Annotated in this window: 27 protein-coding genes (1 of these 27 cut by a window edge); 1 reads left to right on the top strand and 26 read right to left on the bottom strand. The window is 60.2% G+C overall.

Translation table 11 applies throughout. From position 1 onward, the window contains the following. The 26 genes from ABEV74_RS20140 to ABEV74_RS20265 form a co-directional block, all read right to left on the bottom strand. Positions 1-465: the beginning of an alpha/beta hydrolase family protein gene (locus tag ABEV74_RS20140; protein WP_430148933.1), read on the bottom strand. 1536 nt of this gene lie to the left of the window's left edge; only the first 465 of its 2001 coding nucleotides appear in the window; the start codon lies at positions 463-465; its stop codon lies beyond the left edge, outside the window. Then, positions 462-3503 (bottom strand): glycoside hydrolase family 2 protein, encoded by a 3042-nt coding sequence (locus ABEV74_RS20145; protein ID WP_430148936.1) that lies wholly within the window; start codon positions 3501-3503, stop codon positions 462-464. The genes ABEV74_RS20140 and ABEV74_RS20145 overlap by 4 nt, the downstream gene beginning before the upstream one ends. Before the next feature lie 30 nt (positions 3504-3533). Beyond that, complete coding sequence (locus tag ABEV74_RS20150) at positions 3534-4388, bottom strand: sugar phosphate isomerase/epimerase family protein (RefSeq protein ID WP_430148939.1); 855 nt, start codon at positions 4386-4388, stop codon at positions 3534-3536. Next, complete coding sequence (locus ABEV74_RS20155) at positions 4385-5479, bottom strand: Gfo/Idh/MocA family protein (protein WP_430148941.1); 1095 nt, start codon at positions 5477-5479, stop codon at positions 4385-4387. The genes ABEV74_RS20150 and ABEV74_RS20155 overlap by 4 nt, the downstream gene beginning before the upstream one ends. 63 nt (positions 5480-5542) lie before the next feature. After that, positions 5543-7903 (bottom strand): glycoside hydrolase family 95 protein, encoded by a 2361-nt coding sequence (locus ABEV74_RS20160; RefSeq protein ID WP_430148943.1) that lies wholly within the window; start codon positions 7901-7903, stop codon positions 5543-5545. A 7-nt stretch (positions 7904-7910) separates the two neighbouring features. Continuing rightward, positions 7911-9368, bottom strand: coding sequence for a DUF5060 domain-containing protein (locus ABEV74_RS20165; protein ID WP_430148945.1), 1458 nt, complete (start codon positions 9366-9368; stop codon positions 7911-7913). Next, positions 9365-10822: a DUF5060 domain-containing protein gene (locus ABEV74_RS20170; RefSeq protein WP_430148947.1), complete on the bottom strand. Its 1458-nt coding sequence runs from the start codon at positions 10820-10822 to the stop codon at positions 9365-9367. The genes ABEV74_RS20165 and ABEV74_RS20170 overlap by 4 nt, the downstream gene beginning before the upstream one ends. A 231-nt stretch (positions 10823-11053) precedes the next feature. Further along, the gene (locus ABEV74_RS20175; RefSeq protein WP_430148949.1) at positions 11054-11458 is read right to left on the bottom strand and encodes a hypothetical protein; all 405 of its coding nucleotides are present in this window, start codon (positions 11456-11458) and stop codon (positions 11054-11056) included. Positions 11459-11692: 234 nt separating this feature from the next. After that, positions 11693-13084 (bottom strand): ABC transporter substrate-binding protein, encoded by a 1392-nt coding sequence (locus ABEV74_RS20180; RefSeq protein ID WP_430148951.1) that lies wholly within the window; start codon positions 13082-13084, stop codon positions 11693-11695. A 130-nt stretch (positions 13085-13214) separates the two neighbouring features. Beyond that, entirely contained in the window at positions 13215-13916 is a 702-nt protein-coding gene (locus ABEV74_RS20185; protein WP_430148953.1) for a hypothetical protein, read from the bottom strand. 43 nt (positions 13917-13959) lie between these two features. Beyond that, positions 13960-14862, bottom strand: coding sequence for an ABC transporter ATP-binding protein (locus ABEV74_RS20190; protein ID WP_430148955.1), 903 nt, complete (start codon positions 14860-14862; stop codon positions 13960-13962). Positions 14863-14865: 3 nt separating this feature from the next. Beyond that, positions 14866-17856 (bottom strand): ABC transporter permease, encoded by a 2991-nt coding sequence (locus ABEV74_RS20195; RefSeq protein WP_430148957.1) that lies wholly within the window; start codon positions 17854-17856, stop codon positions 14866-14868. A 3-nt stretch (positions 17857-17859) separates the two neighbouring features. After that, on the bottom strand, positions 17860-18891 hold the full coding sequence (locus tag ABEV74_RS20200; RefSeq protein ID WP_430148958.1) for an efflux RND transporter periplasmic adaptor subunit: 1032 nt from the start codon (positions 18889-18891) through the stop codon (positions 17860-17862). Then, positions 18875-19579, bottom strand: a complete 705-nt coding sequence (locus ABEV74_RS20205) for an ABC transporter ATP-binding protein (protein WP_430148960.1) — start codon at positions 19577-19579, stop codon at positions 18875-18877. Before ABEV74_RS20205 ends, ABEV74_RS20200 begins: the two co-directional genes overlap by 17 nt. A 353-nt stretch (positions 19580-19932) precedes the next feature. Continuing rightward, positions 19933-20847: a carbohydrate ABC transporter permease gene (locus ABEV74_RS20210; protein ID WP_430149003.1), complete on the bottom strand. Its 915-nt coding sequence runs from the start codon at positions 20845-20847 to the stop codon at positions 19933-19935. A gap of 92 nt (positions 20848-20939) precedes the next feature. Beyond that, complete coding sequence (locus ABEV74_RS20215; protein WP_430148962.1) at positions 20940-21806, bottom strand: carbohydrate ABC transporter permease; 867 nt, start codon at positions 21804-21806, stop codon at positions 20940-20942. Then, positions 21803-24076, bottom strand: coding sequence for a DUF5696 domain-containing protein (locus ABEV74_RS20220; RefSeq protein ID WP_430148964.1), 2274 nt, complete (start codon positions 24074-24076; stop codon positions 21803-21805). Before ABEV74_RS20220 ends, ABEV74_RS20215 begins: the two co-directional genes overlap by 4 nt. Beyond that, on the bottom strand, positions 24073-26199 hold the full coding sequence (locus ABEV74_RS20225; protein ID WP_430148967.1) for a YIP1 family protein: 2127 nt from the start codon (positions 26197-26199) through the stop codon (positions 24073-24075). Before ABEV74_RS20225 ends, ABEV74_RS20220 begins: the two co-directional genes overlap by 4 nt. Positions 26200-26224: 25 nt before the next feature. Next, positions 26225-27124, bottom strand: coding sequence for a carbohydrate ABC transporter permease (locus tag ABEV74_RS20230; protein WP_430149005.1), 900 nt, complete (start codon positions 27122-27124; stop codon positions 26225-26227). Continuing rightward, positions 27124-28095 (bottom strand): carbohydrate ABC transporter permease, encoded by a 972-nt coding sequence (locus tag ABEV74_RS20235; RefSeq protein ID WP_430148969.1) that lies wholly within the window; start codon positions 28093-28095, stop codon positions 27124-27126. Before ABEV74_RS20235 ends, ABEV74_RS20230 begins: the two co-directional genes overlap by 1 nt. Continuing rightward, a complete protein-coding gene (locus ABEV74_RS20240) occupies positions 28067-31054 on the bottom strand; it encodes an extracellular solute-binding protein (protein ID WP_430148972.1) in 2988 nt (995 codons plus the stop codon). Before ABEV74_RS20240 ends, ABEV74_RS20235 begins: the two co-directional genes overlap by 29 nt. A 25-nt stretch (positions 31055-31079) precedes the next feature. Beyond that, positions 31080-32201 (bottom strand): ABC transporter ATP-binding protein, encoded by a 1122-nt coding sequence (locus tag ABEV74_RS20245; protein ID WP_430148974.1) that lies wholly within the window; start codon positions 32199-32201, stop codon positions 31080-31082. A gap of 180 nt (positions 32202-32381) precedes the next feature. Continuing rightward, positions 32382-33248 (bottom strand): helix-turn-helix domain-containing protein, encoded by an 867-nt coding sequence (locus ABEV74_RS20250; RefSeq protein WP_430148977.1) that lies wholly within the window; start codon positions 33246-33248, stop codon positions 32382-32384. A gap of 13 nt (positions 33249-33261) precedes the next feature. Continuing rightward, positions 33262-35427, bottom strand: a complete 2166-nt coding sequence (locus ABEV74_RS20255; RefSeq protein WP_430148979.1) for an MGH1-like glycoside hydrolase domain-containing protein — start codon at positions 35425-35427, stop codon at positions 33262-33264. Between the two features lie 190 nt (positions 35428-35617). After that, a complete protein-coding gene (locus ABEV74_RS20260; protein ID WP_430148982.1) occupies positions 35618-38911 on the bottom strand; it encodes an S-layer homology domain-containing protein in 3294 nt (1097 codons plus the stop codon). Between the two features lie 227 nt (positions 38912-39138). Continuing rightward, the gene (locus ABEV74_RS20265) at positions 39139-40476 is read right to left on the bottom strand and encodes an ABC transporter substrate-binding protein (RefSeq protein ID WP_430148984.1); all 1338 of its coding nucleotides are present in this window, start codon (positions 40474-40476) and stop codon (positions 39139-39141) included. Positions 40477-40641: 165 nt separating this feature from the next. Here ABEV74_RS20265 and ABEV74_RS20270 point away from each other — a divergent pair. Continuing rightward, positions 40642-40935, top strand: a 294-nt coding sequence (locus ABEV74_RS20270; RefSeq protein WP_430148987.1) for a helix-turn-helix domain-containing protein, incomplete at its 3' end; no start/stop codon positions are given.

The raw sequence follows: 40935 nt of genomic DNA on the forward strand, positions 1-40935 counted from the left end.
CGGATCGATCACCATGACGACGAGTCCTTCGCGGACGAGATACTGGCAAGCCATCTGATATTCGTCGCAGCGCTTCGCCTTCTCGCGGTGGCCGCACAGCAGCAGCACCGCGCCGGACGGCGAGCGGACGCCGTCCGGAACGTAGACGTTGGCGGGCACATGCACCCCTGGCCGCGGCTCGTAGATGACGTTCTCGACGCGGAATCCGTCCGCGTTCACCCATCCGGCGACGCGCGACGGAAGCGGCGACGTCCCGGCCGGCAGGCCGCCGATGCACCGCTCGAGGCCTTCCCGGATCGCCCGCTGGCGGCGGACGACGTCTTCCGCCCGCCGCAGGGCCGCCCGTGCCCGCTGCCCTTCGCTGGCCGCCCGCATCGCCGCCTCGTACGTCCAACGCGTCAGCATCTCGCCCGGTGCGCCATCGAACGGCGCAACGTTCTCCGGCCACTTTTTCATGCCGCTCATGATTCCCGACCTTCCCGATCCCGCGTCATGAGCGAGACGAGCAGCCGGTCCAGCGCCGGATTGCAGCCGATCCGTCCGTCCAGCGGAAGAGCGACGAAATAGAGCGCGCTCTTCCCGAACCGTCTGGCGGCGACGACGGGAAGCTTCAGCTTCTCGCCGCGCGAGCGGCTGTATTGGTAAGCGAAGGCGATCGTCTCGAGGTCTTCCCCTTCCAGATGGCAATCGACGACGCCGTCGACACGGTCGAGATCTTCGTTGTAGAAGTACGACAGATCGTCTTGCTTCATCCATTGCAGACCGGGAACTCCCGCCTTCACCGCCGCGAAATACCTCGTCTTCAGCTTGACCGTAGCGACGGACGACCTGACGAAGTCCCACTCGTCCCGCTCGCCGGCTCCGCGAACGAGGAGCACCGGCGCGCCTTGCCGGGCCCGCTCCAGTATGGCCGGCCGGAAAGCGGCGAACGTCTCGCCGGACGACACGACGACGGGGCCGTCCCCTCCTTCGCCAGCATCCGATCCGAGCGGCCGGGCGCGGAGCCCCAGCCGCTCGCACAGCCGCCGGGCTGCGTCGCCCGCATAGGCGGCTTCCGCCCGGGGCTTCGGCAGCTCGGGGAACGCGTCCAGCTCGAGCCGTTCGCGGTTGACGACCGTACCCGTCCGATCCACCAGGCAGGCGTCCACATACAGCCGCCGCCTCTCCGCCGTCCGCGGCACGTCGAGAGGAATCGTCCCGGCGTAGCGCGAGGACGCGGGAGATACGGCGCACCGCATCAGGCTGTAGTGCGCGTAATCGCGCTCGTCGTCCCGCAGCGTGGCGACGATGCGGCAGTCGTCCAGCGTTTCCGGCGTGTCGTTAAGCAACCACGCTTCCACTTCCAGCCGCTCGCCGCCGTACGCGCGCCACCGGTCCGTCCGCAGATGGACGCGCACCGGTTCCAGGCAGGAACGGTACGTGAAGTAAGCCGGCTTCGGAATCCGGTCCGCGCCCACGAGCGCTTTCATCCAGCCGGAAGGCCAGGCGTCGATCAGCAGATGAATCGCGGTCGACACGATATAATCCGCCCTTCGGCGCCAGGCGTCGGTCATCCACCGGGTCGCCAGGCTCTGATGCCGCTGGCTGGCCGCGACCCAATCCGCGAGCGTCTCCTGCTCCGGGTACCAGTCCCCGTGCAGAGGGTACGTCTGCGCCTTGACGATCCGGTCCGGCATCCACGGCCCTAGCGGGTCTTGCGGCAGCCATTCCTTCGGATACCGGCTTATCATAAGGTCCGGGTTGTCGAGGCCTTCTGCCCCGTATTCCCCGCAGCCCGCCTTCCAGCCCGCCTTGACCGGCGGCAAATACCCTTTGAGCATTTTGCCGACGCTCAACGTGTTGTCGGTATACCACATGTTGTAGCAATGGAAATCGGGCAGCCCTTCCCGCGTCGGCGGATTGTAATCGCCGTCCGTGTTCTTGACGACGCGGTCGGGATTTTCGACGTATATGGCCGCCCGGGCCGCGGTGAAGAACGCCTCCAGCTCGTCCCGATGCAGATGGCGGTGGCCTTTCTTCCGCTTCTCGGTGCGGGACGGCTCATTGATAAGCGAGACGACGACGGACGACGGATGGCTGCGGATCAGCCGTTCCATCTCCGCCGACTGCCGCACCGCTTCGCAGAACTGATTGCGGCGGATGAAGCCGAATGCCGGAAGATCGCATTGATGCATCATGCCCAGCATATCGAAGTAATCGTATATTTCTTCCTGCACGGGCCGCTGCGTGATCCGGTAAAAGTTCATGTTCGCGAGCTTGGCGATCAGGATGTCGTCGATGAGCTGCGCGTAGTCGCGGCGCATGACGCACTGCTGCAGGTGGCCCATCTCATTGGCGCCGCGCAGGACGATTGGCCGGTTGTTCAGATACAGCGATCCCTTCGGCTTTCCCTCCTCATCCATATGGAACTTCCGCATGCCGAAATGGCGGTCGCGCTCGTCCGTCTGGCTTCCGTGCTTCAGACGGACCCTGGCGGTATACAGCCAGGGCGTATCCGGCTCCCACAGCCGGAATGACGGTATGTCGATACGGTAGCGGAAATAGTTCATACCGGGACCGGCGTACGGCACCTCGCACGCGAAGGAAGCGGCGGCCGCTCCTTCGAAGTTTTTCGGCAGGAGGTTGACGGTCAGCTCCGCGTCCTCGATCAGGCCGTCCGTCGCGTTCACCGCGTCGACCCACACCTCCGCGAAGCCTTCGTCGATGTTCGGCCGGACGAAGATGTCGCGGACGAAGAGCTTGGGCCGCTCCTCCAAATACACGCTGTTGTAAATGCCCGCACCGGGAGGGCAATGATGCCATCCGCTGTACGGATCGTCCCATCCCGGACCGGTTGCGGCGTACATTTTGTCCCCGTCGAGCGCCGTACCGGCGACGCCCATCATCGGGTAATCGTTCCGCACCTCGACGACGAGCGTATTTTGTTCCCGGAGCAGGTCCGTGACGTCGAAATCGAAGGGAGCGAAAAACCCTTCGTGACTCCCGAGACATTGTCCGTTCAAATAGACGGTCGCCTTGTAGTCGACGCCTTCGAAAGCCAGATAGACGCGAAGGTCCGGATCGGAAGGCGCAAAAGCGAAAACGGTGCGGTAATAGCCGGTCCAGCGTCCTCTTTCGTCGGTCGGACCCCGAAAATCCGGAATGCTCACCCGTTCCCAATCGCCTTCTCCCGCCAGAACGCGGCGGAAATCGCGGTCTTCCGGCATCCGGTAGCGGAACTGGAACTGATCGATGTCCCGCCGGTTTCGGCGGATGCCGGAAACGGGCGTCAAATCGCGGAGAAACGGGGCATAACGGGCGCGAAGCTCCTCTAATTGCACGCGGAATCGGGCGAGCTCCTCCTCGTAGCCGATCGTCCCCGGTCTGTCCGCCGCCTCCGCGCCGGGCGAAAAATAGATCGTTTCATGGCATGGCGGCGGAATTTCCGCCAGCGTTGTCCCGCTTGCCGGATGTTCGCGGGAGGCGATTTCGGCGAACGGGTCCGGATGGTGGTGAAGCTTCAACTGGATATCCTCCTCGCAAATGATAGGTCGTCAGTCCGGCATGGGGGAGGCCGACTCGAAAGCGTTGCGGATATAGGCCAGGCATTCGCCGACCTCGCCGGCTTTGGCATGCTCCAGCACGAGCGGAACATCCGGTAATCGGCCGGCGAGCATGGAAGCGTACAAAGCCCAGTCGGCGTCTCCCGCACCCGCCCGCGGCGTCACGATCCCCCGTTCTCCATAGACGGTGTCCTTGGCGTGGGCGACCGGCGAGCGCGGCCCGATGCAGTCGAAGATATGCGCGAATGCTTCGGGCTGGCGCTCCATATCGCCCGGCTTCAAATAATTGAATGGATCCATGACGAAGGCGATTCCTTCCGATCCGAGCGCCTCGACCAGCCGGATCGCCTGATCGGGTTCCGCCAGCACGTTGTTCACGAAACCTTCAAGCAACAAACCCGCGCCACGCTTCGCCGCCCGGCTCCGCAGCCGGTCGACGGCCGCGAGCAAATCTTCCCACGCGGCGTCCGTGCGGTTGTCCTCGCAGTCGCGCCATGAATTCGTCGGATGGAGGCTTCCCGTTTCCGTTGCGATCCAGCGCGTCCCGTACGCCTCGCACAGATCGATCATCCGCTCGAACTGCTCGAGCTTCCGCGTTCGCTTGTCCGGGTCCGGGTGGACGAGATTCGTATAGCCGGACAGCGCGACGACCTCGATGCCGCACCTTTCGAATGCGGCGCGAACTTTCTCGGCACGAGCAGGCGAAAGCGGCTCGTCGTCCATAATCCCGAGCGGCTGCCGGGGGTCGAGCTGGACGAATGAGAAGCCGGCGGCGCGGGCCGATTCGGCCATCGCATCGGCAGTGTGCCCGTCGTAGACGTAGCTCATAAATCCGAGCGGATTCACCTGGCGCCCGCCCCTTTCAGCAGCCGCTCTTTATCCACGGTTGTCCCCTCGCGGCTCGCCAGGGCCATCGCGGTCGTCAGCGCGACCGTCTCCAGATTGTCCTCCGGCGGGACGGGCGGCCGCTCCCCTTCCCGGACGGCCTCGATGAACGCCTGCATCGAGCCGGCGAATGCATCGGGGAACCAGGAGCCCTTGAGCTTGATTTCGTGCACGGTATTGCGATGCTTGGTCAAAGCGATCGAGAGCGTGTCGTGCGTGCAGGACAGGCTTCCTTCCGTACCGTCGATCCACCAGACATAGCTGTGGGTGCGGCTCGCCTTGACGATGTTGTTGAACTGCAGCGACGCCATCAGCGGCTCGCGGCCGCCGGTCGGGCCGAACTCGATATTGGCCGAATACACCATCGGATCGACCGCGTTCTGATTCGGCACCATGGCGGTTGTGCAGTGCACGCGGGACCAGGGCCTGCCGCCGGGACTGAAATGCCGGCACAAGTCCGCGTAGTGGACGCCGTGGTCGACGATGTTGAAATCGGCCATCTTCGTCCACCAGCGGCCGGCCTGATCCTGGTAGGCGCGCATCAGATGTTGAATATAATAAACGTCTCCGATCAGATCCTGCTCGAGCGCCAGCTTGAGCGCCTTGTGCGCCGGCGCCCACCGCGCCTGCTGGTTGACGCCCAGCACGATGCCGAGCCGGCTCGCCTCGTCCGCCAGGCGGACGGCCTGGTCCAGACTCGCCGCCAGCGGCTTCTGGCACAGCACCGGACGCGGCGCCTTGCCGATCGTCCGCAGCACCTCAAGCCTCGCTTCCGGATGGATCGCCATGTCGATCACCCGAACCTCGTCAAGCTGCAGCAGCTCGTTCGGATCGGTCGTCCAGAACGGGATATCGAACGCTTCAGCGGTCGCGCGCGCGGCCTCGGCATTGATGTCGCAGCAGGCGACGACGCGCATCCCGTATTTGCGGTAGGCCGGCAGATGCGCCGTATTCGCGATGCTGCCGCAGCCGATCAGGCCGATGCCCCAGTTCCCGGGGTCGTCCGCCCGCCACTTCCGCGGCAAATAATCTTCGGGCTGTATCCATTGCATCCTCTCTTCACTCCTGTTAGCCCGAGCCGGCCGCCGGCCGGCCGGGCGAGAATGGCGGCGATTCTAGCCGCCCAGTGCAGTTTCCGCGGGACGGCGTCCGAGGCGTTCCGGCACGAGGGTATACGTCCTGCCCGCTTCGGCAAGGAACTCCGTCACGACGCCGTCCGACTTCCGTTCGACCGCCTCGCTACCCGATTCGATGTCGAGCGGCTTCCCCGGCCTCATGCAGACGACGCGGCACGTCCCGCTCTTCGCCGCGTAAATCCGGCAGCCCGCGAGCATGCCGTCCTCCCACTCCAGATCGACGGTATAGCCGCCGCGCGCCCTCAGGCCCCACACGCTGCCGCTGCGCCATGCGGCCGGCAGCGCCGGCAGCAGGTTCAGCTCGCCCGCGTGTGACTGCAGCAGCATCTCGGCGATGCCTGCCGTTCCGCCGAAATTGCCGTCGATCTGAAACGGCGGATGGTTGTCGAACATATTCGGCAGCGTCGAATGGGAGATGAGCATGCGCAGGTGCTCGTACGCCTTCCCCGCCTGTTCAAGCCGCGCGTAAAAATTGACGATCCACGCCCGGCTCCAGCCGGTGCTCCCGCCGCCTTTGGCAAGTCGACGCTCCAGCGTCCGCTCCGCAGCCGCCGCCAGCTCCGGCGTATACCGGGGATGGATCAGCTCCCCGGGATACAGGGCGAACAGATGGGAGATGTGCCGGTGGCCGGCCTTCGCCTCTTCCCAGTCTTCAAGCCATTCCTGCAGTTGTCCGTGCTTGCCGATCTGCGGCAGCGGAAGCCGGTCGAGAATGGCTTTCCACCGGTCGCAAAGCTCCGGTTCGGTCGGCACGACCTCGGCCGCTTTCAGGCAGGCGGCCAGCAGCGTGCGGATGATCTGCGTATCCATCGCCGGTCCCATGCAGAGCGAGCCGACCGCGCCGTTGGGGCGGATGAACTGGTTCTCCGGCGAAGTGGAAGGTCCGGTGACGAGCCGCCCCTCACCGTCTTCAGTCAAGTAGTCGAGGAAAAACTCCGCCGCCTCCCGCATAACCGGAAACGCCCTGTCGCGCAGGAACGCTTCGTCCAGGCCGAAACGGTAATGCTCCCACATATGGAGCGCGAGCCAGGCAGCGCCGAGCGGCCAGATCGAGCCTGGCATATGGTTGCCCTCAATCTGGGTCGATCCCCAGATGTCCGTATTGTGGTGCGCCACGAAGCCTTTGCAGCCGTATACGTCACGCGCCGTCTTCCTGCCGTTCACGCGCATCCGCTCGATCAGGGCGAACAGCGGCTCGTGGCATTCCGGCAGATTGCACGATTCGGCCGGCCAGTAATTCATCTCCGTATTGATGTTGAGCGTGTACTTCGACTCCCAGGACGGCGTATAGCTTTCGTTCCATATTCCCTGCAAATTCGCGGGGTTGCTGCCGGCGCGCGAGCTGGACATGAGCAAGTAACGTCCGAACTGGTAATAAAGCGCAATCAGCGAAAGATCCTCCTCGCCGTCGCGGAACTTCTCCAGCCGCATATTGGTCGGGAGCTCCCGCAGCTTGCCGCCGCGGTCCGCGGGATCGAGATCGAGCCGGACTCTCCGGAACAGGGAGAGATGCTCTTTCACATGGTCCCGCTTCACCTTGACGTACGTTTTGTGAGACGCCTCCTCTGCCTGCCGGACCGCCACCGACTCGGGATCGTCGTGGCGGAACGTCGTTGCCGACGCCAGGTACAGCGTCGCCTCCGTCGCATGGCGAACGAGCAGGAAATCGCCGACCGTCTGGACTGTCCCTTCGGTCGCGACCGCCTTGAGCGCCGTGGAGAACTGAATGCCGCCGCGCCCGCACTCCCCGTTCATCAGCAACATGTCGGACGACGGCGCCGACGTCCCGGGATCGAACGGCCGCCGGCTCAGGTGGAAGCGCAGATTCAATTTGCCCGGAGCCGCGCAGCGGATATGAATGACGATGACCTGGTCGACGGCGCTGCTGAACATTTCCCGCTCGTACCGGATGCCGTTCAACCGGTAAGAGACGCGCGCGATTCCTTCCTCGATATTCAGGTCCCGGTAATAGTCCGAGATCATTTCCTTTTCCCCGTTATGGTAAAAGTTCAGATCGGCCAGCGGCTGGTACGGATTGAGCGATTTCGGCACCGACATCATCGCCATCTGGGCCAGCTCTTCCGCCTCCTGCTGCCGCCCCTCGCCGAGTAGCCGGCGAATCTCCGGCAAGTACTGCTTCGCCTCGGGGTTGTCCCCGTTTTTCACGCTGCCGTACCAGACGGAATCCTCGTTAAGCTGCAGCCTTTCCGCATAAACCTTGCCGAATATCATCGCCCCGAGCCGGCCGTTGCCGATCGGCAGCGCTTCGTTCCATGTTTTGGCCGGCTTGTCGTACCAGAGTCTGCACGTTTTGTCCGCGGCATCACTTGTCTGATTCAATGCTGCTTCACTCTCCCGTTTCGATGTTTCGTTCGTCCGCGATCCGTTCCAACCGCAGGGCATAGTACAGCTCCGACGGCAGGTCGATCCGGAAAGCGCTACTGAGCCGGTCTCCAAGCGGGGCGACCGTCATATTCCACGTATCGATCAGATCCGCCCGGTACGTCCCTTCGGGCAGGGCGAAATCGCGGTACGAGAACCGGTGCGGACCGAAATATTGGAAGTAATATTCACCGGCGATCTCCAGCGTCGACGCGTCGTGGCGGGCGGTGCAGTATTTGACCGATTCCGGCGCTTCGTCGAGCAGGCCCCGCATAAACTCGATGCGCGGAACAGCCTCCCCGCGCAGCGTTCCGCCGTGCGTCCGCCAGAACGTGCCGTCCGGACGAAGGTAGGACTCGCCGTACGTCGCGTAGCCGCCGCGAAACGCCGCTTCCCATACCCGGTTCAGCGCGTCTTCCGGCGTCAGGCTATGCCACCTTCCGGCGTCGTTCCCTTCGCATCCGAAATCGTCGAGAACGACCGGTTTCGCATAATCCCTGACGAATCGCGACACCGCCTTCGCGTCTTCCGTCCGCAGACTGACATGCGTTACCCAAGGCCTGCCGTAATCGAACTCGCCCGCGCTCTGGATGGAACACAGATGGAAGCCGCAATCGCATTCCTGCACGATGCGGAACAGCCGGTCCCAATCTTCCGGCTTTTTCCCGGCCATCAGCCAGCCGCCGTCCGCGAGCGACCACCAGACGTTGCGAAATGCCGCGAACCTGGCGATCGCGTAGCGCAAATAGCGTTCTTCCTGTCCGCCGGTCATCCGGTCGAATCCCCAGCGTCCCCCATCGAACGGATGAAACAGCACCAGATCGGCTTCGATTCCGAGCGTAAGCAATTGCCGCACGCAACGCTCCGCATGCGCGAAATAGGTCGGATTGGGCCGCGACAGGTCGAATCCGCTTGCCGGAGAGCCCTCGAACGGATACAGTTCCGGATCGCCGCCCGGAGAATTTGCCGGAAGCAGGTACATCCGAAGCTTGTTGAATGGGGACGACGCCAGCGAACGAAGCGTCTCTTCCCGGCGGGCATCATCCTGAAGATGCCACATGAAGGCGGCCGTGCCGATAGGACGGCAGCGGCTGCCGTCCGCATAGCGGAATTGCGTCTCGTCGTGGACCCGGACCGGGCCTCGGTTGCCGGCAGATGGCGGCAGGCAGCGGAATTCGCCGACGATCCGGTCAATCTCCCGGCAGTTGCTCGACGTCGTATACGTCCATACCCCTTCGGCGTCGGGCATAAACCGGACGATGTAGCGGCCGCCCCCGTCATAGAAGCCTTCCGCTTCGTATTGACGCGTTCCGTGCCGAAATTTGGCCGTGATCGTCACATCCTCGAACGGATTGCCGCCGGCCGGGCCGCTGAGCGCCAGCTCGAATACGCCCCAGCGCTCGACCTCTCTGCTGTTCGTCATTCCGCTTCACCTCCGTTTTCACCGCCGCCCGCCGTTCGTCTTACGCGCAGGGCGATATACGGCTGGCCCGGAAGCGCGATCCGGCTGGAGCCGCTGTACGTTCCGGCCATCGGTTCGACAGTCATGTTCCAGGCATCGATCACGTCGACCGCATAGCTCCGGCGCTCCGGAAGCTCCAGCTGGCAATAGGTCGGCTGGCGGCGGCCCACATAATGCAGGAAGTATTCGCCGGCCTCGGCGGCTTCCGTCAGGTCGGCGGGCCCTTCTTCCATGATCCGGCGCAGAAACGCGATGCGAACGGCGCTTTCTCCGTACAGCGCGCCTCCGCAGGAAATCCATGCCCGCGTCTCCTTGTCGACGAACGATTCGCCGTGCGTCACATACCCGCCTCGCGCCATCGCCTCCCAGAACCGATGAACCAGCTCCTGTCCGGAAATGTTGCCCCATCTTCGCGAGCTGTTGCCCTCGTAGGATATTTCATCGATAACGACCGGCTTCGGAACGGCGTTTCGCCATTTCGTCGTCAGCTCGGGATCCCAGTGCTGAATGCTTTGATGGGTGATCCACGGCTTGGAATAGTCGTACACCCACGACGATTCGTACATCTTCGTGCCGTTGTGGATGGAGCGAAGATGCCGGTAAGGGTCTTTGCGCTGCACGAACTGGATGAGCCGGTCCCAATCTTCCACCGTTTTATTTTTGTTGAAATCGTATTCGTTCGATAGCGACCACCAGACATTGCGGAATGCGGCCAGCCGGGCGACAACGTATTGCAGGTAAAAGCAATCGGTCTCGCGGTCCATGCCGTCGAATCCCCAGACCCCCTTGTCGTACGGATGGAACAGAATGAGATCGGCTTCGATGGACAACCGCTGCAAATCGGCGATCCTCCGCTCCAGATGGGCGAAAAACGCCGGGTTGAAGCGCGTCCGGTCCGCATCCTCCGGGCATGTGCCGGCGAAGGCGAACTGCGCGGGCCGCATGTCGCGCGTCGGCAGGATGCACATCCGGACTTTGTTGAACGGGGAATCCCGAAGCGTGCGCAGCGTCAACTCCTCGTTCCGCTCGTCGCCGTGATGGGTCCAATGGTAGCAGGTCGTGCCAAACGGCATATACGGCGTGCCGTCTTCATACTCGAACAGGCGCCCCTTGACCCGCACAGGGCCGTGATTCCCGGGCGAGGGTCGGGTACAGCGGAATTCCCCGCAATGCCCGTCCAGCGCGGCGACATTGCTCGACGTCTCGTATCGCCAAATGCCGGTTTCGTCCGGCATGAACCGGATGCGGTACACGCCCCCGCCGTCGTAGAACCCTTCCGGTTCGACGACCCGGTTGCGATGCCGAAAGCGGGCCGACAGCCTGACGTCCTTGTACGGATTGCCTTCCGACGGACCTTCCAGGCACAGCTCGAACATTCCCCATCGTTCCGTCTCCTGCAATTGCTGCTCCTTCATCGATGGCTGACGCTCCTTTCCCCGGGATGTTGCCCTCATTATACTGCGATCGATTTCGCCGATTATAGGCGGTGAAAGCTTATTCTATAGGTGATTCATGCTATCCGGGTCGGGCCGGATCGGACGGGTGTGCGACGGATCCGGCGCGCAAGCGGACGGGCGCTTCACCGCCTGAGCCGATTGGCGTCATGTGCCGCCCCTGACATAGGCGATTCGCGCCCTGGCGCGTAATTATTGATAGGCGGTCGCATCGCCTCCGGTTTCAATAGCCGCCTTCGTTTCCGCAAGCTGCTTGTCAATCATTTCGTTGACGATTCGGAGCGCCGTCGCGCTGTCCTTGGACTGGTCGAAGATGTTCGGCTGGAACACCTGTGCGACCGGCGGATTGATGAACGTGAGCCCCGGCTTGCGCGGCGCCGGAAGGGCTCGCTTCAGCGCGAACAGCGCATCCGTATGCTTCGAGCTCATCTGCGGAATGTTTTGCGCGAACGCTTCGCGAATCACCGGAGTATCGAGCGGTCCCAATACGCCATCCTTGGCCCTCTCGATCTGCACCTCTTCCGACAGCAGGTACTGGATGACCTCGAACGCGAGCTCTTTATTGGCGGACTGCTTGGTGATGAACAACCCGTTCACATTGGGCTGGTACGTCGTTTCGGGCGAGTTCGAAGTTAGCGATGTATCATCTAAATTAACACAGGGATTACCGGCCATAATGGGGCGTTTTGGGCAGCTTTATAGGCATATTGCTCCATCGGCGCCCGAATGCCGAGCCGACCAAGCGGCACGGATCGCCCCCGGCATAGGCGTTTCGCGCCCGAATGACGGCGGAAGGCCTCCCCGATGAAGGAGAGGCCTTGCGCAAGGATGTTATTGATAGACGGTGCCGTCGCCGCCTGCTTCGATAGCCGCTTTCGTTTCGGCGAGCGCCTTGTTGATCGCTTCGTTGACGATCCGCAGCGCCGTCGCGCTGTCCTTGGACTGTTCGAAGATGTTCGGCTGGAACACCTGCGCAATCGGCGGGTTGATGAACGTCAGACCCGGTTTGCGCGGCGCCGGAACGGCGCTCTTCAGCGCGAACAGCGCGTCCGTATGCTTCGAGCTCATCTGCGGGATGTTTTGCGCGAACGCCTCGCGCACCGCCGGGGTATCGAGCGGACCGATGATCGCTTCCTTGGCCCTCTCGATCTGCACCTCTTCCGACAGCAGGTATTGGATGACCTCGAACGCAAGCTCCTTCTTGGTCGACTGCTTGGTAATGAACAGACCGTTCAGATTGGGCTGGTACTTCGCACCGGCAGCCTCCGGAAAGACGGGCACCGACGCCATGTCGAAGTTCAGATCGGGATATTCGACCGACCACTTCAGCACGTTCTCCAGCACGTCGACGGACATCGCCATCTGACCTTTCGGGAAATCGCCGGTCGTCGTGAACTGGTTGCCGGGAATCTCGTAGAACCGCCGGATGTTGTTGACGATCTTGAGCCATGTCTCCGAGTCGAGCGCGCCCTTGTCCTCGTTCGGATCGAGCGCCGGCTCCGACAGCTGATTGTACATCATATAGTGGCTCGGGTGCTGCTGGTAGCCTTTATACGTGATGTCCCCGTCCTGCCGGGTCAGCTTGACGGCCAGATCGTAAGCTTGATCGTACGTCATGCCGTCTTTCGGGTAATCGATGCCGTATTTGTCGAAGATATCCTTGTTGTACACCAGGACGAAATCGCTCAGCTCGAAGGGAAGCGAATACAATTTGCCGTCGGACGCGACCTTGATCACTTCCATGCTGGCCTGATCGAGCTTGCTCGTGTCGAAATTGTACTGCTTGATCAAATCCGACATGTCGTATTCCATCTCGAACTTTTTGATCATCCGGGCCGTGTTGCGGCGAACTTGCTCGAATACGATGTCCGGGATCGTTCCTTTGGCGATCAGATCCTCGTACCTTGTGCCGTCGTTCCAGTGGACGTGCTTCAGCTCGATGTCCGGGAATTTCTTGCGGATGAACTGGCCGATGAGCCGCTCGAAATTCGCCTCGTCCTCGTAGACCGGGTTTTGCGCGGTGTAGAAGAACAGCGTGTTGTCGTCGCTTGATCCGCCGCCATTCGCCGGAGGCGTTTCGTTCGTTTGGCCGGATTGGCCGTTGTCCCCGGTATCGCCGGTCTGGCCGCCGGTATCCGGCGGATCGCCGCCGTTGCCCGTGCAGCCGACGAGCAGCGTCAGAGCTGCCAGGATGAGAAACGCGGTCTTGAACATTCGTTTCATAAACGTGATAGCCCTCCCTTTCGTATTTTTGAAAGCGTTTTGCATCTTTAAGCTATCATAGGGAACGGACCGAAATATGGGGCTTTCTATGCAGCTTTATAGGTTTAATGCTTCATAGCCCGCTGCCGCCCTACAGGTCGCCGACCGCCCATTTCACGGCGGCGTCGAACAGCTTCCAGCCGTCGTCGGTATGGTAGATGAGATCCTCCGGCGCCAGATAGAAGAATACGCGCCTAGCGGGCACTTCGTTGCCGATCATGTTTTTCGCGCCCTTCTCGTACACGGTGATGAGCGCCTTCTTCTCGTCGTCCGCCGCCGTGGCGATAATCGTCGCATCGCCGCCCGGTACGATGAACTGGATGCTGCCGTCGTTTTTGTACACGTCGACATTGCCGCTGAGCCCCGCGGCGATCGGGTGCTCGCCGTTCGTAACGTTCACCGTCCGCCCGATGAATTTGCCGTAGTCGGTATTCTCGCCCGTTCCCGCCATGTCGTTGTAGCTCAGCACTTTCGGCGCGGCATAGATGACGGGCACCGCATTGTTATACAATTTGGTCCCGATATTGCCCGGGCTGCTGATCGTGGAGTTGATGTAGACGAGCGAATAGTTTTTGGCTTTCTCGTCCGACAGCTCCCGGTCCGTCATCTCGCTCACTTCGAACCCGAGCTCCTTCAAGCGGGCGACGGTCAACTGGTCGCCGATCGTTTCCCCTCCGACGTAGATGACCGACTTGGGCCCGGAATCTTCTCCTTCTTCCGAGGCCGGCGACGAGCATGCGGCCAGCGCTGTCGCGAGCAGGATGGCGGCAAGCGTTACTGTGAATCTTTTCATTGAATCGTTCCCTCCGTTCGAATGATCGTATGGTTCCTCTGGGTCAGGACACCCGGTCGTCCTGCGGCTCCGGCGGCGTCAGGACGATACGTCCCTCCTCGATCGCAACGCGCATTTTGTTCCGATTCTTCATCCCGACCGCTTCGAGGCAGTGGGACGGAATCTGGAGCCGTCCGGCCCGGTCCAGCACCGCGTACTCGATATGCGATTCATCCGGATCACCGCGTTCCGCCCCGTCCGCCAGCTCCTGCAGCTCCTGCGCGTAAGACTTTCGCCGGATCAGCTCCGAGCTTGTTTTGCCGTCGCGGATCGCCACGACGCGGTCCACTTTTTGGGCCAGAAGCGGATCGTGCGTGACGATGACGACCGTCAGGCCGAGGCTGTGGGACAGATGGCGGAACAGGTCCAGAATCTGGTTCGCCATCGCCGAATCGACCGATCCGGTCGGTTCGTCCGCGAGCAGCACCTTCGGCTCGTTGGCCAATGCGATGGCGATCGCGGCGCGCTGCTGCTCGCCGCCGGACAGCTGGCTGAGCCGGTTTTTCCGCCGGTGGAGGAGCCCGACCGCTTCCAGCAGCTCGAGCGCCCGCGCCCGTTTGCGCCGACCTTTCAGCAGAATCGGCAGCTCTACGTTCTCCTGGGCGGTCAGATACGGAATCAAGTTCCGCGCGTTGTTCTGCCAGACGAAGCCGACCGTCTCGCGCTTGTACTTGACGAGATCGGCGTCGGAAATCTGCAGCAGGTCGATGCCGTCGACGGTGACTTGGCCCGCCGTCGGCCGGTCGAGGCCGCCGAGCACGTTGAGCAGCGTCGATTTGCCGCTGCCGCTGTTGCCGATGATCGCCATCAGCTCCCCGGCGCGCACATGGAGATCGAGCCCTTGCAGGGCGACGACTTCCAAATCGGCCTGCTTGTATATTTTGACGAGATTGTCGCAGCGTATCATGTCTCAATCCTCCCCCAGCTTGACGGCCTGGTGGATGCGAACTCGGGTGACGATCCAGCCCAGTACCGCCACGCCGACGACAACCATCGCCGCGACGACCACAAACAACCGGATCTGGTCGACCATCTCGAACGCCGCTTCGAACGGCAGCACGAGCGTGTTCGGATCGAACGACATTTCGAACAGCCGCACGAACAGACGGCTGGTGACGTTTCCGTTCAAGATCCCGATCGCAATCGCCGCTCCCGAGATCAGCAACTGCTCGACCGCAAGCATGGCGACAAGCTGGATGCGGGATATGCCCATTGCCCGCAAAATGCCGAATTGAAGCGTGCGGGATTGGAGTGACAGTACCCAGTACAGCAGGAATCCGAGGAACGTGATGACGATCGAGATGAGAAAATCGAGCGTCATGACGCCGTTGATCGCCAGTTGGAACGGATCGTTGAGCGCGCGGATCCGCTCCTGGTTCGCATCATTCAGCGAAAGAATGTCGTAGCCGGTCTCTTCGATCGCCCGGTACACGCTTTCGCCGGAAACGTCCGGCTTCACCTTCAGCCACACCTTATAAGGCTCGAGGGCGACGTTGCTCTGGATGTAAGACAAATTGCCGATGACCAGATTGGGCCGGTTGCTCTCGGTTCCTTCGGACGCAGCGACGGCACCCTTCTTCTCGTCCCAGGACGGCCAATAGTCGACGATGCCGTATACGATGAAATTGGCCGTCTCCGCGCCGTACCAGCCAAGCTTGATGACGTCCCCGACCCCGACGCCGTGCTCTTCCGCCATCGACCGGGAGATGAGCACGGAAGAAGGCTCGGAGGCGATCAGGTTCAAATATTCGTAGAATGGGTAGTCGAGCAGGCGATCCCTGAACCAGGCGGTCATGCCGAACTCGTACGTATCGATGCCCATCAGCCGCACTTTATCCCGCTCCCGAAGCCGCGACTCCCCGCCTTCGCGCTCGCCGGCCGGCGCGTAATAGGAAGCTTCTTCTTTGACGAAAACTTTGGCCGCATGCTCGATCCCTTCCATCTGCGTGAACGGCAGGAAAGACGGCTCGGTGTATTGCGTTTTGACGGGAGCGGCGGAGGCCGAGCCTCCTTCAGCCCCTTCCGATTCTTCATCGCCTCCCGCCACCCCGGTCAGCAGAATCGGCGGAGCGTCGCTTTCCCAGCGCACCTCGAGCGTAATGTCGGCACCGTTCTGGTACATGATCCGGTCGGACACGTTCTTGTTGATCGTCCGATTGGCGCTCGCGTTGAAAATGCCGGAGGCGATCGTAATAATCAGAAACACCATGATGAATTTGAACGAAGCCGACGTCCGGCCGACCTGAATCAGCGTATAGAACAGCGACGGCGGCCACCACCTCTTGCCGGCGGCGTAGATGAGCCGGATCAGCAGCGGATAAAGCCGCAGCATGGCGAGGCCCAAGCCGAGTACGAAAAAGGCCGGAATGAGAAAAAGCAACGGGTCGATCGTCAGGTCGGTCGCCGACACGCCGAACGACAGCAGCCGGCTGATGCGCGTTTCGTAGCTTTGCAGCCCGTATAACGAAACGGCGATCAGGATGAAATCGATAAAGTATTTGTGCCAAAACGTCTGCGTTCTGACTCTGGCCGTCTGCTGCTTGTGCGACACAATCGAGTGGCGGGTGGCGACAAGCGCCGGGATCAGCGTCATCGCGAGCGAGCCGGCGATGGCAATCAAGGTGTACCGGTAGGCTTCCGGAACGACTTCGGCATGCAGCTTGGCACGCTGCACGAATTCGAGAAACCCGCTGGAAGCGCCCAAAATTTGCGTGATCCACACGCCGACGTACGGCCCGACAACAAAGGCGACGGCGCCGAGAACGATCCCTTCGATCGCATACCCGAGTACAATTTGCGCACGGCTGGCGCCCCGGCTGCGCAAGACGGCGATTTCCGTCTTCTGCCGGTCCGTGATCAAATTCGCCACCATGTACAGGTAAAAGCCCAGCATCAGCATGACCGGCACATTGAGCGACAGCAGCAAAATCCGCAGCTTTTCTTCCTTCTGCTCATATTGGCCGAGCGTCCGGAGCGCGGGAACGTTCTTGGAGTGCGACTCGTAATGCTCGTTCATATGCGCCGTAATGTCGCGGTTGCCGGCAATAAAATCTTTCATGGAGTCAAGCGTCATCTTCGTATAATCGAAAGCGAAGTACCAATAGCTCGCCTTGACCGACAATTTGCGGTCCGATACGAAATCGCGGTCGAACAGATCCAGCCCGATGAGAAAGGTGGTCTTGTAGCTGTCCGCGGAATTGTACCAGAACAGGTCGGAGCCTTCCTTCGGCTCGACGACGCCGACCGGCTTGACGCGGATCTCCTCTTTCGCATTGTCGTCCCGGATCGTCAGGACGGTGCCGAGCACCAGATCCATCTCGGAGAGCGCGTTCGGCATGACAAGCGCCTCATATACGCCGTCCTCGGGCTCGGCACCCGGCAGCCTGCCATCCACGAGCCGGACATGCTCTTCCATGCCGCTGATCGCGGTGAAGCTTGCCCAGCGGATTTTGTCCACGTCCATCCGCTTCGTGTCGGACGGCAGGAAGCTGTAGACTTCCGTCGAGCGCTCGCGGACGAATTGCTGGACGGGCACGCCGAACAGTCGGTCCCGATTCTGTTCCAGATAGTGGTCGGTCGCCGCATAGGCCGAATCGCCCGGGGCGGCCTCGCTGCCGGCTGTGCCGGATGCGGAGCTGCCCGATGCGGCGACCGCCTCGCCGTCCGTCGCGCCCGCCGAATCCGTCGGCGTGCCTGCGGACAGCCAATAGATGCCGGGATACTGCCCGCTGTCCGTCTGCAAATTTCGGAGCTCCTGGCTCAGCATGCGATGCAGGATAGCGTTCGTGTATATCGGCATGCTGCTGGTCAGGGCGACGGTCAGAACGAGGCCGAACAGCAGGCTGAGCTCCAGCCATTTGTTTTTGACCATCTTGCGGAGAATCATGATCAACAGCGCCAAGGTTCAGCCCCCTAATATTACCTTTTGTCCTTCGTCCAATCCTTTGCGGATTTCCACCTCCGTATCGGTCACAATGCCTTTCTCCACATCGATCTCCTTGCGGCTTTCCCCTTCCAACACCTGCACATAGTCCCTGTCCATATAAGTGCGCAGGCCGGCTCTCGGGATGATCAGCACGCCTTCCCGCTTTGCTGTCACGATCGTAATGTCAGCCTGATCGCCGATATTGATGTCGGCCGGCAGCCCGGCCACGTCGATAATGACGGACTTGGCGTTGCGGGTATCGATCGCTTCGTTGCCGGTCGCAGGCGCCGTGGACGGAACCTGCACTACTTTGCCCCGGTACTGCTTCTCGCCGATCTTGACGTCAACGTCCATATTGATCTGCACGCCGGCCAACTGACTGCGGTCCGACGCTTCGTATACGAGCTTCTTTTCGTTCGGATCGGATATCGTGACCAGCTTCTGATACGCCTGAACCTGCTGTCCGAGCTCCATAGGCTCGATATAGGTGACAATGCCGCTGACGCGGGACGACAGTCTGGCGTTCTCGAGCTGCTTCTTCAGCAGCTCCAGGCGGATGTTGGCGGCTTGCAGGTCCAGTTCGAGCAGCTTGACGGACGGATCGTCCGCACCCGCTTCGGATTTTGCCCGAGCCAGATCGATGCGGATCTTCTCCACGGCGATTTCCTGCAGTCTCACATTCGCTTCCAGCTCGTCCGACTCGGTCGAAAGCAGCAGGTCGCCCGCCTTCACCCGGTCGCCCAGCTGGACGTTGATCTGGGACAAGCGGCCGCCGGACTCCTTGAAGAACAGATAATCCATTTTGTCCGATACGAATGTCGCCACGCCCGTCAGTCGTTTGACAATATCGCCCCGCTTCGTTTCGGCGGTCGCGATATTCTGCTTGACCGGCTTCGCCAGCGGCGGCTGCAGAGGCGGCTCCTCCACCGGAAGCAGCGAACAGGCCGACAGGCACAGAACGAAGACCGCTCCGCCGATTGCGGCGCGGGTTGCGCTACCTTTCCTCGACAATACGACCATCCTCCAGTACATGTACGTGATCCGCAAGCTCCATGACGGCGGCGTCGTGCGTCGTGAGGACGATCGTCATCCCCTCGCGCCTGACCAGATCGATGAACACCTTCATGATCTGCAGTCCCGTCCGGCTGTCCAGCTCGGCCGTCGGCTCATCCGAAAGGATCAGCGACGGCTTGTGCGCGATCGCTCGGGCAATCGCCACCCGCTGCTGTTCGCCGCCGGACATTTCCAGCGGACGGTGCTTCATGCGGTCCTTCAAACCGACCAGCTCCAGCGCATGCTCGGCCATCCCGCGCCGTCCGGCAAGGGGCACCCTCGCGATGCGTAGCGCAAACTCCACGTTCTCGTATGCCGACATGGTCGGCACCAGCGCGAACGACTGAAAAATGAGCCCGATGCCGGTGCGCCGCAGCCGGGTGCGCTTGCCGTCGGACAGCCCGCCGATATCCGTCTGCAGGAACCGGACCGTTCCTTCGGTCGGCCGATCCAGCGCGCCGAGCAGGTTGAGCAGCGTCGTTTTGCCGGAGCCCGATCTGCCTTTGATCGCTACGAGCGGCTGCGGCTGGACCGACAAGCTGGCCCCCTTGAGCACCTGCATGGCGCTCCCTCCACGCCCGAACGTTTTCGTGACGCCTTCGGCCGTCACGATCGGGGCTTTGCCCGATTGCTCGCCCGTTGTCAACCTCCCTCCATCCCCTTCGTTTCTTCTAACTCTAAATCGAAAGCGCTTTACAGATGTAGGCGGTTTACTTCAAATTTATAGGCGATTTTCCTCATTGCGCCGTTATGATAAGGATACGAGATGCCGGTCATGCGGGATCGCGATACGGTCTTCTTGCGGAACTCAGCGCCGCTATTTGGTCAAAATCGGACGTTCTCCGACTGTAACGGAAGCAGGATACTTTATTGGGGCCGACCCTCGTCTTTTTCCCGGGTGCGCGGGCGCTTCCCGCAGAGCCTCGCGCACCGGCGCTGGCGCTCCCGCAAGCGCGAAAAAGCGCCTTGGCCCGGTGGCCAAAGCGCTTTTGCCTCTTGCTATTCGACGATGCCGGTCCGCTCGACCCCTTCGACGAACCAGCGCTGGGCGAAGGCGTAGAGGACGATCGGCGGCAGAATCATCAGGAAGGTGGTCGCCATGCTGATCGGCTCGGTAAAGATGGACGGCCCGCTGATCTCGGCCTGCTCGCGGAGCATCGACGCGATGCGCGAGATGCCGAGCGACAGCGGCGGCGTCTCCGCGTTGGTCAGGTACATGCTCGGCAGATAGAAGTCGTTCCACGTCCAGACGAACGAGAACAGAAACACGACCAGGATGGCCGGCTTCGCGAGCGGCATCATGACGCGGTAGAACACCCGGTACACGCTCGCGCCGTCGATGCGCGCCGCTTCCTCCAGCTCCTTCGGCTGCGTCGAGAAGAACTGGCGGTAAATGATGACGAACAACGCTCCCTTGAGCCCCAGTCCGAACAGCGCCGGTACGATGATCGGAATGACCGTGTCCAGCACGCCCACGACGCGGGCAAAGATCAGATTGGGCAGAATCGTCAGCTGCAGCGGCACGATAAAGGCGATGAGCAGAAAGAAGAACAGCACCGGCTTGAACGGCACCTTCAGCCGGGCGAACGCATAGCCGGCCACCGCGCACGAAAACGTCTGAAACAGCGCCACCGTGCACGACAGCAGCAGGCTGATCCCGAACGCCTTCGGATATTCCAGCCATCGCCACGCCTCCTGCAGGTTGCCAAGATAGAGGACGCGCGGAATCCAGTTGACCGAAGGGTCGAGCAGATCCGCCCCGTTCTTGACCATCGTCGTCACCATGTGCAGGACGGGCTTCAGGTAGATGTAAGCCGCATCGATCAGAATCAGGTACAGGAACAGCTTGTAGACAAGCCCTTTGTCCGCTTCCCTGCCGACGATCGCATAGCGGAGCTTGCTGAGCCGGAGCAGAAGGGCGGAATGGTCCGCCCCTTTCGTCCGAAGACCGATTTTTACGAGTATTCTGTCCAATAGGTCTCACTCCTCGCATCGCATAAGTTCCGTCACGCCGCCTTCTCATGCGATTTCATCGTCCGGCGGAAGAGCAGGAAGATGATCGCGATGAAGAAGCTGATGATGACGAAGTAGATCCAGATCAGCGCGCTGTACTGCCCGTATTCGCTGTTGCGGACCTGCATAATGATCGGGTTGGTCGGGAACGTGAACAAGTCGACGATCGTGTAAATCATGTTCAAAAAGATGAACGGCGTCATAGCCGGAAGCGTAATTTTCCAGAACGTCGCCCACGGGCCCGCGCCGTCGATCCGGGCCGCCTCGTAAGCCGAATTGGATATCGTCTGCCTGCCGCCGAGGAAGATCAGAATCTGCACCCCGGAATACCACAAAATGAGCACGAACGAGCTTAAAATCCAAATGAGCGGCGTCGCCCAGGCCGAAGGCAGATTATCGCCGATGAAGCCCGACACGTTGTACCGGGACATGAAGCCGAGCTCCCCTTCGCCCTGCGTCAGCAGCTCGCTGACGACCTGACCGGTCGACAGAATGACGGGGAGGAAGAAAATGGCCCGAAACAGCGAGCGACCGGCGAACTTCTGGTTGAGCAGAATCGCAATCAGGAGCGCGAAGATGACGATGACCGGAACCATGAACAGCGTCTTCTGAAGAAACGGGATCAAATCGTTGTACAGCAGGCTGCCGTCTTCCAGCAAAATCGCCTTGTAGTGCTTCAGCCCCGCATACCGGCTCGTCATCCCCGTCGCCACGACGTTTACCTGGCGAAAGCTCATGTACAGCGAAAATCCGAGGGGAAAGGCCATAAACGCCAGAAAGCCAATCAGCCAGGGGGCGATAAAGATCGTCCCCTCGACGTATTCCATCATGGAAGCTTTCAGTCTCGCTTTTCGGTTCATCGACCTGCCGCCCCCCCTTCAAGCACGATAAAACTTTGCGCCGGGACTTCCAGTCCGCCCTCCCGGTAGGGCTCCGTGTTGTAATTGACGACGATGCGCTTGCCGTTCTCGTACGTCGTCTCCTTCACGTTCGGAGCAAGCGTCCGGTGGCCGGTAATGAACAGATACTGCACGTCCCCGAGCGCCTCGTTGAACCGTTTGTACTCGTCCGCGGCGTACGTTGCCCAATCCTCGAATCGGGTGCTGTAGTAGCGGATACCGTACGCGTTCAGAAAATTTTTCGTTTCCGCCTGCGTGAAGATGAACGACGGCACCGCGCCGTACTCGATTTCCCGCAAAAAGCCGTTCGTATGCTCGTCCCGGTTGTTCGCGTAATCGAACGAGTAGGTGACGAGGCCGTGCACCGCGATCTGGGCGAACGGAACCGCTTCGTCGGAGAACAGATCGTACGAATAGTCGGACACCATATCGTGGATATGATCGACGTATGGCAAAGCGTAGAAGTTCGATCCGACGCCCTGGACGCCGCCCAGCCCGTCCTTGATCGATTTCATGATTTCCTCCTGCACGTCTCTCGCTTCGATCCGGGTAGAGCCGTATTTCGTATTGTAGTCGCTGAACAGATCGCGGCCGGTCCGGTTGACGACGAGGCCGTCCGCGCCGAGCGACCGGTATTCGTCCAGGTCCGCCTGGACGGCCTGAAGGACGAATTTGTCGCTTACAGCCGGCACGCTGTCGGGATTGTACGGCATGCGGACGTCGATCGTCTGCCCGGCCAGATTCGTCACGCCGGCGAATTCCTTGTCGAAGCCGCCGGCTCCGGTATTGTTCAGCGCGTATTCGGTATCCAGATAGACCGGAACCCCGATGCTGTGGGCATATTCGATAAAACGCTTCATGCCGTCGTTGCCGCCGAGTTTGGACTCGACCGGCAGCCCTCGCCCGAACTGGCTGTAGCCGCCTTCCTGCCATCCCGTATAGGTGACGGACATTTTGCCGATCCCGCTCTCGTGCAGCGTCCGGACCATCGATTCCGCCTCCGCGGTCGTCGTCCCCTTGATATACCGGCTCGAGAATGTCCCCTTCTCCTGATCGCCGCCGATGACGGTCAAATGCAGCGGCAATGTGCCGTCCCCGGGTTCGAGCTTCGCGATTCCTTGCTCTTCCATTAAATACTGGCGGTACCGCTGCGCCATCCCGACATAGTCCGTCTCCCCTTTGTCCAGTAGGTAATACCGGAGTTTGCGGTCGCCGCCGAACAGTTCGTCCCGGTTGAAGTCGACGAAGCCGTATTCGACCGGGTCGTTGCGCCTGGCGAACTGCAGGAAGCTGGAACGGTATTTCATCTGGGCGGCGATCCAGTTGTAGTTGCTGAATACGCCGGCGGGAGAGGCGATGATGTGGGCATATTCCTCCCCTTCGTGCAGGACGGCGAGGAAGCCCTTGTCCCCGGATTTCATGCCGAACACCGGCATGTTGACGGAGTTGCGGTTGTTGCTGAGCCCCCGGTACACCATATCCGCGCCGTACACGCTCTCGTCATAGATTTTGTTCACGTTGAGCGTGTTGTTCTTGAAGCTGATCAGCGCGCCCGGCCCGTCCGGCACAAACAGATAGCCGTCCTTGCCGTCGGTATAGGTGCCCCCGAAGAACGGGAACAGCCGTATCCAGATGAGGCTGAGCCGATCCTCCTCGACCCCTTCCCGGCGGATCGTCGTCTCCACGTAATCGTCTTTGATCGTGACCTCGATCGGAACGGAGAAGCCGGCGCTCGGCATCACATAGGTCAGCCGGTAGCCGCCCGGGATGAGCTCGAGACCGACGATCCGGTCGGTGAGCGGCGAGTAGCTGAGCTCCTTCGGATTGATGATCGGTTCCGAAAAATCCGCGTACTGCAGCATGAACGGAGAGGCCAGGTGCTGCTTCCACGTATCCGACACCTTCTCCTCCGCCCAATACTGCGGGTCCGGAAACGAATGGTAGACGTTGCCGTTCCGCTTGTCTTCCACGATGAAATGGCCGGTGCCGCGGTCGAGCTTCAGGCGCAGCGCGTCCGTCTCCGCGACCTGTTCGAACCGGCCCGGATCGGGCAGCTCGGTCGACTTCTCCTGCAACGGTTCGGCGCCCTCGCCCGGCACGGCGGAGGCACCCGGGAACGCGCTCCATTCGATCCGCACGCGGGATGCCGCCAGCAGCAGGATGGCCGCGGCCAGGGCGATCGCGATGATGGACATATACCGCTTCCAGGACAGCGCCGGAATTTTCCTCACCGCAACGTCACCTCCCGATAGATTTCGTACAGGAACGACAGCAAATCGCTGGTCAATCCCATGATGATGAAGACCAGAATGCCGATGACGACCATCGTGACGAGCGTCAGCGCGATGTTGATCAGCGTTTCGCCCACGCTGTAGTTGTGGATCCACTGCGTGTTCCAGAATATGAGAAGGGCGATCCACACGAACATGCCGTCGGATGCGAAATTGTAGATGGACATCTCCGACTGGGTCATGACGTTCGACAGCAGCGCCAGCGGGATCCCGACCAGAATACAGGGAAACAGCGCATAGGCGCTCCCGATGAAGACGTCCCGGAACCGGCCTTCGCCCCGGTAGATCGAGCTGACGAGATAGTTGGCGATCACCCATGTAATCCATACGACGAAAAATTGGGTGAACACCGTATAAATGTTGACGTACCCTTTGAGCTGGAACGAAAAGCTCGTCGCGAACTCGCGGATGAGCAGCGCCACGTATACACCGATAATGATGGCCGCAGCGCTCCAATACGTCCCTTTGCCTTCATAACGGATGGCGGTAAAGCCGTCGACCGGATGCCGCAAAATGTAGAACGCGTGCCTGAAATGCAAAATGACCGGGTGCTGCGACCGTTTCCGATTTCGCCACTTGGCGCGAAGCTTTTTCGCCGTTGGCCATTTGTCCGACAGGACGACGAGGACGAAGACGACGAGAACGAGCGTCGCGATCCACGAGAAATTGGCCTGGAACCACTGCAGCCGGATTTCCCAGAACGCTTCCGAGTAGCCTGCCTGATTGCCGGCCGCCTCGAACAGCTGCCGCGCTTCGTCGTACTGCTCCTTCTTGTACGCGGCCTGGGCCAGACCTTCGATCGCCGGCGCGAATTCGGCGTTCAGCCGGAGCACTTCCCGCCACAGCTTCTCGCTCTCCTCGTAGAAGCCCTGCAGCGTCAGCTTGTTGGCCTCGGCCACCTTCCGGCCGAACTCCGACAGCCTGAATTTTTGGATGACGTTCTCCTGATCGTCCAGAATGTACAGCTCGTTCCGGGAGTTGAAATCGAGGGCGACCGGGCTCTTCATGAGCCCGACCTGCGACGTGCCCGTCGAAGACGGCCCGCCCCAGAAATAGAGCAAATTGCCGTTGCTATCGTAATGGCTGATATATTTGTACTGCTGGTCGACGACCACGATGTTGCCGTCGCTGTCGGCGGCGACGTCGATCAGCTGCGGCGTCTTGACGGCGGTCTTCGGGAGTCTTGCGGCGTCGATATCGCGAAATTCCCCAAACGATCCTTGTGAGCTCCGCAGCATGTTGTCGCCGCGCGAATTCAATTTTTTCAACTGGTTTTCCGTTGCCGAGCCGCCGGTCACCGTATAGATGAAGCCGCCCTCGTCCGTCGCCAGACTGTTGATCGTCTCCGGACGCTTCTGCACTTCCCTGGCGTACATCTCTTCGGTATAGAGCCATTTTTTCAAGGCGTCCATCGCCGACAGCACGGTCGAGTTCGTGCCGAAGTAGCCCTGCAGATTGCCGTCCGGCTCCAGCACCAGCAGCCCTTCGTAGCTACCCTGCGAGGCGACGTACAGATAGCCCCGTTTGTCCACGATCAGCTTGACCGGCGTAAAAACGAATGTACTGGAGATGTACGGCGAGGATGGTTTCTCGAACGTGTCCAGGACGTTCCCATCCTTGTCCAGCTTGACGATTCGGCGGTTGCCCGTATCCGCGACGAAGATTTCGCCTTCGTCGGTGACGAACACCCCTTCGGGCTTGTTCAGCGGATTGTCGGGGACGGTCAAATACCGGACCAGCTTCCCGCCCGCGTCGAGATGGATGATGCGGTTGTTGCCCGTATCCGCGATGTAGATATGGTCGCTCGCGTCGATGAACAGATCCTTCGGATGCTGCATGGACGAGACGATTCGCGATGAAAGGTTCGCCGGGTCGGGAGCGTACAAATCTTCGCCGATGACGTCGACCGGTATGAAAGCCGGCTGAAGCCACACGAGGCTCCCGCTGCTGTTCTTCGTATAGGTGTTGTACTTGACCTCGGCGTAGGCCTGCGCCGGCGGCAGCAGGATGAGCAGGGCCAGCAGCGCCGTCAGCAGTGATCGCCTGCCGCGTTCTTTGATCATGCGTAAGACCTCCGTTTGCTTCTCCTCACTTGATGCCCGAATGAGCCATCGTTGCGATCACCTTGCTCTGGAAGACGAGGAAAATGATCAGATTGGGCAAAAACATGATGAGCGCGGCCGCCGCGGCCGCTCCCTGCCTCGCCACATTGTTCGCCATGTTCGAAGTCAGCGTCGAGATGAAGAACGGGAAGTTTTTCATCGTCTCGACCTGCATATAGAGAGTCGAGGTCTCCGTATTCCCCCAGGCGTCCTGAAAAGCGATAATGCTGATCGTCGCCACGGCCGGCATGCAGATCGGGATGATGATTTTCAGAAAGATGGAGAACTCCCTCGCCCCGTCGATCTTGGCCGAATCGATCAGCTCGTTCGGAATCTGGTCGATGAACTGCTTCATTAGGAAGACGCCGACCGGCACCGCGACCATGGGCAGCACGTGGCCGAAGTAAGTGTTCATAATGCCCAGATTGCTGATGACCAGATACCGTGGAATGGCGACCGTCTCCGGCGCGAACAGCAGCGTGAGCAAAATGGTGCCGAAGACGATCTTGTGACCGGGGAACCGGTGCTTCGAAATCGGATAAGCGCACATGGAGCTGACGACCGTGACCATGATGACCGTCAGGACGGCGACGAACACGCTGTTGAAGATGTACCGCGACATCGGCACCGCCGTGTTTTTCGTTATCGCCCATAACTCGACGAAGTTTTGAAACGACGGATTGCGCACCCACAGCGTCGGCGGGTAGATGAACAGCTCCTGATACGGCTTGAGCGCGTTATTGAAAATATAGACAAGCGGCAGCAGCATGAACACGCTGAGCAGGACGAGAAGAAAGGCCGCTATCCGCTCGGTAGGGCTAAGGCGGAACAGCTTCGACTTCCGTTTCCACGGCCAAAGGGACCGAACCGCAAATGCCGGTTTCATCATTCCCCCTCCTTCGTGCCGAACAGGCGCCAGCAAAATTTGTTTGCGACATACATCAGCAGCAGGAGGAAGATGGACAGCGCCGTGGCGTAGCCGAGCTCCATCCGGACGAATCCGTAGTCGTTAATATGGCTGACGATCAGATGGCCGGAATATTCCGGCGTCGGATTCATGCCGGACAGTTGGGTGCCGATTCCTCCCGCCTTGAACGTCCCCACGATGGCCATCACGGCGCCGAACAGCATTTGCGGCTTCATTGACGGAATCGTGATGTACCAGATCTCCTCCAGCCGGCTGCGGATGCCGTCCAGCTTGCCGGCTTCGTACAACTCGGAATTGACGTTGAGAATGCCGGCCAACATCGCCAGAAAGCCGATGCCCATGCTGGACCAGAGGGTGACGACGATCATCGACGTCATCAGATGCTCCTTGCTCGTCACGAACAGGATCGGCTCGCTGATCAGACCGAGCTTCAGAAGGAAGCTGTTCAAGTACCCGATCCGGTCCCCCGTCAGGAGCGGCTGCCAGACGATCGTCATGGCAATTCCCCCCATCAGGGACGGGGAGTACATCGCGAGCGCGAACCACTTCCGCGAGCGGCCCGGCAAAATCGAGATGAGCCAGGCGAGCAGGAAGGCGGCGATATAGCCGCCCGGCCCGACGATGACGGAAAATTTGAACGTGTTCGGCAGCGCATACTTGATAAACAGCAAATCCTGGGCGATCATGTACCGGAAATTGTCCCAACCGACGAACCGCGGCGGCTCCAGCGAGTTGAAGTACGTGAAGCTGAGCGCGAAAGCCGCGATGACCGGAATCATGATAAAGACGAAAAAGCAGATCATGAACGGCGCGATGAACAAGTACGATACGCGATAGGACCAAACCGTGGCCAGGAACGACTTCGTCTTACGGTTCGTGGCAAAGGCCGGCGTCCCGGCGTTATTCAGTCGCGCTTCGGCCCTGAGCATAGGGTTCCACTCCTTTCCACGGTTCCGTTATCTGCGGCAAATTCAGGGAGCGGACGGCTTTGCCGTTCCGGTCGACGATGCCGAACTCCTGCAGTTTCCGCGCCATTTCCCGTTCGATGTCCTTGTTGGCCGTCTCGAGCGAGCTGCGGAAATTGATGCCGTTCACCACCGTCCGGTTCCAGGCGTTCTGAAGCTCGCGGCTCAGGAAATACGAGCCCGGTACGTTCGGAATTTCCTTGAACCACCGCCACTGTTCCAATATGGCGTCGAGATCCTCCGGCTTCCACGGCAGCGTCACGAACGCCTCGATATTGGACGTATTCCAGCGGAATTCCACCCCGTTCAGCATTTCGATGTCGTTGCCGAACCGCTCCTGCGTCTCGGCCGACGTCCACCATTTCAGAAACGTCCAACTGTCCTCCGGACGAACCGTTCCTTTGAAGATGACGCCGCTCTGAATGCCGCCGCTCATCCAGCGGGCCACGGTGCCGTCCTCCTGCTTCATCCCCGGTACGGGCGCGATGCCCCAGAGGCCGTTCAGCTCCGGCGCGGCGACCGTCAGCTGAATATACGTCGAGATGTCGGCTACGCCGAGCGGCACGATCCCGCTGCGGAACGCCTGGAAGAAGCTCGCGACCTGCCGGTCCGCCCCGTGAACGTTGTACAGATCCGTCCATTCCTTAAAGCCCTCGAATCCTTCCGGCGTCGACAGTCCCGTCTTCAGTCCGTCCGGCGTGAGAAATTCGGCGCCGTTCTGGTAGAAGAAGGGCGTGTTCGGAACGGGCGGCAAATTCAGATTGTTCTGCTGGAGCGTGGGCAGCATCTTATATACGTCTTCCCAGGTGTCGGGCACTTCCAGATTGAGCCGTTCCAAAATGTCTTTGCGGTAATAGAGCATTTCGAACGTTTGTGTTTCCGGAACGCCGTAATACCCGCCGTCGTAATAGAACGGGAGCCAGGTCCCGGGTGCGAACCGCTCGAACATGTCGTCAAAATCGGAAAATTGGGTCAAATCGTACAAGCCGTTGCGCACCGCATATTCGAACGGCAGCCCTTCCGACAGGCCGAGCGCGACGTCCGGCGCGTTGCCGGCGGCGTTCATCAACACGAGCAGGTCGGATTCGGGCAGCAGATTGATCTTCACCTTGATCCCGGTCTCCGGGGTAAACATCTCGTCCGCCAGTTGCTGCATCAGGTTGATGTAATCCCGGCCCCGCTGCACCCAGACATTCAGCGCCTCGCCGTCGTCCCCGTCGCCCTGCGGTGCGGATTCGGAGCGGAAAGTGTGCAGGAAGTCGCTGATGCTGCCGCGCACCTCCTCGAAGAAATTCGCTTTCATTCTCGGCACTCTCTCGCCCGACGGCACGATATAGATGCTGTCGAGCTGCAGTGGCTGCTCGCTGAGCTGCTGCATATAATCGGCCAGCTTGCCCTGCATCGAGGTCAGCTTCGCGCCCTCGTACGGAATCTGGTTGACGTTCGCGAGCAGATCGCTTATATCCTTCTCGACCGTCGCCATCCCTTGCGTGACGGCGTCCGACCGGCCGTTGACGGTCGTGAGGCGCTCCCGCACGCCCGCGAGCCGATCGTGCAGGCTTTGCAGCTTTTCGACGAGCTCCGGCATGTCGCGCCGCACGTTCCACGTCCGGTTCGGGTCGACCGCTCCGCCGGTGAGCGCCTGAATCTCCAGCGCCATATCCTTCAAATCGACGATAATGTTCTCCAGATCGGCGACGATCGGCTTCAAAGGCGCCCCCGTGACCCTCATCGACAGCGTGTTCGTCCCTTTTTTCAGGTAGAACTCGAACGGTGTGCCGTTCACGTCCTGCAGCGTAACCCCCTGCCAGCCGGCGGCGTACGGAAACCGGTACGCCGTAAGTTCGGAGAACGGGATTTCGCCATTGATCGAAATCGCCCGGAACGTCGAACGGTTCGACGAATACGACTGCTGAACGCGCATCGCAATCTTGTACAGGCCGTCCTCCGGAACGTCGAAGGTCCAGGCGATCTCCTGATTGCCGGTCGACCAGCGGTCTCCGTTGACGACATTGTAGATGATCTTGCCCCGCTCGTAAGGCGTGGTGGCGACGTTGTTGTCGCTTGCGAGCGCGATCGATGAATCGCTCTTCCATGCGGCGCGTTCGGCCTCGATCACGATCGGATCGCCCGTGAGGGGAGCGTCTTCCGCATAGCCGCTTCTGACCGTCTCGTAGTCCGGAATCTCGGCCTGTCCGTGCAGCCTGATCGAGTCGATCGCGAGCGGATCGCTCCCGGCGAGGCGCAGCTTGTGCTTGCCGGCCGTCAGATGCCACAGCAGCGGCCGCTCGTAAGCGCCGCCGGAATCCCGGAGCGATGCGGTCGTCCAGTTGCTGACATCCGCCGCGGGAGGACGAATCTCGTTGCCGGCCTCGTCCTTCTTCGGCGGCATCCGGTCCTGCCACCTGCGATACAGTTGCACCGACCGGGATTCCAGATACGGGCTCTTGCCGTCGATCGTCAAGCCGAGTGTCATCGGCTTGCGGTATTTCTCGCCGACGAACGGATGGTAAGATACGTCGATGGCGTACAGGCCTTCGCGCTCGACGTTCACCTCGAATTCGACCCATTCGTCGGTGACGGCTTCCCATACCAGCACCCGGTCCTTGCCTTCGTAGGAGGCGACCGATACGTTCGCGCCGTCCGACTTGCCCGTATAATCCGCTCCGTACACCGTCACGTCCGCGTCGTGGTCCGCGCGTTTCCCGCCGGCGGTCCATTCGGCCAGCCGTTCGAAATAATACGGCTCCTCGCCGGACGGCTTACGTTCTCCCGCGCCTCCGGCGGCTCCGTCAGCGTTCGTCCATTCGGGCGCCGGCCCGGATGGGACGGCCGGACTGCCGCAGCCTTGTACAATCATGCCGGGCGCAAGCAGCACAAGTCCGATTACGATTCGCGCGCGCCAGCTTAGCCGCGTCTTCAATCTGCATCCCTCCCAAGCAAAAACGTTATTGCACCAGATTTTCGCCCGAATCCGAATCGAAAAAGAGCGCTTTCCGCATATCCAGCGTGAAGACCACCTTCTCGTCCTCCTTGACCGACCCTTCCAGATCTGCGCGCGCGATGAACAGGTTCGACGCGCCGATATCGGCATACAAATACAGGTCCGCGCCCATATATTCGCTGATCTTGTGAATGCCGGAAATCTGGGCGTGCGGATGCGCTTCGCGCATCGCCGGGTCCATATGGACGTGCTCGCAGCGAATGCCCATCGTGACGGTCCGGTTCGCCTTCCGCTTCTCTAGCAGCTTCCGCGACTGCCGCTCCGGAATTTTCAGCGCGGCCTTGCGCGTGTGGAATTCGAGAAGCCCGTCGGAACATTCCAGCAGCTTGCCTTCGATGAAATTGATCGGCGGCGCTCCCATAAACCCGGCCACGAACATGTTCTTCGGGTTGCCGTATACGTTCCTCGGCGTGTCGACCTGCTGGATGACGCCGTCCTTCATGACGACGATGCGGTCTCCCATCGTCATCGCCTCGACCTGGTCGTGCGTCACGTAGACCGTCGTCACGCCCAGCTGCTTGTGCAGCTTGATGATTTCGGTCCGCATCTGCACCCGCAGCTTGGCGTCGAGATTGGAGAGCGGCTCGTCCATGAGAAACACTTGCGGGTTGCGGACGATCGCCCGGCCGAGCGCGACGCGCTGCCGCTGTCCGCCGGAGAGCTGCTTCGGCTTCCGCTCGAGGAAGTTCTCGATTTCCAGCGTGCGCGCCGCCCGTTTGACCGCCTGGTCGATTTCGTGCTTCGGCATTTTGCGCATCCTGAGACCGAATGCGATATTCTCGTACACGTTCAGGTTCGGATACAGCGCGTAGTTTTGAAACACCATCGCGATATCGCGATCTTTCGACGGCAGATGGTTCACGAGCCGCTCCCCGATGTAAATTTCGCCGTCCGATATATGCTCCAGACCCGCGATCATGCGCAGCGTTGTCGATTTCCCGCATCCGGAAGGTCCGACCATGACAAGAAATTCGCCGTCCGAAATTTCCAGAGTGAAATCTTTTACGGCGTATAGCTTGTCTTTGCCGTAACGCTTGTCAACGTGTTTCAACACTATGCTGCCCACTATCGGCACCTCCTGCATACCGGCCCGCCTTGCGGCGTAACCTCGTCATTATTTTGCTGAAAACGTTTTCAATCCGATAGATCGATTTCATTATATATTGGCGCCCCTGCTCGGATTGTAGGCGGTTTTTGCCCTATGTATAGGCGAAACGCGCCAAGACGGGAACGGGCGACTGCCGGACTACAGCTCCTGATAGTTTTGCCGGTACTGCCTCGGCGTGACCCCTGTTTTTTTGCGAAACAGCGCGTGAAAAAACTTCATGTCCAAGTAGCCGACCAGATTGGCGATCTCGTGAATGGAGATATCGGTCGATTCCAGCAGCTCGCAGCATTTTTGGATGCGAATGTTTTGCAAATACTGGATGAACGTCAAGCCGGTCGCCTTCTTGAACAGGCGCTGAAAATGGCTGACGCTCATGTAAAAATGGTCGGCAACGCTCTGAGCAGTTATATTTTGGGAGTAATGATTCTTGATGTAATGAAGGACGTCGTCAAGCTTGTTGCTCGGAGCGGGGGTATATTCCTTCTCCTTCTCCGAGCGCTGGAGGATAAGCAGCATTTGAATGAGAGAGGTGGTCAGTATAATTTCGTATCCCACGTTCCGTTTCAGATACTCGCTGTGCATGTTGTGGAACATGTTCAGGAGCGTGTTGTGCTTGTCGTGAAACTGCAGCCATCTTCCTTTCTGCTCCTGCGGATAATGGATCAGGCGCATCGTTTCCGAATCTCCGGTAAAATAATGTTTCCACGGAATTAGCGCCGTTTCCCGAAATATGCAGTTGTAAATGACGAGCACTTTGTCGCGCTCCGGGGAGGACGGCCGGAAGACGTGGGACGTACCGATCGGAATCAGGAACAGATCGCCCTGCTTGACCGGCACCACCTGGTCTTCGATGTAGTGAAAACCGCATCCTTCCCCGACCATACTGATTTCGACAAAGTCATGGGTGTGGAGACAAAGGGAAAACGACTCCTGCTCCCGGTTGACGTAAATATCGATGCTATCGAAGAAACGCTCGCCTTTCAACACCGTCACTCTTTCGTTCAAACGTACCCACCCCTTATGCTCGCGATCGCATCTCCTGCAGCGGCCATTCAAATCTGCACAACCGGTCGCTCGAGAACACCAGCCGGCCGTCTGCGAACAAACGGTATCCTTCCTCGATATCCGCCGCATCCGGAACGTCGGCCACGCAGCCCGGTCGGCGGAACGTGATGCGAAGCTCCATGCCGACCGCTCTAACCCGCTCGAGGCAAAAATAATCGAGTCCGACATCGAGGGGATCAAGCACGATGCGGTCCGGCTCCACGTTCAGTCCGGCGACGTGGGCGATCAGCAGATCGATATAGAACGAATGGTTGTATTCCTGCTCGTCGCTGAGCGGTTCGCCGGTCGCACTGTTGTAATGTTCGACCAATCCCGGCTGCCGCAGATCCCGGTTGAAGAAGTGAAGAAACGAATATTCTCGCAAATAGTGCGCGAACCGGCGGTCGTACCGGTGTCCTGCGCGCTTGCTTTCCTTGGCCAGGGCGTCGAGCGCGATCGCGTTGGTGTACGGCCATGTCGGACCGTCCCACACGCAGCCGTTGCGCCCTTTGATGAAATGCCCCATCCAGCCGCCGTCCTTGCTGTAGGCGGGACAGTCGGCGGAGACGGACGGGAACGGGCAGCCGGTATCGAACTCGGTCGGCTCGAACAGATGCCCTATCAGCGCGTCGTGGCGGCTGTCGACGATTTGCGCCCATGCCGGGTAGAAGCCGACGATATTCTTCACCAGCGCTTTTTCGTCGGTTTCATGGTGCAGATCGTAAAAGAAGGCGCTTTCTTCGTCCCACATTTTGGCCAGCACATCGTCCCGGATGCGCTCCGCCAGTGCGCGGTAGCCGTCCGCTTCGTCATCGCCGAGCGCCTCGCACAGCCTCGCCACTCCGAGTGCGTTCAGGTAGTGGTAGACGGTGCGGTCCACCCGTTTCAAATGCGTATACGTCGCCGGATCCTTCGGATTTTTCGGGTATCCGTGAAAATACCAGTAGCTCGGCTGATATTCCTTGCCGGTCCGGGTATGGCGGTACTCGATCATCAATTCGTCCCGGTCGTTCCCGTACGTCCGCTTCCAGGCGCCGATTTGCGCCTTGAGCGACGGCAATAGCGCGAGCATCGCCTCCTGGTTCCGATGCACGAGATAGAGCTGGTAGGCGGCCCAGCACGAGAAGTTGGCGAACGAGTGCATGACGGTGTCCACCGTCAGGCAGCAGAACATGCCGTCCTCGTTCGGATGCTCCTGCATGTTGCGCAGCGAGCCTTCGCAGAACGCGGGATCGTGATACCATCTGGCGTCCACCAGATGCAGCGGGACGGACAGGTTGATCAGCTTGCAAAACTCCCAGCCCCCCTTGCCGAACGGAGCTTTGCTCTTCTTGTGCGACCGCCCTTCGTAGAACAGCGGATGCTGCAAGTTGCCGTACCGGGGATCGGCCAGATTGTGGCGCAGCAAAAACCAGCGGTAGTCCCACGTTTTGTCGAGCAGCGCATCGCTGCTGCGGAACGCGGGCGTCCGGTCGAACCATTGTTCGTAGGCCGCGATATGGGCGGCCACCTTCCGACCGTGCGGTTCCTTGCCCTCCGTCCACGCCGCGGCCCTCCGCCGCAGCTCATTCGGCTCATCCTGGCCGCGGATGCCGAGCGCGGCCGCGATGATGAACGACGCCGTCTCCCCCGGTCCAAGCCGCAGCTCCACGAACAGCCGCTGGTCGCTTGCGGCGATCGCGGTGTCGATGTCGAAGCTGAGGTGCGGAACCGCGAACGTGCCGTCAAGGCAGCCGCCTTCCGCGGGCGCGAAGACGCCGGGATACGTCGCAAGCCGGAGCGTCAGCTCTTCTGCGCTCCGGTTGGTCCAGGTCTGGAACGAGACGGCGCAATCGTCCCAGGTGATGAATTTCTGTTCGCGGAACGCAAACCGCGTCCCCTCGTATTCCATCCGAAGATGGCTCGGATACCACTCGGATCGGCAAGGTTCGAGGCGTTCAGTTCCGGATGCCGATACGGCGTACAGCAGCGGAATGTTGACCTTGTGAATGAAGTCGAACCTTCCCGCGAACCCGGGTCTCGGCTCCACGTAATCCGCCCACAACCGTGCGCCGGTCGAACCGAGAAGCAATGCGCCGGGCATCGTGCGAAGCGATTTTCTGGCTGATCCTAGGCTATCGACCGTGCGGCTGGCACACATGATTAATTCCCCCTATAACGTTCGACAAACAAGTATACGATTGTGACAATACCAGTATAGCTTACCGGATTGCTCAATCATTGGTGATTTCTGCTCGAACTATGGGTGAATCCTGCTTTTTCCTGTCGACGTACAGGATGCAAACGCCCTTGCCTACTGCGGGCAAGGGCGGGCGAATACGGATTATTCGCTATTCAACGGAAACAAATGTCGAATACGTTTTGCCGTCGGGCATTATCGCGGTCAGCACAAAGTCGGTTATGCTGAAGCTGCTTGCGTCGCCGCTTGCGGGCTGGTAGACGATCCGGTTAGCGTCAATATACAGCAGGTCCCGCTTCTCGACCGGCACATTCGGTTTGTGGCGGATTTCGCCGATCATGAACGCCACGCCGAACAGCTCGTTGTACTGAAGAAGCTTGTCGTTTTCGAAGCTGTTGCCGAACTGGTCCTTCATCGAGATTTTGCCCATCAGCTTGCCGTCCCACGGCATCATGCCGTTCAGTTTGGCGGCTTCCACGACGTTGGCGGACTTGTCGACTTTGACCTGCTGGGCAACCGGACGCTCGTATTTGACCTCCACTTCCTGGCTCAGCATCCGTGCGCCTTCGGGCCCGTCGAAGATGACGGTGACGGTCGTCTTGCCGGGACTCAGGCCGACGATGCGTTCCGTGCCGTCGGTTCCGATCAGGTCCGGATGCGACACGGCGATCATCCGGACGATGCCGGACGGAAGAACAACCTTGCGGCCCTGGCCGTCCTTGGCGCTGATCTCGATCTCCCGGGCGAAGACGTCTTTGTTCGCGAACAAATAATCGGCGTTGGATGCGCTGCCGGTCTTACCTTGCTCGAAGTAGAACCGTCCGGCAGCGAACAGCGTGTCGTCGACGTCCATCTCGTACGTGAGCGACTGCTGGCCGGAGAACACTTCGGCCATCGCTGTAGCCGTCGCCAATATCCCCGCGACCGCGCCATTGGCATCGACCTGCACAAGCGAGACGTTCAGCCGGTACGATCCCTTCTTCTGCGTATCGGCGACGAAGGTGACGCCCTTGCCGGAGGCGTTCGCGATTTCCTGCAGGACGATCGGATTGGCGTCGCTTAAGGCAGCGGCTCCTTTCGTCGTCATCGCCCCCGGATCGCCGCCGACTCTCTTCAGCTCGTACATCACTTTGTAACCTGGCGTCGATGCGTTGAACTGGCTGCCGTACTGATCGAGAATTTTGAACTTCACCTGCCGCTCCGTGCCCGGGAAGAGCAGGGAATCGGCGTCGCCGTCAAGCTCGACCGAAACCGGAAACTTCATTTTCGCGTCTTCGATCACAAGCTGCAGCGCGGCGTTGTGGCCGCTCTGCGGCAGCAGGACGGTAACCGCCGCCTGGCCGGCCTCGTTCACGCTGGCGATCCGGATTTTGCCCCGATCGGAGCCGGTCGCCTGAATCGCCGTCTGGCGGGTTATCGGCGAAGCCGCGCCGAAATCGGTCCGCGTCGGCGGATTCGAAGCCACCGTGAGATGGCTCGAAGCGAGCACCTGCAGAAGTCCGGCCGTCTCGGCCTTAATGATGTCGTCCGGCGACAATTCGTTGCCGCCCGCATCCTTGACGATAATCGGGATAAATTCGTCCTCGTCCCCGACCGTCAGCGTCTCGTCGAAATCGAATTCGACCGACGCCGGCAGCTTCGGTACGCCGATCGGCAGCGCGACGTTCGCGGGCTGGCCGTACAGCCGGGGCATCAGCATCAGATTGACCTCGCGGGTGGCCCGCACATTGGGCGAGATTTCGATCGACAAGTCCGGATACCCGTCGTTGTCGTAATCGAAAAATTTGGCCATCGACGGCTTCTCGGCAAGGACGGACGGATCCGAAAAGATCGTGGTGAGGCCCCATTGTCCGTCAAGCTGCTTCGGATCGGTCACGCGAAAGCCGTACTGATCGTAGGCCGAGAACGTCAGGTAAGCGCGGGAGCCGGGATTCAGCGCGGTTTCGTCGCCGAAAAAATTCAGCTCGCCCGCTTCCACCCTGAACACGAACGCCGCGTCGCCGACCGTAAACACTTTGCCGAGCGGTGCGGTCGATGCCGTCATCGGCTGCTGGTACAACGCGACCGAGAATGTCGAGCCCGCGGCCAGCCGGCTCGTGTCGAGCCGAAACGCCTGCTTGCCCGGCAGCGGAACCGCACTGACGTCCGCTCCGCTCGTGACAATCCGGAAGCTGCCCGACGTCCAGCCGGACGTCTCGCCGTACTGGTTGGACGCTTCGAATGTGACCGTTACGTTCCCGCGGGACACGATATCCGAAGGCGTCGTAAATTTCAGCGTCGCCAGCCGCTCGTCTTCGGCCACGAATTCCGCTTCCGCCTGGCCGGTCTCCCCTTCCTCGAGTCCTGACAACAGCACCTTGTAGGTGCCTTTGACCAGCTTGCCGTCCAGCTCGATCGTCGCCGACTTTTTGTCGTCGGCCCACTTCGCCTTGCCCGACACTTCTTTGCCGTCCAGCTCGACGGTCAGCTTCGCTTTATCGGTGTCGACTTCCCGGTTCAGGACGACGCCGATTTTTTTGGCGCCGATCACCTTCGCTTCGACGATCGACGCTTTGCCGGAGGCGGAGCCGCCTTGATGAATGGCGCGCGCATCGTATGCGGCGAGCGCCAGCTCGTACCGCGTCGCCGGCTCATTCCCCCGGAACGAGCCGTCGTTCTTGAGCGACAGCAGCCCTTTCTCCAGCGCGACGGCGACATAACCCCCGGCCCAGGCGGACACCGTCGCGTCTTCGGGCGGCTCCGCCTTCCCCGCATCCTCTTCCAGGCCGAGGCCGCGGACGAGGAAGACCGCCAGCTCCTGACGGGTCACGAGGCCCGACGGGTTGTACCGGTTCGCGTCGCCGCCGTACCCTTTGGTAAGGCCCGCCGCCTTGATCGCTTCGACGTACGGCAGCGCGTAACCCTGCGGCACATCGGCAAAGCTGGATTTCGTCAGCGATTTGTCGACCGACAGCCCGAAGACGAGCGCGGCGACTTTCGCCAGCTGCGCGCGGTCCACATGGCGTTCCGGTCCGAACTTGTCGACGGACACGCCCTGGAAGACGCCGGCCGCGATCAGCTCGCTCAATTTGGCCTTGACGTCGTCTGGAAGCTGGCGCAGATCCTGGAAGTCGTCGGCCGATTTGCCGCCCTCTTCACTTTCTGGCCGGTCTTCGTTCGCCTGACCGTTCTCGCCGTTCGCCTGATCGTTGGCGCCTCCTTCGTTGTCGGCGTCGCCGTTCTGCTGGTCGCCGCTCTCCTGATCGTCCGCGTCGTCGTTCGGCTGCTCCCCGTTCGATTGACCGTCCGCTTCCTCGTTCGGCTGATCGGCCGCTCGGTCCGCAGCCGTTTCCGCTTTCCCTTCCGCCCCTGCGATTCCTTGAGCGCTCGCGCTGCCGGCCGAAACGGGATAAGCCGCCGTGAAAGCCAGCAGCAGGGCGGAAAGCCACGCGCACCGCCGTCTCATTCTTGCACTTCCCCTGTAACTCCTTTGCCTCATCCGCACACTCTCCTTGAATACTGTGTCGGTTTTGAGATAAGCGCTTACAACTTTCGGCTTCCGCATCCGCGGCGGAACCGGTTTTCTCATAAGGATCGCCCGCATCACTCCTTTGTGGTCCGTGTACCATCATTGTATAAAGCACGTTCGGTTTTTTTATAGGCTGTCCGAATCGTCCTTATAGGTGTAATCGCTTACTGGTGCGGACTGATGCCTCCCTCCGATTCGATCGCTTTCGTCTCCTGGATCGCTTTGTCCATCGCTTCGTTGGCGATGCGAAGGGCCGTCTGGCTGTCCTTCGACTCCTGCGAAATCGAGTTCCATACGAGATCCGTATTGGCGTATACATAGGTCAAGTTCGGCTTGCGAGCGGGCGGCTTGGCGCCATCCAGATAGAAGATCGACTGGACATGCTTCCCTTGCCATTCCGGAATGCCTTGTCCGTACGCCGCTCTCACTTCCGGATCATTCAGCACCGGCACGACGCCCTGCCTGGACAACTCGGTCTGCACTTCCGGCGACAGCAGATACGCGATAACCTGGAAAGCCAAATCCTTGTTGTCGGACTGGTTCGTAATGAACATGCCGTTCGTGCTCGGCTGGAATTTCGATTTCGGCGCCTCCGGGAATACGGGAACCGCTGAGACGTCGAAATTGATGTCCGGATTCTGGGCGATAACCTCCATCGCGTTTTCCAAGCTGTCGATGATCATCGCGACATTGCCTTGGGCGAACTGGTGCGTTTTGACCAGCTGGTTGCCGGGTATCTCATAAAATCTCCGGATGTTGTCGACGATTTTGAGCCAGTTGTCCGATACCATCGAAGCTTTGTCCTCGTTCGGATCGAGCGCCGGCTCGGCCAGCTGGTTGAACCGCATATAATGCGCCGGATTCATCTGAAACCCTTTGTAAGTCATGTCCCCTTCCTGCCGGGTCAGCCGCTTGGCCAATTCGTACGCCTCGTCCCATGTCATGCCGTCCTTCGGATAGTCCACGCCGAACTTGTCGAACAGATCTTTGTTGTACACGAGCACGTAATCGTTCGTATTGAAAGGAAGCGAGTACAGCTTGCCGTCGGAAGTGTTGATGGAGTACTGCATATCGGCCGGGTTCAATTTGCTCGTGTCGAAATTGTACTTCTTGATGAGCTTGGTCATATCGTATTCCAGCTTGAATCTCCGCACCTGCCGGTACGTATTGCGGCCGACGTCGTCGAAGATAATGTCGGGGATCGTGCCTTTCGCGATCAAGTCTTCGTAGCGGGAGCCGTCGTTCCAGGCGACGTGCTTCAGCGTAATATCCGGAAATTTCTTCTTAATGAATTGACCGACCTGCTTCTCGAAAATCGCTTCATCGACATAAAAGGCGGGCCAGGCCGTAAAAATGTACAGCTCGTTGTCCGGCGACTCTGCGGTTTCCTGCTGCTGCTGTTGCTGCTGCCCGACTTCCGATTCCGGATTGCCGCTTTCTTCCGTACATGCCGCCAGTGCGAGCATCGGGATGACCAGCAATAGGCAAAGCCATTTTTTCATCGCTCAAGTCCCTCCATCATTTTCATTTGAAAATGACTGTCGAAGCTTCCTCGAAGTTGAACCAGAGGGTTCAAACAAAATCCTGCAAAAGCTCTACGGCCCCCTAATTGAACTGGAGTCTTGCCCCACAATATATTACTGTATTTGTATAAGGGGATGGACAATATGAGACGATCGAACAAGCTATACGAAGAAGTACGACTGGATGTAGTTCGAGAAGCATTATCCGGTATCAAGGTGGGGGTCCTTGCCCGAAAGTATAACCTGCATCCGGAGACAGTTCGTACTTGGATCCGGACATATCGGGATCAAGTGGATATTCACAAGCTCCCTCCAGCTGACCATCAACTGCAAGAGCTGAAGAGGCTGCAGGAAGTGGAAGAAAAGTACGAAAAAGCAATGAAGGTGCTTGGCGAAAAAGAACTCGAAATCGAGATTCTGCGTGAACTGCTAAAAAAG

It is taken from the genome of Paenibacillus cisolokensis (genome assembly GCF_050481165.1).
Lineage (GTDB): Bacteria > Bacillota > Bacilli > Paenibacillales > Paenibacillaceae > Paenibacillus_AH > Paenibacillus_AH cisolokensis.

Bases quoted from the DNA above. Each gene is read 5' to 3' on its own strand.
- ABEV74_RS20155 (WP_430148941.1), bottom strand. From the start codon at position 5,479: ATGCAATGGATACAGCCCGAAGATTATTTGCCGCGGAAGTGGCGGGCG.
- ABEV74_RS20165 (WP_430148945.1), bottom strand. From the start codon at position 9,368: ATGACGAACAGCAGAGAGGTCGAGCGCTGGGGCGTATTCGAGCTGGCG.
- ABEV74_RS20170 (WP_430148947.1), bottom strand. From the start codon at position 10,822: ATGAAGGAGCAGCAATTGCAGGAGACGGAACGATGGGGAATGTTCGAG.
- ABEV74_RS20180 (WP_430148951.1), bottom strand. From the start codon at position 13,084: ATGAAACGAATGTTCAAGACCGCGTTTCTCATCCTGGCAGCTCTGACG.
- ABEV74_RS20185 (WP_430148953.1), bottom strand. From the start codon at position 13,916: ATGAAAAGATTCACAGTAACGCTTGCCGCCATCCTGCTCGCGACAGCG.
- ABEV74_RS20190 (WP_430148955.1), bottom strand. From the start codon at position 14,862: ATGATACGCTGCGACAATCTCGTCAAAATATACAAGCAGGCCGATTTG.
- ABEV74_RS20215 (WP_430148962.1), bottom strand. From the start codon at position 21,806: ATGAACCGAAAAGCGAGACTGAAAGCTTCCATGATGGAATACGTCGAG.
- ABEV74_RS20225 (WP_430148967.1), bottom strand. From the start codon at position 26,199: ATGATCAAAGAACGCGGCAGGCGATCACTGCTGACGGCGCTGCTGGCC.
- ABEV74_RS20230 (WP_430149005.1), bottom strand. From the start codon at position 27,124: ATGAAACCGGCATTTGCGGTTCGGTCCCTTTGGCCGTGGAAACGGAAG.
- ABEV74_RS20235 (WP_430148969.1), bottom strand. From the start codon at position 28,095: ATGCTCAGGGCCGAAGCGCGACTGAATAACGCCGGGACGCCGGCCTTT.
- ABEV74_RS20255 (WP_430148979.1), bottom strand. From the start codon at position 35,427: ATGTGTGCCAGCCGCACGGTCGATAGCCTAGGATCAGCCAGAAAATCG.
- ABEV74_RS20260 (WP_430148982.1), bottom strand. From the start codon at position 38,911: ATGAGACGGCGGTGCGCGTGGCTTTCCGCCCTGCTGCTGGCTTTCACG.
- ABEV74_RS20265 (WP_430148984.1), bottom strand. From the start codon at position 40,476: ATGAAAAAATGGCTTTGCCTATTGCTGGTCATCCCGATGCTCGCACTG.